The sequence below is a fragment of the Streptomyces sp. Y7 genome (genome assembly GCF_043195415.1).
Classification (GTDB): domain Bacteria; phylum Actinomycetota; class Actinomycetes; order Streptomycetales; family Streptomycetaceae; genus Streptomyces.
In genome coordinates, this window is record NZ_JBIDDQ010000019.1 from 107892 (window position 1) to 163279 (window position 55388).

At 70.6% G+C, this 55388-nt stretch carries 58 protein-coding genes and 1 pseudogene (2 of these 59 cut by a window edge); 36 read left to right on the top strand and 23 right to left on the bottom strand.

The genetic code is table 11. From position 1 onward, the window contains the following. Positions 1 to 529, bottom strand: partial view of a hypothetical protein gene (locus ACGFW6_RS33205; protein ID WP_393518281.1) — the 5' portion only. 239 nt of this gene lie to the left of the window's left edge; the window shows 529 of its 768 coding nt (coding positions 1–529); the start codon lies at positions 527 to 529; the stop codon falls past the left edge of the window. Positions 530 to 716: 187 nt separating this feature from the next. Between ACGFW6_RS33205 and ACGFW6_RS33210 the strand changes: the two genes are divergently transcribed. Then, positions 717 to 1079 (top strand): DsrE family protein, encoded by a 363-nt coding sequence (locus tag ACGFW6_RS33210; RefSeq protein ID WP_380859795.1) that lies wholly within the window; start codon positions 717 to 719, stop codon positions 1077 to 1079. Positions 1080 to 1087: 8 nt separating this feature from the next. Here the strand turns inward: ACGFW6_RS33210 and ACGFW6_RS33215 are convergent, their stop codons facing one another. The 8 genes from ACGFW6_RS33215 to ACGFW6_RS33250 all read right to left on the bottom strand — a co-directional run bounded on the left by ACGFW6_RS33215 (position 1088) and on the right by ACGFW6_RS33250 (position 6534). Beyond that, the gene (locus tag ACGFW6_RS33215) at positions 1088 to 1351 is read right to left on the bottom strand and encodes a DUF3099 domain-containing protein (protein WP_393518284.1); all 264 of its coding nucleotides are present in this window, start codon (positions 1349 to 1351) and stop codon (positions 1088 to 1090) included. Positions 1352 to 1453: 102 nt separating this feature from the next. Beyond that, positions 1454 to 1741 (bottom strand): DUF1416 domain-containing protein, encoded by a 288-nt coding sequence (locus ACGFW6_RS33220; RefSeq protein ID WP_030957144.1) that lies wholly within the window; start codon positions 1739 to 1741, stop codon positions 1454 to 1456. Between the two features lie 63 nt (positions 1742 to 1804). Next, positions 1805 to 2644 carry a sulfurtransferase gene (locus ACGFW6_RS33225; RefSeq protein WP_393518287.1) on the bottom strand — a complete coding sequence of 280 codons (840 nt, stop codon included), beginning with the start codon at positions 2642 to 2644 and terminating at the stop codon, positions 1805 to 1807. A gap of 127 nt (positions 2645 to 2771) precedes the next feature. Then, entirely contained in the window at positions 2772 to 2852 is an 81-nt protein-coding gene (locus tag ACGFW6_RS33230; RefSeq protein ID WP_350751515.1) for an Ms5788A family Cys-rich leader peptide, read from the bottom strand. A 201-nt stretch (positions 2853 to 3053) separates the two neighbouring features. Continuing rightward, positions 3054 to 3791, bottom strand: a complete 738-nt coding sequence (locus ACGFW6_RS33235; RefSeq protein WP_393518290.1) for a DUF2993 domain-containing protein — start codon at positions 3789 to 3791, stop codon at positions 3054 to 3056. A gap of 159 nt (positions 3792 to 3950) precedes the next feature. After that, positions 3951 to 5327, bottom strand: a complete 1377-nt coding sequence (locus tag ACGFW6_RS33240) for a hypothetical protein (RefSeq protein WP_393518293.1) — start codon at positions 5325 to 5327, stop codon at positions 3951 to 3953. A gap of 1 nt (position 5328) precedes the next feature. Continuing rightward, a complete protein-coding gene (locus ACGFW6_RS33245; RefSeq protein WP_346181720.1) occupies positions 5329 to 5583 on the bottom strand; it encodes a MoaD/ThiS family protein in 255 nt (84 codons plus the stop codon). Positions 5584 to 5646: 63 nt separating this feature from the next. Then, positions 5647 to 6534, bottom strand: coding sequence for an alpha/beta hydrolase (locus ACGFW6_RS33250; RefSeq protein WP_393518297.1), 888 nt, complete (start codon positions 6532 to 6534; stop codon positions 5647 to 5649). Between the two features lie 171 nt (positions 6535 to 6705). On the opposite strand from ACGFW6_RS33250, the gene ACGFW6_RS33255 reads away from it, so the two are divergent. From ACGFW6_RS33255 to ACGFW6_RS33280, 6 genes are all read left to right on the top strand, one after another. Further along, entirely contained in the window at positions 6706 to 7485 is a 780-nt protein-coding gene (locus tag ACGFW6_RS33255) for a winged-helix domain-containing protein (protein ID WP_393518300.1), read from the top strand. A 127-nt stretch (positions 7486 to 7612) separates the two neighbouring features. After that, positions 7613 to 8635 (top strand): LacI family DNA-binding transcriptional regulator, encoded by a 1023-nt coding sequence (locus ACGFW6_RS33260; RefSeq protein ID WP_393518303.1) that lies wholly within the window; start codon positions 7613 to 7615, stop codon positions 8633 to 8635. A 211-nt stretch (positions 8636 to 8846) separates the two neighbouring features. Further along, positions 8847 to 9872 (top strand): S1C family serine protease, encoded by a 1026-nt coding sequence (locus tag ACGFW6_RS33265; protein ID WP_393518306.1) that lies wholly within the window; start codon positions 8847 to 8849, stop codon positions 9870 to 9872. 39 nt (positions 9873 to 9911) lie between these two features. After that, positions 9912 to 10106, top strand: a complete 195-nt coding sequence (locus tag ACGFW6_RS33270) for a hypothetical protein (RefSeq protein WP_393518309.1) — start codon at positions 9912 to 9914, stop codon at positions 10104 to 10106. A gap of 85 nt (positions 10107 to 10191) precedes the next feature. Then, positions 10192 to 10929, top strand: coding sequence for a response regulator transcription factor (locus ACGFW6_RS33275; protein WP_393518311.1), 738 nt, complete (start codon positions 10192 to 10194; stop codon positions 10927 to 10929). Continuing rightward, complete coding sequence (locus tag ACGFW6_RS33280; RefSeq protein ID WP_393518314.1) at positions 10926 to 12368, top strand: ATP-binding protein; 1443 nt, start codon at positions 10926 to 10928, stop codon at positions 12366 to 12368. The genes ACGFW6_RS33275 and ACGFW6_RS33280 overlap by 4 nt, the downstream gene beginning before the upstream one ends. A 103-nt stretch (positions 12369 to 12471) precedes the next feature. Here ACGFW6_RS33280 and ACGFW6_RS33285 read toward each other — a convergent pair whose 3' ends face one another. Together ACGFW6_RS33285 and ACGFW6_RS33290 are read right to left on the bottom strand one after the other, a co-directional pair. Further along, positions 12472 to 12672: a DUF397 domain-containing protein gene (locus tag ACGFW6_RS33285; protein WP_393518317.1), complete on the bottom strand. Its 201-nt coding sequence runs from the start codon at positions 12670 to 12672 to the stop codon at positions 12472 to 12474. Further along, on the bottom strand, positions 12669 to 13484 hold the full coding sequence (locus tag ACGFW6_RS33290) for a helix-turn-helix domain-containing protein (RefSeq protein ID WP_393518320.1): 816 nt from the start codon (positions 13482 to 13484) through the stop codon (positions 12669 to 12671). Before ACGFW6_RS33290 ends, ACGFW6_RS33285 begins: the two co-directional genes overlap by 4 nt. A 454-nt stretch (positions 13485 to 13938) precedes the next feature. On the opposite strand from ACGFW6_RS33290, the gene ACGFW6_RS33295 reads away from it, so the two are divergent. The 3 genes and pseudogenes from ACGFW6_RS33295 (at position 13939) to ACGFW6_RS33305 (ending at position 17269) form a co-directional block, all read left to right on the top strand. Next, positions 13939 to 14229, top strand: coding sequence for a hypothetical protein (locus tag ACGFW6_RS33295; RefSeq protein ID WP_393518323.1), 291 nt, complete (start codon positions 13939 to 13941; stop codon positions 14227 to 14229). Positions 14230 to 14298: 69 nt separating this feature from the next. Beyond that, positions 14299 to 16366 (top strand): annotated as a pseudogene (locus tag ACGFW6_RS33300) (pectinesterase family protein). Positions 16367 to 16495: 129 nt separating this feature from the next. Further along, a complete protein-coding gene (locus tag ACGFW6_RS33305) occupies positions 16496 to 17269 on the top strand; it encodes a carbonic anhydrase (protein ID WP_393518325.1) in 774 nt (257 codons plus the stop codon). A gap of 25 nt (positions 17270 to 17294) precedes the next feature. Here ACGFW6_RS33305 and ACGFW6_RS33310 read toward each other — a convergent pair whose 3' ends face one another. The 4 genes from ACGFW6_RS33310 to ACGFW6_RS33325 form a co-directional block, all read right to left on the bottom strand. Further along, positions 17295 to 19061, bottom strand: a complete 1767-nt coding sequence (locus ACGFW6_RS33310) for an ABC transporter ATP-binding protein (RefSeq protein ID WP_393518328.1) — start codon at positions 19059 to 19061, stop codon at positions 17295 to 17297. A 108-nt stretch (positions 19062 to 19169) separates the two neighbouring features. Then, positions 19170 to 19295, bottom strand: a complete 126-nt coding sequence (locus ACGFW6_RS33315; protein WP_255345799.1) for a hypothetical protein — start codon at positions 19293 to 19295, stop codon at positions 19170 to 19172. 169 nt (positions 19296 to 19464) lie between these two features. Further along, positions 19465 to 20700, bottom strand: coding sequence for a DUF2993 domain-containing protein (locus tag ACGFW6_RS33320; RefSeq protein WP_393518333.1), 1236 nt, complete (start codon positions 20698 to 20700; stop codon positions 19465 to 19467). Positions 20701 to 20817: 117 nt separating this feature from the next. Continuing rightward, on the bottom strand, positions 20818 to 22635 hold the full coding sequence (locus tag ACGFW6_RS33325) for a bifunctional metallophosphatase/5'-nucleotidase (protein WP_393518336.1): 1818 nt from the start codon (positions 22633 to 22635) through the stop codon (positions 20818 to 20820). A gap of 206 nt (positions 22636 to 22841) precedes the next feature. Here ACGFW6_RS33325 and mshD point away from each other — a divergent pair, with 206 nt between their 5' ends. The 12 genes from mshD (at position 22842) to pstB (ending at position 35665) form a co-directional block, all read left to right on the top strand. Then, on the top strand, positions 22842 to 23768 hold the full coding sequence (mshD, locus tag ACGFW6_RS33330; RefSeq protein ID WP_393518339.1) for a mycothiol synthase: 927 nt from the start codon (positions 22842 to 22844) through the stop codon (positions 23766 to 23768). A gap of 111 nt (positions 23769 to 23879) precedes the next feature. Beyond that, positions 23880 to 24266 (top strand): GntR family transcriptional regulator, encoded by a 387-nt coding sequence (locus tag ACGFW6_RS33335; RefSeq protein ID WP_125527029.1) that lies wholly within the window; start codon positions 23880 to 23882, stop codon positions 24264 to 24266. Then, positions 24263 to 25150, top strand: a complete 888-nt coding sequence (locus ACGFW6_RS33340; RefSeq protein ID WP_393518342.1) for an ABC transporter ATP-binding protein — start codon at positions 24263 to 24265, stop codon at positions 25148 to 25150. Before ACGFW6_RS33335 ends, ACGFW6_RS33340 begins: the two co-directional genes overlap by 4 nt. Next, complete coding sequence (locus tag ACGFW6_RS33345; RefSeq protein ID WP_393518345.1) at positions 25147 to 26148, top strand: ABC transporter permease; 1002 nt, start codon at positions 25147 to 25149, stop codon at positions 26146 to 26148. The genes ACGFW6_RS33340 and ACGFW6_RS33345 overlap by 4 nt, the downstream gene beginning before the upstream one ends. Beyond that, entirely contained in the window at positions 26145 to 27062 is a 918-nt protein-coding gene (locus tag ACGFW6_RS33350; RefSeq protein WP_393518348.1) for a hypothetical protein, read from the top strand. The genes ACGFW6_RS33345 and ACGFW6_RS33350 overlap by 4 nt, the downstream gene beginning before the upstream one ends. 285 nt (positions 27063 to 27347) lie before the next feature. Beyond that, complete coding sequence (locus tag ACGFW6_RS33355; protein WP_393518351.1) at positions 27348 to 29639, top strand: RNA degradosome polyphosphate kinase; 2292 nt, start codon at positions 27348 to 27350, stop codon at positions 29637 to 29639. Next, positions 29620 to 30807 (top strand): CHAD domain-containing protein, encoded by a 1188-nt coding sequence (locus ACGFW6_RS33360; protein WP_393518354.1) that lies wholly within the window; start codon positions 29620 to 29622, stop codon positions 30805 to 30807. The genes ACGFW6_RS33355 and ACGFW6_RS33360 overlap by 20 nt, the downstream gene beginning before the upstream one ends. A gap of 63 nt (positions 30808 to 30870) precedes the next feature. Continuing rightward, positions 30871 to 31293, top strand: coding sequence for an NUDIX hydrolase (locus tag ACGFW6_RS33365; protein ID WP_393518357.1), 423 nt, complete (start codon positions 30871 to 30873; stop codon positions 31291 to 31293). 246 nt (positions 31294 to 31539) lie between these two features. Beyond that, positions 31540 to 32673 carry a phosphate ABC transporter substrate-binding protein PstS gene (gene pstS / locus ACGFW6_RS33370; RefSeq protein ID WP_393518360.1) on the top strand — a complete coding sequence of 378 codons (1134 nt, stop codon included), beginning with the start codon at positions 31540 to 31542 and terminating at the stop codon, positions 32671 to 32673. A gap of 101 nt (positions 32674 to 32774) precedes the next feature. Next, on the top strand, positions 32775 to 33776 hold the full coding sequence (gene pstC / locus ACGFW6_RS33375; RefSeq protein WP_393518363.1) for a phosphate ABC transporter permease subunit PstC: 1002 nt from the start codon (positions 32775 to 32777) through the stop codon (positions 33774 to 33776). Continuing rightward, positions 33773 to 34834: a phosphate ABC transporter permease PstA gene (gene pstA, locus ACGFW6_RS33380; protein ID WP_393518366.1), complete on the top strand. Its 1062-nt coding sequence runs from the start codon at positions 33773 to 33775 to the stop codon at positions 34832 to 34834. The genes pstC and pstA overlap by 4 nt, the downstream gene beginning before the upstream one ends. Positions 34835 to 34888: 54 nt before the next feature. Further along, complete coding sequence (pstB, locus tag ACGFW6_RS33385; RefSeq protein ID WP_393518369.1) at positions 34889 to 35665, top strand: phosphate ABC transporter ATP-binding protein PstB; 777 nt, start codon at positions 34889 to 34891, stop codon at positions 35663 to 35665. Positions 35666 to 35818: 153 nt separating this feature from the next. On the opposite strand, the gene ACGFW6_RS33390 is transcribed toward pstB, so the two are convergent. Continuing rightward, positions 35819 to 35998: a hypothetical protein gene (locus tag ACGFW6_RS33390; RefSeq protein WP_393518372.1), complete on the bottom strand. Its 180-nt coding sequence runs from the start codon at positions 35996 to 35998 to the stop codon at positions 35819 to 35821. A 126-nt stretch (positions 35999 to 36124) separates the two neighbouring features. Between ACGFW6_RS33390 and ACGFW6_RS33395 the strand changes: the two genes are divergently transcribed. Then, positions 36125 to 36961: a hypothetical protein gene (locus ACGFW6_RS33395; protein ID WP_393518375.1), complete on the top strand. Its 837-nt coding sequence runs from the start codon at positions 36125 to 36127 to the stop codon at positions 36959 to 36961. A 110-nt stretch (positions 36962 to 37071) separates the two neighbouring features. Beyond that, a complete protein-coding gene (locus tag ACGFW6_RS33400) occupies positions 37072 to 37248 on the top strand; it encodes a hypothetical protein (RefSeq protein ID WP_393518378.1) in 177 nt (58 codons plus the stop codon). A gap of 34 nt (positions 37249 to 37282) precedes the next feature. Here ACGFW6_RS33400 and ACGFW6_RS33405 read toward each other — a convergent pair whose 3' ends face one another. Further along, a complete protein-coding gene (locus ACGFW6_RS33405) occupies positions 37283 to 37660 on the bottom strand; it encodes a metal-sensitive transcriptional regulator (protein ID WP_393518380.1) in 378 nt (125 codons plus the stop codon). Positions 37661 to 37895: 235 nt separating this feature from the next. Between ACGFW6_RS33405 and ACGFW6_RS33410 the strand changes: the two genes are divergently transcribed. The 3 genes from ACGFW6_RS33410 (at position 37896) to ACGFW6_RS33420 (ending at position 41563) form a co-directional block, all read left to right on the top strand. Beyond that, positions 37896 to 38516 carry a DUF47 domain-containing protein gene (locus tag ACGFW6_RS33410; RefSeq protein WP_030951199.1) on the top strand — a complete coding sequence of 207 codons (621 nt, stop codon included), beginning with the start codon at positions 37896 to 37898 and terminating at the stop codon, positions 38514 to 38516. 7 nt (positions 38517 to 38523) lie between these two features. Then, positions 38524 to 39522: an anion permease gene (locus ACGFW6_RS33415; RefSeq protein ID WP_393518383.1), complete on the top strand. Its 999-nt coding sequence runs from the start codon at positions 38524 to 38526 to the stop codon at positions 39520 to 39522. A 439-nt stretch (positions 39523 to 39961) separates the two neighbouring features. After that, on the top strand, positions 39962 to 41563 hold the full coding sequence (locus tag ACGFW6_RS33420) for an FAD-dependent oxidoreductase (protein ID WP_393518386.1): 1602 nt from the start codon (positions 39962 to 39964) through the stop codon (positions 41561 to 41563). 86 nt (positions 41564 to 41649) lie between these two features. On the opposite strand, the gene ACGFW6_RS33425 is transcribed toward ACGFW6_RS33420, so the two are convergent. The 3 genes from ACGFW6_RS33425 to ACGFW6_RS33435 form a co-directional block, all read right to left on the bottom strand. After that, complete coding sequence (locus tag ACGFW6_RS33425; RefSeq protein WP_393518389.1) at positions 41650 to 42360, bottom strand: phosphatase PAP2 family protein; 711 nt, start codon at positions 42358 to 42360, stop codon at positions 41650 to 41652. 196 nt (positions 42361 to 42556) lie between these two features. Next, positions 42557 to 43564, bottom strand: coding sequence for an NlpC/P60 family protein (locus ACGFW6_RS33430; RefSeq protein ID WP_393518392.1), 1008 nt, complete (start codon positions 43562 to 43564; stop codon positions 42557 to 42559). 36 nt (positions 43565 to 43600) lie between these two features. After that, positions 43601 to 44383 carry a trypsin-like serine peptidase gene (locus tag ACGFW6_RS33435; RefSeq protein ID WP_393518395.1) on the bottom strand — a complete coding sequence of 261 codons (783 nt, stop codon included), beginning with the start codon at positions 44381 to 44383 and terminating at the stop codon, positions 43601 to 43603. A gap of 272 nt (positions 44384 to 44655) precedes the next feature. On the opposite strand from ACGFW6_RS33435, the gene ACGFW6_RS33440 reads away from it, so the two are divergent. Continuing rightward, positions 44656 to 45003: a DUF1330 domain-containing protein gene (locus ACGFW6_RS33440; RefSeq protein WP_393518398.1), complete on the top strand. Its 348-nt coding sequence runs from the start codon at positions 44656 to 44658 to the stop codon at positions 45001 to 45003. 23 nt (positions 45004 to 45026) lie between these two features. Here the strand turns inward: ACGFW6_RS33440 and ACGFW6_RS33445 are convergent, their stop codons facing one another. Then, on the bottom strand, positions 45027 to 45788 hold the full coding sequence (locus tag ACGFW6_RS33445; protein WP_393518401.1) for a PIG-L deacetylase family protein: 762 nt from the start codon (positions 45786 to 45788) through the stop codon (positions 45027 to 45029). 130 nt (positions 45789 to 45918) lie between these two features. Here ACGFW6_RS33445 and ACGFW6_RS33450 point away from each other — a divergent pair, with 130 nt between their 5' ends. Next, a complete protein-coding gene (locus tag ACGFW6_RS33450) occupies positions 45919 to 46332 on the top strand; it encodes a hypothetical protein (RefSeq protein WP_393518404.1) in 414 nt (137 codons plus the stop codon). A gap of 177 nt (positions 46333 to 46509) precedes the next feature. Here the strand turns inward: ACGFW6_RS33450 and ACGFW6_RS33455 are convergent, their stop codons facing one another. Next, positions 46510 to 47469, bottom strand: coding sequence for an oxidoreductase (locus ACGFW6_RS33455; protein WP_393518407.1), 960 nt, complete (start codon positions 47467 to 47469; stop codon positions 46510 to 46512). Positions 47470 to 47559: 90 nt separating this feature from the next. Here ACGFW6_RS33455 and ACGFW6_RS33460 point away from each other — a divergent pair, with 90 nt between their 5' ends. Then, complete coding sequence (locus tag ACGFW6_RS33460) at positions 47560 to 48162, top strand: TetR/AcrR family transcriptional regulator (protein WP_393518410.1); 603 nt, start codon at positions 47560 to 47562, stop codon at positions 48160 to 48162. 261 nt (positions 48163 to 48423) lie between these two features. Here the strand turns inward: ACGFW6_RS33460 and ACGFW6_RS33465 are convergent, their stop codons facing one another. Next, complete coding sequence (locus tag ACGFW6_RS33465; protein ID WP_393518413.1) at positions 48424 to 49392, bottom strand: alpha/beta hydrolase; 969 nt, start codon at positions 49390 to 49392, stop codon at positions 48424 to 48426. A gap of 293 nt (positions 49393 to 49685) precedes the next feature. Between ACGFW6_RS33465 and ACGFW6_RS33470 the strand changes: the two genes are divergently transcribed. The 6 genes from ACGFW6_RS33470 to ACGFW6_RS33495 form a co-directional block, all read left to right on the top strand. Beyond that, the gene (locus ACGFW6_RS33470) at positions 49686 to 50144 is read left to right on the top strand and encodes a MarR family winged helix-turn-helix transcriptional regulator (protein ID WP_393518416.1); all 459 of its coding nucleotides are present in this window, start codon (positions 49686 to 49688) and stop codon (positions 50142 to 50144) included. Between the two features lie 370 nt (positions 50145 to 50514). Beyond that, positions 50515 to 50823: a hypothetical protein gene (locus ACGFW6_RS33475; protein WP_003991275.1), complete on the top strand. Its 309-nt coding sequence runs from the start codon at positions 50515 to 50517 to the stop codon at positions 50821 to 50823. A 199-nt stretch (positions 50824 to 51022) separates the two neighbouring features. Continuing rightward, positions 51023 to 51853, top strand: a complete 831-nt coding sequence (locus ACGFW6_RS33480; RefSeq protein ID WP_393518419.1) for a hypothetical protein — start codon at positions 51023 to 51025, stop codon at positions 51851 to 51853. Next, positions 51843 to 53165 (top strand): hypothetical protein, encoded by a 1323-nt coding sequence (locus tag ACGFW6_RS33485; protein ID WP_393518422.1) that lies wholly within the window; start codon positions 51843 to 51845, stop codon positions 53163 to 53165. The genes ACGFW6_RS33480 and ACGFW6_RS33485 overlap by 11 nt, the downstream gene beginning before the upstream one ends. Next, the gene (locus ACGFW6_RS33490; protein WP_393518425.1) at positions 53162 to 54718 is read left to right on the top strand and encodes an SCO6880 family protein; all 1557 of its coding nucleotides are present in this window, start codon (positions 53162 to 53164) and stop codon (positions 54716 to 54718) included. The genes ACGFW6_RS33485 and ACGFW6_RS33490 overlap by 4 nt, the downstream gene beginning before the upstream one ends. A gap of 6 nt (positions 54719 to 54724) precedes the next feature. Further along, positions 54725 to 55388: the 5' end (the start) of an ATP-binding protein gene (locus tag ACGFW6_RS33495; RefSeq protein WP_393518428.1), read on the top strand. The gene runs 746 nt beyond the window's last position; only the first 664 of its 1410 coding nucleotides appear in the window; the start codon lies at positions 54725 to 54727; the stop codon falls past the right edge of the window.

A 55388-nucleotide genomic window follows, 5' to 3' on the forward strand; every position in this document is an offset into this window, starting at 1 on the left:
CGTCGTCGGCGTGGTCGGTGGCGGCCATGGCCTGCTCCTGGCGGAACTGCACCAGGTGGATCTCGACGCTGGACGTGCTGCCGGTGCGCCAGCCGGTGACGGCGCCGCGGCGGAACTCGTCGCCGATGAGGTCACCGAAGACCTCGTCCGGCTTCTCGTAGTTCTCCGCGAAGTCGGCGAGGTCCATCCAGCCGTCCGTGCCGGTCTCGAACAGGGCGTCCCGGGCGCCCTTGGGCCGCGGGAGCAGCAGCTTGCGCAGGTCGCCGTCGGTCCTCAGGCGGCGGTCCTCGGCGGCCGACAGCGGCTCGGCCTCGCCCTTGGCCTGCTTGACCACGGGCTGGGACAGCGGCGGCAGCTTCGTGGGCTCGCGGTCGGCCTGCACGAGGTAACCGGCACAGGTCCCGCCGACGAGCCCGAGCACGACGGCCGCGGCGATCAGCAGCGCCGTACGCCCGCGCCGGCGGGGCCGGGGAGCGGCGGGCTCCTCCTCGGACGGACCGGGATCCTCCGCGCTCCCGGTTCCGTCCACGGCGGGCGGCGCGGGCGGCGCGGGCGGCACAAGCGGCGCGTCAGCCGCTTCTCCCGCCTCTCCTACTTCTTCGGGTACATCCAAGACGTCCCCCCACAGAACGTGAAGCACGCATTCCGTATGCGTTGCGCCCAGGAGACCGACAGGTGATGCCCGAGGTTGTAACGGGGTTGATTACGATTCGGCCATGGCCAAGAAGCTGGTGATCAAGGTGACGGCGGGGGCCGACGCCCCCGAACGGTGCTCACAGGCGTTCACGGTCGCGGCGGTGGCCGTGGCCAGTGGTGTGGACGTCTCCGTGTGGCTGACCGGCGAGTCCGCCTGGTTCGCCCTCCCGGGCCGGGCCGCCGAGTTCGAACTGCCGCACGCCGCCCCGCTCCCCGACCTCATCGACTCCGTCCTCGCGGCGGGCCGGCTCACCCTGTGCACCCAGTGCGCGGCTCGCCGGGACATCACGGAGAAGGACGTCATCGAGGGCGTCCGCATCGCGGGCGCGCAGGTGTTCGTGCAGGAGGCGTTGGCGGACGAGACGCAGGCGCTCGTCTACTGAGACGACCGCTACGGGTGGGGGCGCTTCTTGCCGTCGAGCTCGTCCCACCACTCGTCGGACTTCGGGTCGCCGGAGGGGTCGTCCCACCAGCGGTCCTCCGGCCCCCGCCGGTTGGCGACCATCGCGGCGAGCGGCGGGATGACCATGGCGACCACGCACATGCCCACGGCCACCGGGATCGACCACAGGCGTACGACGCCCCACGCCAGGACGAAGAGCGCGATGCAGATCCCCATCATGGCGAAGTAGAGATGACGTCGCCGTGCGTACATACGTCCAGGGTAGGCCCGGAATCGCCGGGCCGCGGGCATGCCGAAGGGCCGCATCCCCGGCGTCCAACCCTTGGGATGCGGCCCTTCGGGAACCCGGTCGCGTCAGACCGCGATCGCGACCTCCGCGAGGCCACCGTGCTGCGCGACGACCGTGCGGTCGGCGGTGGCGCCGGGGACCAGGGCGCGGACGGTCCAGGTGCCCTCCGCCGCGTAGAAGCGGAACTGGCCCGTGGCGGAGGTGGGGACCTCCGCGGTGAACTCGCCGGTCGAGTCCAGCAGTCGGACGTAGCCGACGACGGGCTCGCCGTCCTTGGTCACCTGACCCTGGATGGTGGTCTCACCGGGCTTGATCGTCGAGGCGTCGGGGCCGCCGGCCTTCGCTCCACACATGTCTTTCTCCAGATTGGGGTCTGACCGGAAGGAAGGCCGGTCGGGTCTGCTTGCGGGGCTGGGTTACTTGTTGGCGCCGAGCTCGATCGGCACGCCGACGAGGGAGCCGTACTCGGTCCAGGAGCCGTCGTAGTTCTTGACGTTCTCCACGCCGAGCAGCTCGTGCAGCACGAACCAGGTCAGCGCGGAGCGCTCACCGATACGGCAGTAGGCGATGGTGTCCTTCGCCAGGTCGACCTGCTCCTCGGCGTAGAGCTCCTTGAGCTCGTCGTCCGACTTGAAGGTGCCGTCGTCGTTGGCGTTCTTCGACCACGGGATGTTGCGGGCGCTCGGGACGTGGCCCGGACGCTGGGACTGCTCCTGCGGCAGGTGGGCCGGGGCGAGCAGCTTGCCGGAGAACTCGTCGGGCGAACGGACGTCGACGAGGTTCTGCGCACCGATGGCCGCCACGACGTCGTCGCGGAAGGCGCGGATGGCGGTGTTCTGCGGCTTGGCCTTGTAGACGGTCTCGGCGCGCTCCGGGACCTCCTCGACCAGCTCGCGGGCGTCCAGCTCCCACTTCTTGCGGCCGCCGTCGAGAAGCTTGACGTTCTCGTGGCCGTAGAGCTTGAAGTACCAGTAGGCGTAGGACGCGAACCAGTTGTTGTTGCCGCCGTAGAGGATCACCAGCGTGTCGTTGGCGATGCCCTTCGCCGACAGGAGCTTCTCGAAGCCCTCCTGGTCGATGAAGTCGCGGCGGACCGGGTCCTGCAGGTCCTTGGTCCAGTCGATGCGGATCGCGTTCTTGATGTGGTTCTTCTCGTAGGCGGACGTGTCTTCGTCCACCTCCACGATCGCGATGTCGGCGTTGTCCAGGTTCTCCTGGACCCAGTCGGCGTCGACGAGGACGTCGCTGCGGCTCATGCTCTTTCTCCTCCGGGGCAGTTGCGGCGGGGCGTGCGAGATGCGAGGGGGTACGCGGGCTCATGCCGAGACGGCGCACCTGTGCCCTGGTCAGGGCAGGGGGAAACGCGGAAGTCGGAGCTTCCGCTCAGAAGGGGCGACAGAGCATGGCGGCAACGCGGCAGAGGTCTACTGCCCGCCGCTTCGTGAGATCCGCCTGTCGCTTCATGACCTCGATCGTAGGGAGGGACAGGCGCGCGTGTCACCGGTGTGTCGTATTCTGAGACGCGATCGTCCGGAATATGGGATGGAGAGTCTGTGAGGACCGCTGCCGCACCGGTTCCGGCCCCGTGCGGCGCGCATCACATCTGCGGTACGGACGACGCCGTCTCGCTAATTGGACGTAGTGCGTCCACCACCGCCCGCCGTACTACCCGGCGAGGCGGACGTTCGAACCCTTCACCGCGATCTCGACGCCGTCCTTCGCCGCCTGGACGCTGTCGAGCTGGATGCCGCCGGGCAGGCCGTCGATCTGCTGCTGGAAGTCGGTGATCGCGCGGGCGCGGTTCTCGGCGATGTCGGCGCCGCCGAAGTCGGGCAGCGTGTCCGCCTTCACCCGGACGGTGTCGCCCTGGGCGGTGACCGAGCTGAGGACGTAGACCGGGTTGGGCAGCTTGGTGCCGAGGACGGTGGCCTCGACGGCGACCTTGATCTTGCCGTTGCCGCCGTCCGACAGGCCGACGACGTTGGCGGTGACGCCGGGCGCGACCTGGGTGGGCTCGGACTTGGCGGCCTTCAGCAGCTCGGCGTAGCTGACCGACGCCGTGCCGGTGGCGCTCGCGGCGGTGGCGGAGCTGTAGTCGCCGGAGAACTCGACGCCCTTCATGTTCGCGTTGAGGTCGGCGATCCGGATCGACGTGCCCTCGGCGCCCGCGGTGGCCTCGTAGTCCTTGATGCCGACCTCGACGTCGTCCAGCGAGCCGCTCGCGACCTGGGTGAGGAACGGGAAGCCCTTGATGGACACGTCCGGGGCGTCCGCGAGGTTCTCGCGGGTCCGGAGCTTGTCGGCCACCTCGTCCTCGGCGAACCCGACGGCGAGCCGGTCGGCCAGCACGAACAGGCCGACCAGGATCACGCCGACTATGAGCAGTATCCGCAGGGCGCGCATGTTGTGGTGTTCCCCCCACCTGAGCGGTCGTCGACGGCGCTGGTGAACGGACGACGACGGTCACGGACGACCGGGTGACCGTCCAGCGCGAGAGTAACCCCGGGGCGTGGCCCGGCCGGGAGATTGTCGATCACCTGTGACAGGCCGGGCCCTTGCGTCTCAGCCGAGCGCCCGCCCGAGGACGTAGACCGCCGGCGCCGCGGCGGCCAGCGGCAGGGCGACGCCCGCCGTGAAGTGCACGAAGCGGGACGGGTAGTCGTAACTGGCGACGCGGTGCCCGATGAGCGCGCAGAGTGCCGCGCCGCCGCCGAGCAGCGCCCCGCCGGATCCGACACCGGTCATGGCGCCGACGACGGCCCCGGCACCCGCGCCCGCGAGCAGCGCGGCCGCCACGGAGGCGGGCGTCGGCAACGGCAGCGCGCGGACCACGACCGCGACGGCGACCGCCACCGCGCCCACGGTCACCGCGTCCGCCTCGGCGGCGAGATATCCGGACGCGATGATCGACAGGGCCGCCGAGGCCACCGTCGCCATCAGGCCGTACATCCGCTCGTCCGGGTCGGCGTGCGAACGGAGCTGGAGGACCAGCGTGAGCAGCACCCAGACACCCAGGGTGCCGAGGATCGCCGCGGGCGCGCGGTCGGCGGCCAGCAGCGCGACGTCCGCCGTCACCGCCCCCGCGAAGGCGAGCGCGATGCCCTGCCGTGCCGGCCACATGCCGTTCAGCCGGAACCAGCCGGCCGCCGTCACCGCCTGCAGCGCGACCAGGGGGACGAGGAGCGCGTACGACCCGATCGCCGCCGCCGACGCGAGCAGCAGCCCGAGCAGCGCGGTGAGCCCGGCAGGCTGTATCCCCGGCTCGATGATCGGGGAACGGCCCTCGAGCCGGGCCCGCTGGGCGTCGGTGATCCGGGGGTTCCCGGCGAGGGTCGCGGGCCCGTAGCCGTCCCCGTCGCCCTGCTCGGCCTCCGCGTCGGAGGACCGGGGCGCCTGGGGCTCCGGCTGCGGCTGCGCGTGCTGCTGAGCCTGGGTCTGGAACTGCTGCTGCTGGGCCTGGACCTGCTGGTGCTGCGGCTGCGCGTGCGGCTGCTGGGCTTGGACCTGCTGGTGCTGCGGCTGCGCGTGCGGCTGCTGAGCCTGGACCTGCTGCTGCCCGGCGTGCGCCTGGTGCGTGCCGTCCCAGCCGTCCGCCTGGTAGCCGGACGCGTAGGGGCCGTGGTGGTCACCGCCCTGGTACTGCGGGGCGCCCTGGTACCCGGCGTACGGGCCCGCCGCGGCGCCCTGCGGCGGCAGATAGGCCGTCTCCTCCGCCGGGGCCGGCGGCACCGGCTGGTGCACCTGGGTCTCCCAGGTCTGCCCCTGCCACTGCTGCGTGTACTGCTGGGCGGCCTGCGGATCGTCGTACGCATGCTGCTGCTGGGCGGGCCATCCCTGCGGCTCCTGCCGCTGGTACGGGTCGTAGCCCTCGTGGTCCTGCTGGGACCCGTGCCGGGCACCCTGATAGGGGGCCCCGCCCTCATACGGCTGGTTGGTCATCTCACCCTCCTGCGAACGGCGGGAGCACCTCGACCGTGCCGCCGTCGGCCAGCCGTACCGTCTCATGTCCGCGGGTGCCCACGGGGTCACCGTCGATGAGGAACGAGCATCGCCGCAGTACGCGCGTCAGTTCCCCGGGGTGTCGCGCACGCACCGCGTCGAGCGCCTCGGCGAGCGTGGCCGCGTCGTACGGCTCCTCGGCGACCCCGGCTGCGGCCTTCGCGGCGGCCCAGTAGCGCACCGTGACCTTTGCCATCTGGTTCCTCAATCGATCGACATGGTCACCGCCGGGAAGCGCGGGCGGTGAGCATCGCCCAGGCTAGCCCGCCCGGCCGGCGGCCCAGTCCCCGATCCTGGCCAGCAGGTCGTCGGCGGCCGCGTGCTCGGCGTGCCCCATACCGGGCTCGAGCCAGAGTTCGCCGTGGTCACCGGCGGCGTCGGCCAGCATGCGGGGGTGGTCGAGGGGGAAGTAGCCGTCCAGGTCGCCGTGCACGATCAGCAGCGGCGTCGGGGCGATGTGCGGCACCGCCTGGACCGGGGACATCGGCACCGGGTCCCAGCCGCGGTGGTGGATCCGGGTACGGAATCCGTAGCGGCCCACCAGACGCCCCTCGGGCCGGGTCACCAGCCAGTGCAGCCGGCGCATCCGGGGCGTGCCCCGGTAGTACCAGCGTGCCGGGGCGCTCACGGACACCACCGCGTCGGTGCCCGCCCCGCTCCGGCCCGACGACCCGACCTCCGCCGCGCCGACACCCGTACGGCCGTACACCGCCGCGTGCCGCAGCACCACCGAGCCGCCCATGGAGAAGCCGACGGTCGCCACGCGCGTGTGCCCGAGCTCGCGCGCCCAGCGCACCGCGGCCGCCAGGTCGAGCACCTCGCGGTCCCCCACGGTCGAGCGCCCGCCGGACGCGCCGTGGCCGCGGAAGGAGAAGGTGACGACACCACCGTGCCGGGTGAGGGCCTGCGCGACCCGGCGCACATGCGGCTTGTCGACGTCGCCGGTGAAGCCGTGGGCGACGACGAACGCCAGGTCACCGGCAGGTGGACGCGAGGAGTCGTATACGACCGCACCCGGGTCGTATACGGAATCGATCGTCACGCCGTCGTCGGTGTGCAGAAACGTCCGCAAAGGTGTACGTCTGGTCGTCTCAGAGTTCGGACGAACCGTAGATCGTGCCACATGACCTGCCGTGCCAGCGCCCATGTCGGCTATTCTGCTGGACAGAGGACTCGGGCAGCGTAGCCCCCGGGTCCTTTTGTGCTTTCGGAAGCGTTGTATACGAAGCGGGAAACCGCAGGTGTACGGGGCCTTCGGGATCGCAGAGCAGATCCGTACCGCCCACGTCCTCGCAGGGACCGAGGAGGAACCAGACGTATGAGTTCTCTGCTGCTCCTGACCAATGCCCTCCAGCCGTCGACGGAGGTGCTCCCCGCACTCGGCCTGCTGCTGCACAACGTGCGCGTGGCTCCGGCGGAAGGGCCCGCCCTCGTCGACACCCCCGGCGCGGACGTCATCCTCGTCGACGGCCGCCGCGACCTGCCGCAGGTGCGCAGCCTGTGTCAGCTGCTCCGCTCCACCGGGCCCGGCTGCCCGCTCGTCCTCGTCGTGACGGAGGGCGGCCTCGCCGCCGTCACCGCCGACTGGGGCATCGACGACGTCCTGCTCGACACCGCGGGCCCCGCCGAGGTCGAGGCGCGGCTGCGGCTCGCCATGGGCCGCCAGCAGATCGTCAACGACGACTCCCCCATGGAGATCCGCAACGGCGACCTGTCGGTCGACGAGGCGACCTACTCCGCCAAGCTCAAGGGCCGGGTCCTCGACCTGACCTTCAAGGAGTTCGAGCTCCTCAAGTACCTCGCCCAGCACCCCGGCCGCGTCTTCACGCGCGCGCAGCTCCTGCAGGAGGTCTGGGGCTACGACTACTTCGGCGGCACCCGGACGGTCGACGTCCACGTACGACGGCTGCGCGCCAAGCTCGGGCCCGAGCACGAGTCGCTGATCGGAACCGTCCGGAACGTCGGTTATCGATTCGTTACGCCGGAGAAGATCGACCGGGCCGCCGAGGAGGCGAAGGCCAGGGCCGCCCAGGCAAAGCCGGAGGATGCGGACGCAACGGCCGCCCGGGAGGGCGCCGAGGTCCGGGCCGAGGCCTAGAAAGACCCGACGGACGCCCGGGCGGGGCGTCACCTGCGTCCCTTCGCGCCCGGAGAGCGGGCACCGGGGGGCAAGGGAGCTCCTTCACGCCCTGCCCAGAAGGGGTCCATCCGCGTAGACTCCGCGCGTGGCCAAGGTGACTCGCGATGACGTCGCACGGCTGGCAGGGACCTCCACTGCCGTCGTCAGTTACGTCATCAACAACGGACCCCGGCCGGTCGCCCCGGCCACGCGCGAGCGCGTTCTCGCCGCGATCAAGGAACTGGGCTACCGGCCCGACCGGGTCGCCCAGGCCATGGCCTCGCGGCGCACGGATCTCATAGGTCTGATCGTCCCGGACGCGCGCCAGCCCTTCTTCGGGGAGATGGCCCACGCGGTCGAGTGGGCCGCGGCCGAGCGCGGAAAGATGGTCCTCGTCGGCAACTCCGACTACGTCGGCGAGCGCGAGGTCCACTATCTGCGGGCGTTCCTCGGCATGCGGGTCTCCGGGCTCATCCTCGTCTCGCACGCGCTGAACGACCTGGCCGCCGCCGAGATCGAGGCGTGGGACGCCCGGGTCGTGCTGCTGCACGAGCGGCCCGAGGCCATCGACGACGTCGCCGTCGTCACCGACGACCTGGGCGGCGCCCAGCTCGCCGTACGTCACCTCCTCGAGCACGGCTACGACTACGTCGCCTGTATGGGCGGCACCGCGGAGACCCCGGCGGTCGGCGACCCGGTCTCCGACCACGTCGAGGGCTGGCGGCGCGCGATGGCGGAGGCGCGGATCCCCACGGAGGGACGGCTGTTCGAGGCGCCGTACAACCGCTACGACGCGTACCGCATAGCGCTGGACCTGCTGGCCGGGCCGAAGCGGCCGCCGGCGATCTTCTGCTCCACCGACGACCAGGCCATCGGTGTGCTGCGCGCGGCGCGCGAGCTGCGGATCGACGTGCCGGAGGAGCTGGCCGTCGCCGGGTTCGACGACATCAAGGAGGCGGCGCTGGCGGATCCGCCGCTCACGACCATCGCCTCCGACCGATCGGCGATGGCTCGCGCCGCCGTGGATCTGGTCCTCGATGACGGGTTGCGGGTCGCGGGATCCCGGCGGGAGCGGTTGAAGGTGTTTCCGTCGCGGCTCGTCGTCCGGCGGTCGTGCGGCTGCGCCTAGGAGCTCGGGGTCCTGTGTCGTCGGGCGGCTCGCGGTCGCCCGTGGTGTCTCGCGCAGTTCCCCGCGCCCCTCTCGGGGCGCTTCCATGAAGCCATTCTGAGAAGGCTCCGTTCGCCGCCAGAACCGTCTTTACATCGGGCATACGACCTTCTGCCGGGCTTCTCAGTCGGCACTCAGGAAGCTCTCATGGTCGGGCGACAAGCTCATTGTCATGACCGAGAGCTTCCGCCGCAGCGGCGAGTACGAGAACCCGTACCAGCACGCGTCCTCCCCGGTGAACCCGGAGTGGCCGCCCCCGCCGGCCCACCAGCCGTCGGCCCACACCGCTCTCCTCGCCGAGCCCGTGGCCCAGCCGCCCAGGTCGCGGCGCCGGCCGCGCGGGCCCGTCGCCCTCCTCGCCGCCGTGGCCATCGTCGCCGCGGCGATCGGCGGCGGCACGGCCTACGGCATCCAGGAGCTCACCGGCAACGACACCGCCGCCACCTCCAGCTCCACCAGCGCCAACGTCGTCCCCTCCAGCCAGAAGGGCACGGTCTCCGGGGTCGCCAAGGCGGTCAGCCCGAGCATCGTCGAGATCAACGCCCAGTCCAACGCCGGTTCCTCCACCGGCTCCGGCGTGATCATCACCGGTGACGGCGAGATCATCACCAACAACCACGTCGTCTCCGGCGCCTCCACGGTCAAGGTGACCACCAGCGACGGCAAGGAGTACACCGCCGACGTCGTCGGCACCGACAGCAGCAAGGACCTGGCGCTGATCAAGCTGCAGAACGCCTCCGGGCTGACCGCGGCCACCCTCGGCAACTCCGACGGGGTCCAGGTCGGCGACGAGGTCGTGGCGATCGGCTCCCCCGAGGGCCTGACCGGCACCGTCACCAGCGGCATCGTCTCCGCGCTCAACCGGGACGTCACGGTCTCCACCGACGAGGGCCAGCAGCAGGGGGGCGGCGGCAACGGGCAGTGGCCCTTCGAGTTCGGCGGTCAGCAGTTCAACGGCGACACCGGCTCGTCCACGACGACGTACAAGGCGCTCCAGACCGACGCCTCCCTGAACCCGGGCAACTCCGGCGGCGCGCTGATCGACATGAACGGCAACATCATCGGGATCAACTCGGCGATGTACTCGGCCGCCGGTTCGGGTTCCTCCGACGCGGGCAGCGTGGGCCTCGGCTTCGCCATCCCGATCAACACCGTCAAGGCCGACCTGGCGAAGCTGCGGTCGGGTTCGCAGAACTGAGCCCCGTCCGAGCGAGTCGCACCAGCTGAGGAGCACGTCATGATCACACAGGTCGAGCACACCACGGCCGGCATGCCCGCCGGCGCCGCCGACATCGCCCTGGCCCTGGAGGTCGCCGGCGCACTGCACGCGCCGACGGCTCCGTCCAGGGCGCCGGAGCTGGCGACCGCCGGCCCCCGCGCGGGTCGCAGGACCGCCACGGCCCGCGGCCGCCGCCGTACCGTACGAGGCTGAAGGCGTGCGAGGCTGAAGGCGTTCGAGCTCGCTCAGCCGCCCCGCATCCCGCCCCCTTTCCCACCGCACCCGAGGATCCGAGCCCATGAGCCCCGCCGATGGCGACCGTGACCCCCAGCGCATCCTGATCGTCGACGACGAGCCGGCGGTGCGCGAAGCACTCCAGCGCAGCCTCGCCTTCGAGGGGTACGACACCGAGGTCGCGGTCGACGGCGCGGACGCCCTGGACAAGGCCACCTCCTACCGGCCCGACCTCGTGGTCCTCGACATCCAGATGCCCCGCATGGACGGCCTGACCGCCGCCCGGCGCATCCGCGGCGCCGGTGACACCACGCCGATCCTGATGCTGACGGCCCGCGACACGGTCGGTGACCGTGTCACCGGGCTGGACGCGGGGGCCGACGACTACCTCGTCAAGCCGTTCGAACTGGACGAGCTGTTCGCCCGGGTCCGCGCGCTGCTGCGCCGCAGCTCGTACGCGGCGGCGGCCGGGGCGGGAGCGGCCGACGAGGACGAGGCGCTGACCTTCGCCGACCTGCGCATGGACCTCGCGACACGGGAGGTCACGCGGGCCGGGCGGCCGGTGGAGCTGACCCGTACCGAGTTCACGCTGCTGGAGATGTTCATGGCGCATCCGCGCCAGGTGCTGACGCGTGAGCAGATCCTGAAGGCGGTCTGGGGCTTCGACTTCGAGCCGTCGTCGAACTCGCTGGACGTCTACGTCATGTATCTGCGCCGCAAGACCGAGGCGGGCGGCGAGCCGCGGCTCGTGCACACGGTGCGGGGTGTGGGGTACGTCCTGCGACAGGGCGGCGCCGAGTGAGCAAGGTCCTACGCCGCTTCCGCTCCCTGCCGATCCGGTCCCGACTGGCGCTGCTGGTGGCGGCGGCGGTGGCGTTCGCGGTGGCGGCGGTTTCGGTTACCTGTTGGTTCATTGTGCAGGGGAAGCTGTACGAGCAGGTCGACGACGATCTCAAGAAGGCGTCGATGAGGATGCCTGGCCAGCTGCAGGACGCGCTCACCAATTGCACCGAGACCCCGTACGGCACCGGCGTCTTCCGGAACACGTACTCCCAGCTGGTCCAGGAGGACGGCACCGTCTGCGTCCTTCAGGACTCCGCGGCAACGGTACAAGTCAACTCGGCGGACAAGACCGCCATCAAGGACGGTCACACGGACAAGGTCTACTTCCGCAACGGCACAGCCGGGGACGGCACCGACGTCCGCGTGCTCACCCGACCGCTCGGCGGCACCGCCACCCCTTCCGGGGAGGACGGTCCGAACGTCGGGCTCGTCGTGGCCGTGTCCTTGAAAAGCACGCAGAAGACCCTCAACGAGCTGGCCCTCATCCTCCTCCTCGTCTCCGGCGTAGGAGTGCTCGGTGCTGGTGCCGCCGGTCTCGCCGTGGCCCGTGCCGGTCTGCGTCCAGTCGACAAGCTCACCGAGGCCGTGGAACACGTCGCCCGCACCGAGGATCTGAACATCCGCATCCCGGTGGAGGACGAGGCCGAGGACGAGGTGGCCCGGCTGTCCCGTTCCTTCAACTCCATGACCTCGGCGTTGGCGAGCTCCCGCGAGCTGCAGCAGCAGCTCATCGCGGACGCGGGCCACGAGCTGCGTACACCGCTGACGTCGTTGCGCACGAACATCGAACTCCTCACCCGCAGCGAGGAGACCGGACGCCCCATCCCCGAGGCGGACCGCAAGGCCCTGCTGGCGTCGGTGAAAGCGCAGATGACGGAACTTGCGGCGCTCATAGGCGATCTGCAGGAGCTGGCCCGCTCGGAGGGGCAGCGGGGTGAGCGCGTCCAGGTGATCTCGCTGGAGGACACGGTGGAGGCGGCCCTGCGCCGGGCCCGGCTCCGCGGCCCGGAGCTGACGATCACCGCCGACATCCAGCCCTGGTACGTACGGGCGGAACCGGCGGCCCTCGAACGCGCCGTGGTCAACATCCTCGACAACGCGGTGAAGTTCAGCCCCGAGGCCGGCACGATCGAGGTCGCCCTGCACGACGGCGTCCTGACCGTCCGCGACCACGGCCCCGGCATCCCCGCCGACGAACTCCCTTACGTCTTCGACCGCTTCTGGCGCTCGCCATCAGCCCGAGCACTGCCCGGCTCAGGCCTGGGCCTGTCCATCGTGGCCCGCACGATCGAGCAGGCCGGAGGCAACGTGACGCTGAGCCAAGCGGAGGGCGGCGGAACCATCGCGACCCTACGCTTGCCCGGCGCCCCGACTCCGCCACCGGACTCGGCGTCTTAACCGTCGTGATCCAGACCGTCATCTCGATGCCCTCCGGCGGTGGCGACGGCGGCGGTCGGCACCCTGCTCCACGCCATCCACCTGAGCCGACAGAACCGCCCGGCTAGCTCTTGACGCCGGCCAGGAAGGACGTCCAGGAAGTCGCCGTGAAGACGAGTACGGGGCCGTCGTCCGGGCGCTTGCTGTCCCGGACGGGGACTATGCCGGGGTGGTCGTCGGAGACCTCGACGCAGTTGTTGTCTCCCCCGGCGCTGTAGCTGGACTTGCGCCAGGCGGCGGCGCTGAGGTCGGGGGTCTGCTTCATGATCTGTGCTCCTCCAGTACGTCCCGGATGAACGCGAGCGAGTCCGACGGGGGCAAAGCGAGGTCCCGGAGCCGATCGTAGGACAATCGGTGCCCCAAGACGCCGTCCGATTCCTCGGTCAGCTCGCCCCCGGTGTTGCCTTCCGTGTAGGCAACACCGCTCCCGTCCTTCTGCCACAGCAGAGTGAGCGATCCCTGCATGTGGTGGTGTACCCCGGCAGTAAAGGGCAGCACTTGAAGCGTCACGTTCGGCCACATCGCGACGGCCTCGATGCGAAGCAGTTGGTCCTCCCACGTCTTCCGAAGTGCGGCGGGGCGTCGGAGCGCGAACTCGTCCATGATGATGCGGACGTTGGGTTCCGGCTTCTGCCGCAGCAGGTACTGCCTTCCGATGCGAGCCGCGACCTGCTCCTCGACCCAGCCGTCGTCCTCAGGTGTTGCCTGGAGGCCAGACAACACCTCCCTGGCGAAGTCCTCGGTCTGTAGAAGCCCAGGCACGCCCAGCGAGAACTTCCACATGATCCGCGCCGTCGCCTCCAGCTCCATGAACCGCTTGAACTGGTCCATGAACGCGTCCAGGCGCGCTGCCTTCCAGTGGCTGACTAGCAGGTCACCGGACCCGTAGTACCCGTCCAGATCCTCCATGACCGTCACCTTGGAGAGTCGGCCTCCCGACTCCAGCCGACTCAGGTAGCTCTTGTCGTACCCGGTGTCGTCGGCGAGTTGCCCCAGCGACTTCCCCGCCTTCTCCCGCAGGAACTTCAGCGTTCGGCCAAGCACAATCCGCCCCGACTCGCGCTCTTCGTCAACCACTTCGCCTCCGTCACCCCTCCCCGTTGCCTGGCGCCGCAGACAACACCAACCCTCTTCCGCAGCGTACGTCTCACCTGTGACCATCGAGACACGAACGGTGATCACCGCTCGTCAGCCCCGTCCGCCATGACGAAACCCCCGCAGCCGATGGCACTCGGCTCGGGGGCGTGGCCGACGTATGCCCTGAAGGAGAGACCGCCGACATGCGTGAACGTACCGCCCGGCTCATCGAATCGCTACTGAATGCACTCGTACGAGCACTGCTGCCGACCCAGGGGCGACACCGGGCGGCCCCACCCCAACCCCCGCCCGCGCAACGGCCGTTGGTCCGTCACCGCACCCACGTGTGCCCCTGTGAGCGTGAGCGGATCCTGCAACGTCGCCGCACCCTCTGGGTCGCCGCCTATGGCATCGACGCCGCCCCGCGCCCTGTCCGCCCGGAGGTGCGCTCCCGGTGAGCCTCCACGAACTCCGGCTCCTTCCCTGGACCACCCCCGAAGGCAACCCCTGCTATCTCAGCGCCGACAGCGACCACAGCGCGCTCTCCCGGCTCGCCGACGACCTGGAGGCGGCCCAACTCGACTCGGGCGCACAGGTACTCGCCGGCGCCCGAGCCGTCCTCGCCGACCCCGGCGCCGGCGAACGCGCGGTGCGCTTCGCGCTCACCCGGGCCGTGGAGTCACTGGACGACGCCCTGCGGGTCGCGGTCAGCCGCGGGCGCCGCATCCCGGCACGGCACCGGTGACCCGGCAACCTTCGCGCGCCGCGCGGCGACCCACCGTCGGACCATCCCCCGCACGGAACGGATCGCCGTATGAGTGAGAACCGCAGCAGGACACGTCATCGCAGAGGCAGGTCGGGGTTGGCGGTCGGGGTGCCCCTGGCGCTGACCGTCGCCGGGGCGCTCGCCCACGGCGCGGGTCTCGGGCCGCTCGGGACCGGGGCGCAGCAGCGGGCCGCCGCCGCGACCGCCGCCGCTCCCGCCTGGGCCACCGCCGTCGCCGACGGGTTCGCCTCAGTCGACTCCCTGGGTCAGAACGGGACTTACGGAGGGCGCGACGGGCAGATCGTGACCGTCAGGACGCAGGCCGAGCTGGAGAAGTACGCCACGGCCGCCGAGCCGTACGTCATCGTCGTGGCCGCCACCATCGACATGAACCCGGTCGGAAAGGAGATCAAGGTCCGGTCCGACAAGACCATCGTGGGGTCCGGGACGTCCGGGCACATCGTCGGCGGCGGCTTCTTCCTCGGCCCCGGCGTGCACAACGTGATCATCCGGAACCTCACCATCCGGGACACGTACCAGGGTGTCTGGAACGACAAGGACCACGACTTCGACGCGATCCAGATGGACGGCGCGCATCACGTGTGGATCGACCACAACGATCTGCGCCACATGGCCGACGGCCTCATCGACGTCCGCAAGGACAGCACGAACGTCACCGTCTCCTGGAACAGGCTGAGCGACGACAACAAGGCCTTCGGGATCGGGTGGACGGACAACGTCGTCACCGACATCACGATCCACCACAACTGGATCCGCGAGACCGAGCAGCGCAACCCGTCCACCGACAACGCCGCCCACGCGCACCTCTACGACAACTTCCTGGAGGACGTGGCCGGCACCGACATCAAGTCGTCGTACGGCAACTACGCGCGCGGGAGGGACGGCGATGGTCCTGGAGAACTCCTACTTCCAGGGCGTGAACAATCCCGTCATCAAGGACGCCACCGCCGCCCTCGTCCAGCGCGGCAACGTCTTCTCGGGCACCGGCGGCCGTAACGAGAGCGGCGGTGCGGCCTTCGATCCGAAGGCGTACTACTCGTACACGCTGGACGCCGCCTCCAGCGTGCCCTCGCTGCTCAAGGCCGGTGCCGGGCCGCGCAGTTCGATCGGCGGCGCCGCCGTGAGCGTGAAGGCCGCCACCACCCTGACCGTCGCCAAGGACGGCAGCGGGCAGTACACGACCGTGCAGGCCGCCGTGAACGCCGTACCGGCGAACAACGCCTCGCGGGTCGTGATCGCCGTGAAGCCGGGCACGTACCGCGAGACGGTGAAGGTGCCGGCCGACAAGCCGCACGTCACCCTCCAGGGCACCGGCGGCAGCCGCAAGGACACGGTGATCGTCTACAACAACGCGGCGGGCACGCCGAAGCCCGACGGTTCGGGGACGTACGGCACGGGCGGCAGCGCGACGGTCGCCGTGGAGGCCGACGACTTCCAGGCCCGCAACCTCACCGTCTCCAACGACTTCGACGAGAAGGCGAACCAGAACCTGAGCGGCCATCAGGCCGTCGCGCTGCGCACCGCCGCCGACAAGGTGTTCCTCGACGGCGTCATCGTCGACGGCGACCAGGACACGCTGCTGCTGGACACGGCGGCGAAGGACCGGCTCGGCCGGGTGTACGTCGTGAACTCCTACGTCCTGGGCAACGTCGACTTCATCTTCGGGCGGGCGACCGCCGTGATCGACCGGTCCGTCATCACGCTGAAGAAGCGCTGGGACGGCAGCTCGGGCGGGTACGTCACCGCCCCGAGCACGGCCGCGAACCGCAAGGGCATCCTGATCGCGAACTCGGCCGTGAGCGGCGACGTCTCCGCGTCCAGCTTCTACCTCGGCCGGCCCTGGCACGCGGGCGGCGACGCCACCCTCGACCCCCAGACGACGGTGCGCGACACGACGCTCGGTGCGGCGGTGAAGTCCACTCCCTGGACCGACATGAGCGGGTTCTCCTGGAAGGACGACCGGTTCGCCGAGTACCGGAACACCGGCGCCGGTTCGGGCCCGGCGAGCACGAACCGGCCTCAGCTGACCGACGCCCAGGCCGCCGCCCAGGAGGTCGCGGACTGGCTCGGGGACTGGACGCCGACCGCCTCCTGAGGCGGAAGGTCAAGGCGGGCGCGGGAGAACACCAAGAGCGGGCCAAAAGCCGATCATGGGTTTCCCGCGTCCGGCCATGATTCGGCAACCCGAACTGATGTCCTGTCATTCGAGCGTACGTTCCTGCCCGTGAACGCTGAGAGATCCGTCGGCGCCCAGCCGACCGCATCCGCCCACCGGTCAGCCCTTTCCGCTCCCGCCCGCCGCGCACTCCTGCGGTTCGGGCTCACCGGGGCCGCGACACTGGGGGCCACCGCAGCCCTCGGCACGGCCCCCGCGTCCGCCACCCCCACCCCCACCCCTGCCTCCCGTCATCGGCCGGAGACGCCCGACGAGGCCCTGCGCGAGCTGGCCGCCGGGAATCTGCGCTGGCGCACCTTCCGTGAGCGCCATCCCGACGAGTCGCCCGCGGTCCGACAGAGCCTGACGTCCGGTCAGCATCCGTTCGCCGTCGTCCTCGGCTGCATCGACTCGCGGGTACCGCCGGAGCTGGTCTTCGACCAGGGACTCGGCGACCTGATGACCGTGCGCTCCGCCGGCGAGGTCCTGGACGAGGCCGTGCTCGGCAGCGTCGCCTACGGGGTGCTGGAGCTGGACATCCCGCTGGTGCTGGTGCTCGGGCACCAGTCGTGCGGTGCGGTGAAGGCCGCCGTCGAGGCGGACGAGTCCGGGGAGCGGCTGCCGGCCCACATCCAGTACATCGCCGACCAGATAGCCCCGAACATAGATCGCACGCAGGAGGGCGACGCCCGCGTCGACTCGACCATCGACGTCAACGTCCGTGCCGTACGGGCCCGGCTCGCCGCCGAGCCCGACCTCGCCGCGAAGGTCGCCACCGGCCGACTGGCGATCGTCGGCGCCCGCTACGACCTGACGAACCAGCGCGTCCGCCGCCTGGTCTGAGGCCGGTCGCCCGGCGTGCTCGGCGTCAGGTGAGGCCGAGTACGCCGGGGTCCGCGGTCACCGTGCCGGACGGTCCCGCCAGCCGCGCGTACACCCCGCCCCGCGCCGTCAGCTCCGCGTGGGTCCCCGTCTCCACCAGCCGGCCGTCGTCCACGACCAGAATCCGGTCCGCGTCGGGGGCGAGGCTGAGGTCGTGGGTGATCACGATCGTGGTGCGGCCGGACATGAGGCGGCGCAGCGGCCGGACGATCCGGCGGGCGGCGACCGAGTCGAGGCCGGCCGTGGGTTCGTCCAGGACCAGGACGGGGGCGTCGCGCAGCATGGCGCGGGCGATCGTGACGCGCTTGAGCTGGCCGCCGGAGAGGGCCGCCGTGCCGGGGGCGATGCGGGTGTCGTAGCCCTCGGGGAGCGCCGTGATGAAGTCGTGGGCCGCCGCCGCGCGGGCCGCCCGCTCGATGTCCGCCGCGCTCGCGCCGGGCCGGCCGCAGGCGATGTTCTCGCGGACGGTGCCGTTGAGGATCAGCGTCTCCTGGGGCAGCAGGGCGACGTTCTCGCGCAGGAAGTCAAGGCCGAGGAGGGGCAGCGGTACGCCGTCCAGGGTGATCACGCCGGACAGCGGGTCGTAGAAGCGGGTCAGGAGCTTGGCCGTGGTCGACTTGCCGGCGCCGGACGGGCCGGTGACGACGATCAGCTCGCCGGGGTCCGCCGTGAAGCTCAGGTCGGACACCGACGCCCGCGTCGCCGCCGGGTAGCCGAAGGTCACCCGGTGGAGGCCGACCCGGCCCCGCACCGGCCAGGGCGCGACCGGTGCGGCGGGGTCGGTGACGGCGGGCTCGGCGTCCAGGATCTCGCCGAGGCGCTGGGCGCCGGCGGTGGCGGCGGTGAGGGTGAGACCGAGTTGGCCGAGGTTGCGGACCGGCGGGTAGAGGTAGCCGATGAAGGCGGCGAAGGCGAGGAGCTGGCCGAGGGTCATCCGGCCGGCGGAGATCTCCCAGACGCCCAGGCCGATCACGGTCAGCACGCAGAGCGTCTCCACCACCTCGACGAACTGCTCGTACATCTCGCTGAGCCGGGCGCCCCGCACGGACGCCTTCATCCAGGCGCGCGCCTCCCGGTCGAGGAGCCTCTCCTCGGCACGGCGGCGGTTGTACGCCTGGGTGAGGACGACGTTGCCCAGGGACTCCTCGACGACCGAGGTGATCGAGCCGTCGGCGACCCGTTCGTCCTGTGAGGCGGTGCGGATACGGCCGGCGAAGCGGCGGGCGGCCAGCAGGAACAGGGGCGCGAGCACGAACGTGACGAGGGCGAGGTCCCAGCGCAGCCAGAGGGCCGCGGCGGAGTAGAAGAGGGCCGAGAACGCGGCCGCGACGGTGCCGACGACACCGGAGACGACCATCTGCTCGATGGCCTCGACGTCCCCGGTGAGCCGCTCGACCAGATCGCCCCTGCGGTGCTGCTGGAAGAAGTGCGGCGGCATGTCCTGGACGTGCCGGAACACCTTCGCGCGCAGCCGCAGCACGAATCTCTCGGCGGTCCAGGTGGCGAGCGAGTTGCCCAGGTAGCCGACGAGCGCGCCCAGTGCGGCGACGCCCAGCCAGGCCGCCGCCGGACCCCAGAACGCCGACAGTGAGCCGGCCTTCAGCGCGTGGTCGGTGAGCTGCGCGAACAGCAGGATCGACGCGGTCTCGGCGAGCGCGGCCACGACCACGCAGGCCACGATGACGACCAGCCACTTCCGGTCGCCCCGCGTCAGCGGCCAGAACCGCCGGAAGGCGTTGCGCACTTCCCTCATGCTCAAGTCCCTTTCCCGAAGCGTTCGGACATGCGGGAGGCGGGGCCCCGGTGCAATCCGGTGACCCCGCCTCGCCGTCATTCTTATTTGTCCCGTACGGCTACTGACTCAGCACTTATGGGACACCGGACGCCGCTTCGGAGCCGCCTTCTTCGCGGGCGCCTTCTTCTTCGATGCCGGCGCCGGGGCGGGCTTGCGGGACGTCTTGACCGGGGCGACCTTGTGGAAGCTCATCGAGATCTCCTTGCTCTGCGGATTTCGTTTTCGTGTCGATCGCTTTCGACATGGAAAACATTACGGGACCCCGAACCCGAAAATCGCCAATTCCGCTGAGACCTCTATTAATTACGCCTGAGAAGGCTTTTCAGAGGATTCCAGGAACTAAATCGCCCTTACACAGAATTCATTTCGGGCGGCCCACCGCCAGGCCCGCGCCCTCCAGACGCACCCTGATCCCGTCCTTCTCCACCCGCACGTCCCGCAGCGTCACCCGGCCGCTCGGGGGTTCCGGGAGGCGGAAGCCCAGGGAGAGCTGGTCGGTGAGGACGGGGCGGGTGAGGCGGGGCAGGGCGTCCAGCAGGGCGGGGTCGAAGCCCAGGAGGGCCAGGAGCTGGGGGTGGTCCAGGGCCAGGTCGATGAGGTTCAGCCGCATCGCCTGGTGCAGGAAGCGCGGGGTGCCGACCAGCTCGGTGAGCTTGGACTCGTTGCGCAGCGCCTCGCGCACGAGGGAGTCGGGGACGCCCAGGCGCCGTACGACCGCGGGCACGGACAGCAGCGCCTTGGCCTTGCGGGTCTCGTGGGCGAGCCGGGCGACCGACTCCCGGCTCAGATGCAGCCCCTGCGAGGTGCGGGCACCGGGCCGGTACGTGGCGAGGTCCCCTATGTCCAGGCGCATGCCGCCGATGTGCGTGGCGATGCCGCGGTCGCCGTTGCGCACGATCCGGGCCTCGGCCCGCAGCCGCAGGTCGTGCCCGGCGACCGGCAGGGTGCCGCGCGCGCGGACCCGGTCGTGGCCCTCCCCGGTGAACGTCACCTGGGACGCGCCGAGTTCGCGGTTCAGGTCGGCGAAGGAGAGCAGGACGTCGCCCTGCAGATGGGGGACGTCGGCGCCGCGCACCGAGGCGGGGCCGTCGGTGTCCAGCCGTACGTCTCTCGCTGTCGCCGTCACCTGGGCCAGCGAGATCCGGTCGGCGGCGAGGTCGGGGACGGTCACCTTGACCGAGTCCAGCCGTTCGTCGGCGAGCTGGGTGAGGAAGGGGAAGCCGGCGATCTCGACCTCGGGAGCGGCCGTGAGTTTCAGCCGGGTCTTGAGGGTGTCGGCCGCTCTGCGCTCGGCGTACAGCAGCGCCCAGCGGTCGGCGAGGGTGAGGAAGGCGGCGACGACGAGGATCCCGACGACGGCCTTCATCGCGAAGGGGAGGCCCGCGAGGCGGCCGCGCCGCTTGCGCCGGCTGCCCTTGCGGTGGTTGGGCGGGGCCCAGGGGTCGTCCTGGGCCTCCGCCTCGTCCCGCGCATGCTCCGTGTCCGCTACGAGGAACTCCTCCAGCGGACCGTCGGCCGGTGGGCCTTCGTCCAGTCCGCCGAGCTCCTCGTAGGGGTTTGCATAAGGATGCGCCGTTATGTGGTGGGGGGAACGCATCGGCCCATCCGACCATGCGCACGCCCCCCACCCGCAACCTCTACCGGAGGTTTGCGATCTAGTTCACGCCGGTTCACTTACTTGAGGCATGAACTATCCCGCCTGGTAAGGCACTTGCTACTGAACGACCGTGATCCGGTTCGCCGCCGGCGGCTGGATCGGGTTCGCCGCCGTGGAGTTCGCCGTCAGGTACTTCTCCAGCACCGTCAGGTCGTCCGTGCCGACGAGGTCGTTGGTGCCCTGGCCCAGCGTGGTGAAGCCGTCGCCGCCGCCCGCGAGGAAGTTGTTCATCGCGACGCGGTACGTGGCCGCCGGGTCGATCGCCGCACCGTTCAGCTTGATCGAGTCCGCCACCACACGGTCCGCGCCCGACTTCGTCAGGTCCAGCGTGTAGGTCAGGCCCGAGGAGATCTGCAGGATCTTCGGGGAGGCCGCGTTCGTGCCGCTGACCTGCTCCTTGAGCACCTGGATCAGCTGTGCGCCGGTGAGGTCCTGAAGGTTGACCGTGTTGGAGAACGGCTGCACCGCGAAGCCCTCGGCGTAGGTCACCACGCCGTCGCCCTCGCTGCCCTTGGCCGCGAAGGTCAGCGGCGCACGGATGCCGCCCGGGTTCATCAGCGCCAGGTCCGTCTCCGGGTCCAGCTCCTTGCCGTAGGCGAACTGCGCGTCCGCGATCAGGTCACCGAGCGGGGACTCGGTGCCGGCGCTCGGGATGTCCGCGGAGATGTAGCCGATCGCGCGGTTGCCGATGGGCGCCGCGAGGGTGTTCCACTTCGAGATCAGCTCGGTCATGTCGGGCGCCTTGGGGACGTCCCGGGTGACCACGCGGTTCGCGGACTTCACGGCCGTACGGGCGATGTCGCCGGTGAAGCGGTCGTACGTCAGCGTCGTGTCGGTGTAGAGCCGGCCGAAGGACGCGGCCGAGGTGACCATGCGGGGCTTGCCCGAGGGGTCGGGGATCGTGCAGACGTAGGCCGCGTGCGTGTGGCCCGTCACCAGCGCGTCCACGGACGGCGTGACGTTCTTGGCGATGTCGGCGATCGGGCCGGAGATGCCGTCACCCGCGCCGGGGGCGTCACAGTTGTAGTTGTAGGCGCCGGAAGCCGGCTGCCCGCCCTCGTGGATCAGCGCGACGATCGACTTCACGCCCTGGCGCTGGAGCACCTTGGCGTACTTGTTGATCGTGTCGACCTCGTCCTTGAACTTCAGGCCCTTGACGCCCTCGGCGGAGACGACGCCCGGAGTGTCCTCCAGGGTCACACCGATGAAGCCGATCTTGACGTCCTTCTTCTTCCACACCCAGTACGGCGCGAGGATCGGCTTGCCGCTCTTCTCGCTGAGCACGTTGGCCGCCAGGTACGGGAAGTCGGCGCCCGTGAACTTCTGGTCCGTGTAGCAGCCGGCGGTCGGGTGGCAGCCGCCGTTCTGGAGCCGGGACAGCTCCTTGGCGCCCTCGTCGAACTCGTGGTTGCCGACGGAGGTGACGTCCAGGTCGAGCTTGTTCAGGGCCTCGATGGTGGGCTCGTCGTGGAAGAGGCCCGAGATCAGCGGGGAGGCGCCGACCATGTCGCCGCCGGCCGCGGTGATGGAGTACTTCTGGCCCTCACGGGCCTGGCGCAGGTGCGTGGCGAGGTACTCCACGCCGCCCGCGTCGATGGTCTTCGTCGTGCCGTCCGCCTGCAGTTCGGTGACCCGGCCGGAGGAACCGGCCGGCGGCTCCAGGTTGCCGTGCAGGTCGTTGAAGGACAGCAGCTGGACGTCCTGGTAGCGGCTGAAGTGGTGACCGCCGCCGTGCTTCTGCGAGCTCTCGCCCGCCGACGCCGTGGCGGGCAGGGCCGCGGCCAGGGCGCCCGCGGTGGCGAGGGTCGCGGCGGTCGCGACCAGAGCGTACGTACGGCGTCTGCGGTGGTGCTGCTGGTGGGATGTGGCTGACATCCGCCCCCCTGCGAGTCGTGAAGGACGCGCAGGTCGTGCCCGACCCGCGCGTCATGAATGACATGGCCCCGTCGGGCGGCAGCCTAGAGTCAACGCGCGTAGCGCGACAGGGGGTTCCGGGTTACAGCCTGATTGCTTCTGAGGTTGCCGCCGCCCCTGATTCCCGTGCCGGGACTTTGCCCGGACCGCCCCTTACCCTCGTACGCATGACCAGCGACGACACCGCACGCCCCCTCCCCGTCCGTTCCATCGAGACCTACTCCGCGCTCGCCCCCGAGCAGACCGAGGCCGTACTGGAGCTGCTGGCGGAGTCCGCCCGGAACGACGGGCAGCAGGCGGTGTCCGAGCAGGGCCGGCTCCAGCTGCGCGGAGGGGAGCGCGAGGGTGTCTCGCATCTGCTGCTGACCGTCGCCGGCGAACTCGTCGGCTACGCCCAGCTGGAGGACACCGACCCGGTGGAGGCCCCGGCCGCCGAACTCGTCGTCCACCCCTCGCACCGCGGCCACGGCCACGGCCGCGCGCTGGGCTCGGCCCTGCTGGCCGCGTCCGGCAAGCGACTGCGGGTGTGGGCCCACGGCGGGCACTCCGCCGCCCGCCATCTCTCCCAGGTCCTCGGCCTCACCCTGTTCCGCGAACTGCGTCAGATGCGCCGCCCGCTGGCCGATCTGAACCTGCCCGACCCGGTACTGCCCGAGGGCGTCACCGTCCGTACCTTCGTGCCCGGCCAGGACGACGCGGCCTGGCTCGCCGTGAACGCCGCCGCCTTCGCCCACCACCCCGAGCAGGGCTCCCTCACCCAGCGCGACCTCGACGACCGCAAGGCGGAGCCGTGGTTCGACCCCGCCGGGTTCTTCCTGGCGGAAGGGGACGGCGAACTCGTCGGCTTCCACTGGACGAAGGTCCACGCGGAGGAGGGGCTCGGCGAGGTGTACGTCCTCGGGGTGCGCCCCGGTGCCCAGGGCGGCGGCCTCGGCAAGGCCCTGACCTCGATCGGCCTGCGGCACCTGGCGGCCCAGGGGCTGCCCGCCGCGATGCTCTACGTCGACGCGGACAACAAGGCGGCGGTGTCGGTGTACGAACGGCTCGGGTTCACGACGTACGAGACGGACCTGATGTACCGCACCGAGACCTGACAGCGGGTACGGATACCCGACATAACTCCCGTAAGGGGCGGCGATCTTGACGCCGCCCCTTCTTTTGCACCACCCTTTCACTACTCAATTAGTGAAAGGGTGGTGGAACGGATGGTCGAGTACCGCATCGACCGGCGCTCCGGCGTCGCCACCTACGTGCAGATCGTCCAGCAGACCAAACAGGCCCTGCGTCTGGGCCTGTTGGAGCCGGGCGACAAGCTGCCGACGGCCCGCGAGGTCGTCGAGGCGACCGCCATCAACCCCAACACCGTGCTCAAGGCCTACCGCGAGCTGGAACGCGAGGGCCTGGTCGAGGCGCGGCGGGGGCTCGGCACGTTCGTGCGACGGGGACTGAACACCGCGCCGGCGGACTCGCCGTTGCGTGCCGAACTGGACGCCTGGGCCGCACGGGCCCGCGCGGCCGGACTGGACCGCGACGACGTGGACGCTCTCTTCACTTCCGTACTGGACACGCATTTCAAGGGGGACGAGTCATGAACGGGACCGCCATCGAGGCGGCCGGGCTGAGCAGGACGTTCGGACGACGGCGCAGGGCCGCGCTGGACGGATGCGACTTCCGGCTCCCGACGGGCAGCGTGTGCGCCGTCGTCGGCCCGAACGGCGCCGGCAAGTCGACCCTGCTCTCCCTCGCCGCCGGCCTGATCCGCCCCACCGGGGGCACCGTCACCGTCCTCGGCCAGGCCCCGGCCGCGGTCCGCGAACGCCTCGCGTACGTCGCCCAGGACAAGCCCCTGCACCCCCAGCTCACCGTCGCCGACACCCTGCGCTTCGGCCGTGAGCTCAACCCCGGCCGCTGGGACACGAAGGTCGCCGAACGGATCGTCGACGAGGGCGAACTCGAACCCGACGCCAGGATCCGCACCCTCTCCGGCGGCCAGCGCACCCGCGTCGCGCTCGCCCTCGCCCTCGGCAAGCGGCCCGAACTGCTGCTCCTGGACGAGCCGATGGCCGACCTCGACCCGCTGGCCCGGCACCAGCTGATGGCCACGCTCATGGCGGACGCCGCCGAGCACGGCACCACGGTTGTCATGTCCTCGCACGTGGTGGCCGAGCTGGACGGCTCCTGCGACCACCTCCTGCTCCTCGGCGCGGGCCGGGTCCGCCTCGCCGGCCCGCTGGACGACCTGCTCACCGCGCACCGCCTGGTCACCGGCAGGGCCGACACGCCCCTGGCCCCGCACACGGTGATCGAGTCCCGCACGACGGGCCGTCAACTCACCGCGCTGATACGGCCCGAGGGCCCGCTCGACACCGGCTGGCAGACCACCGCCCCGACCCTGGAAGAGCTGGTCCTGGCCCACCTGCGCGCCCCGCAGGCCCCGGTCCTGCGCCTCGACGACGTGCGGGAGGCCGCCGTATGACCGCCGTGACGACCATCGAGACGCCGACCGCCGCCACGTCCTCCCGGGGTCCGCGCGGACTGCTCTGGACGATGCTGCGGGTGCACCGCTCGGCGCTGTGGTTCTGGGTGCTGCTGGTGGCCTTCGGCGCGGGAGCGCTGCTGTGGGCCCACGGTCCGGCGGCGGACGCCGCCTGGGCCGAGTTCCGGCGGATGGGGTGCGACTCGGGGCAGCCGGTCCTCGGCTGCGACGACATCGGTCCCGCCTACAACCGGTACGACACCTTCAGCGCCCTGGGCGCCGGAGTGCTCGGCCTCGCGCCCTTCCTCGCCGCGGCCTGGGCGGGCGGGGCGCTGATCGGGCGCGAGCTGGAGAACGGCACGGCACAGCTGGCGTGGACGCAGTCCGTCTCCCCGGCCCGCTGGCTGGCCGCCAAGCTCGCCCTGCCGGCCGCCCTGCTCGCCACCGGCACCCTCACGCTCACGGTGCTGCACCGCATGCTGTGGTCCACGGACGGACAGCTGCTCCTGGCGACGGGCTCACGGGACTGGCACCAGGGCACCACGTTCGAGGCCAACGGCACCCTCGCCACGGCGTACGCGCTGCTCGGCCTCGCCGTCGGCGTCCTCGCGGGCCTGCTCCAGCGCCGGGCCCTGCCCGCACTGGGCACGGCGGTCGTGGGCCTGACGCTGCTCGCGACCTCGATCGGCACACTGCGCCCGCATCTGTGGCCGGTCGAGACGCTGACCGCCAAGGACGGCTACCCGGAGTACATCGGCATGGTCCTCGGCGAGGGCGCGCTCACCTCCACCGGTGCCCGGGTGTCGGACCCCATGTGCATCGACAACGCCAAGTGCCTGGCCGACCACGACATCGCCGGCTTCTACCGCGACTACCACCCCTCCTCCCACTTCTGGCCCCTCCAGCTGATGGAGACGGGCATCGTCCTCGCGGTGACGGCACTGGCGGTACTGATCGCCTTCCGGCTGCTGAAGCGGCGTACGGGGGCCGTCGCATGACGGCCACGCTCACCGCCCCGGCCACCCCGGCCACCCGCGGCCCGCGCGGCCTGGTCCGGGTCCTCATGCAGGTGCACCGCATGGCGTTCGCCTTCTGGGCGGTGGCCCTGATCGGCGCCACGGCCGGACTGATCTGGATGTACGCCATCGGCGACGCGGCCCGCGAGGGCAACGTCCCGTGCACGACGCCGGCCCGCTACGGCTATCCCGCCTGCGCGTCCGTCGAGACGATCACCGCGGACGACGTCTACTCCAGCGGGATCGGCCTGATCGCCACCGTCCTGACGTACGCGGTCCTGCTCGTGGCGCCCTGGGCCGGCGGCGCGCTCATCGGGCGCGAGCTGGAGAGCGGAACCGCCCGGCTCGCCTGGACCCAGTCGGTCTCCCCGGCCCGCTGGCTGGCCGCCAAGCTCGCCGTTCCTGCCGTGCTGCTCACCGCAGGCACCGGCGTGACCGTCCTGCTGCACGACTGGGCGCGCGGGGACGACGCTGCCGACCTGGTCGGGGACTGGTACAACGCGGACTCGTTCGTCGGCACCGGCCCGACGGCCGTGGCGTACGTCCTGGCCGGCCTCGCCCTCGGCGCGCTCGCCGGAATGCTGCTGGGACGGGCCCTGCCCGCCGCCGGGGCGGGCTTCGCGGCCGCGCTCGTCCTGTGCGGTGTGCTGGAGACGTTCCGCGAGCACCTGTGGCCGACGGTCACCCGCAGCGGAGTCGAACCCAGTGCCGAGCTGCCCCGCTCGGCCTGGGCGCTCCGCTGGGACACGGAGACGGGCTCCCCCACCGGCAGCGTCACGTTCCACCCCCGGTCCCACTTCTGGCCCCTCCAGCTCGTCGAGACCGGCATCCTTCTCGCCGTCGCCGCCACCGCGGCCCTGGCCGCCTTCTGGCTGCTGCGCCGCCGCACCCCGTAGATTCCGCCGCACGTCCCTCCATCCGGGGGAGGGACGTGCGGTCTGGACACACGTGCGGCCACGTAGACGCTCGCGAGCCGCCCCCCGCTATCCCACACGCCATGTCTCCGTAACCATTGGTTCAGACGGACTTGCGACCCTCAGCCAATGACCGCCGCCGTGCCAGAGCCTTCGCTTCCCGCACAGGGGGGCGCGAGGAACGGGGACGCACGACGCCTCCCCGCGACGCTCCCGCCCGCGCTTTCCGACGCGCCCATTGGGCTCGATGCGCGGAACAATGGGCATATGAGCCAGTCCTCCAACGCCCAGGCCAAGGCCCACCCGTCTCCCACCGCCGCCCTTGGTGGAGGCCCTTCGGGCCGCGGGGCCAATTCGAACGCCCAGCCCTCCGTGGGCTCCATAGCCGCGCACCGCCCGCACACGGTCACCTCGGCGGTCGTCTCCGATCTGGAACCGGACATCGACGCCGACCTCGACGCGTACGAGGTCACCGAGATCGAAGGTGTCCAGCTGCCCCAGGGCCGGTTCCTGGACCGGGAGCGCAGCTGGCTCGCGTTCAACGAGCGGGTCCTCGAACTCGCCGAGGACCCGAACACCCCGCTCCTGGAGCGGGCCAACTTCCTGGCGATCTTCGCCAGCAACCTGGACGAGTTCTTCATGGTCCGCGTGGCCGGACTGAAGCGCCGTATCGCCACCGGTGTCGCCACCCGGTCCGCGTCCGGCCTCCAGCCCCGCGAGGTCCTGGAGATGATCTGGGCCCGCTCCCGCGAGCTGATGGCCCGGCACGCCGCGTGCTACCACGAGGACGTCGCCCCCGCGCTCGCGGAGGAGAGCATCCACCTCGTCCGCTGGAACGAGCTGACGGAGAAGGAGCAGGCCCGCCTCTTCACGCTGTTCCGGCACCAGATCTTCCCGGTGCTGACGCCGCTGGCGGTCGACCCGGCGCACCCCTTCCCGTACATCTCCGGCCTGTCGCTGAACCTGGCCGTGCGCGTGCGGAACCCCGTCACCGGCACGCCGCACTTCGCCCGTGTGAAGGTGCCGCCGCTGCTCTCCCGTTTCCTGGAGGCCTCCCCCGGCCGGTTCGTCCCGCTGGAGGACGTGATCGCCGCGCACCTGGAGGAGCTCTTCCCGGGCATGGAGGTCCTGGAGCACCACGCCTTCCGGGTCACCCGCAACGAGGACCTGGAGGTCGAGGAGGACGACGCGGAGAACCTCCTCCAGGCCCTGGAGAAGGAGCTCATGCGGCGCCGCTTCGGCCCGCCGGTGCGCCTGGAGGTCGAGGAGAACATCAACCAGGAGGTCCTGGACCTGCTGGTGCGCGAGCTGAAGATCAGCGAGGCCGAGGTCTACCCGCTGACCGGTCCCCTGGACCTCACCGGCCTCTTCCGCATCGCCTCCATCGACCGGCCCGAGCTGAAGTACCCGAAGTTCGTCGCGGGCACCCATCGCGATCTCGCCGAGGTCGAGTCGGCGTCCGCGCCGGACATCTTCGCCGCGCTGCGCAACCGGGACGTGCTGCTGCACCACCCGTACGACTCGTTCTCCACGTCCGTGCAGGCCTTCCTGGAGCAGGCGGCCGACGACCCGGACGTCCTCGCGATCAAGCAGACCCTGTACCGGACCTCCGGCGACTCCCCCATAGTCAACGCGCTCATCGACGCCGCCGAGGCCGGCAAGCAGGTCCTGGTGCTGGTCGAGATCAAGGCCCGGTTCGACGAGCACGCCAACATCAAGTGGGCGCGCAAACTGGAGGAGGCCGGCTGCCACGTCGTCTACGGCCTGGTCGGCCTCAAGACGCACTGCAAGCTGTCGCTGGTGGTCCGCCAGGAGGGCGAGACGCTGCGGCGCTACAGCCACGTCGGCACCGGCAACTACCACCCGAAGACGGCGCGGCTGTATGAGGACCTGGGCCTGCTGACCGCCGACCCGCAGGTGGGCGCGGACCTGTCCGACCTGTTCAACCGCCTGTCCGGCTACTCGCGGCGGGAGACCTACCGGCGGCTGCTGGTCGCCCCGAAGTCCCTGCGTGACGGGCTGATCGCGCGGATCAACAAGGAGGTCCAGCACCACCGTGCCGGGCGTCCCGCCTACATCCGCATCAAGGTCAACTCCATCGTCGACGAGGCGATCATCGACGCCTGCTACGCCGCGTCCCAGGCGGGCGTGCCGGTCGACATCTGGGTCCGCGGCATCTGCGCGATCCGCCCGGGCGTGACCGGACTGTCGGAGAACATCCGCGTCCGCTCGGTCCTCGGCCGCTTCCTCGAACACTCCCGGGTCTTCGGCTTCGGCAACGGCGGCGAACCCGAGGTGTGGATAGGCAGCGCCGACATGATGCACCGCAACCTCGACCGCCGTATCGAGGCCCTGGTCAGGGTCACCGACCCGGCCCACCGTGCCGCACTGAACCGGCTCCTGGAGACCGGTATGTCCGACACCACCGCGTCCTGGCACCTGGGCCCGGACGGCGAGTGGACCAGGCACGCGACGGACGCGGAGGGCCAGCCCCTGCGCAACGTCCAGGAGATGCTCATAGACGCCCGGAGGCGCCGGCGTGGCACAGCAACACCTTGATCCGACGGACCCCACGGCCGGGACAGTGTCCGGGGACGCCCTCGCGGGCTACCTGCGCGCCCAGGCCACGGAGTTCCTGCGAGCCCTGCGCCTGCACCGGGAGACCGGCGGCGACGGAGGTGCCCCGGCGCGAACCAAGGCGCGCGCCGGGGAGAACGGCACGCAGGAGTCCGTCGACGCGGCACGGGCCCTGCGCCGCTCCGCCCGCCGTATCAGCGCCAGCCTGCACACGTTCCGGCCGCTGCTGGACGCCGACTGGTCGGAGGCCATCCGCCCCGAACTGGCCTGGCTGTCCGGCACGCTGGCGATGGAGCACGCCTACGCGGCCCGCCTGGAGCGGCTGCTGCTGGCGCTGCACCGGTTGTCGGGCGCGGCCGTGCTGCCGGCGCAGGCGGGCGTGCTCGGCATGCCCGGCGCGGGAGAGACGGCCGGCGGTGGCGCCGACGTGGCCGCGGGCAGCCGTACCGCCGGGGCGGCGCGGGTAGGCGCCGCGGCATCCGGCAACGCCGGGCCCCCGGCCCACCCGGCGGCCACCCCGGAACGCGGCAATCTCACGGTCGGCGCGGCAAAAGCGGGCGCCCTGCTCGAACGCCAGCTGACCCTGGCCCGGACGCGGGCCCACAGCACCGCCCTCCAGGCCCTCGGCTCCTCCCGCTTCCACGCGGTCGCCGACAGCATCGCCGTACTGGCCAGCGAGGTCCCGCTCACCCCGGCCGCGGCCACCACCGGCCTGCGCCCTCTGGCGGGCGCGGCCGAGGAGCGGCTCACCGACGCGGTGGCGGCGCTGCCGCTGGTGACCGCCGGCAGCCCGTACAACGCCGAGGCGCTGATCCACGGCCTCTCCCCGGACCCGGCCCCGCATCCGCAGGACGCGCCCTGGCACCAGGTCCGCCTGCTGCTGCGCCTGCACCGCTACGCCCGCGAGGTCCTGCACGGCGACTCCGCGCAGGTGGACGTACGGCTGCTCACGGCGGGCCAGTCCCTCAACCGGCACCGTGACGCCTCCGAGGCGGCGGCCGCCGCGGCCCAGGCCGCGCGCACTCCGCGCATCGCTCCCGCCACCGCCTACGCCCTCGGTGTGCTGCACGCCGACCAGCGGCACGAGGTGGAGGCGGCGCGGTTCGCGTTCCAGCAGTGCTGGCAGATGCAGACCGTGGGCACGCCTTAGCGATCCTGAGGCTCGCCCTGGGAACCCCTGACCACAGGTAGACCCGAAGGAGGCAGACTTCCGGTGACTGACGCGAAGGGCCTCACCGTCCATGCGGCCGGCTGCGTCCTGTGGCGCCGTTCGCCGGTAGACGGTGAGCTGGAGATATGCCTGGTCCACCGACCGAAGTACGACGACTGGTCGCACCCCAAGGGCAAGCTGAAACGTGGCGAGGACCCCCTTGTGGGGGCGCTGCGCGAGGTGCTGGAGGAGACGGGGCACTCCGCCGACCCCGGCGCCGAGCTGCCGACGCTGCGGTACCCGGCCAACGGCCGGCCCAAGGAGGTCCGCTACTGGGCGGCCGAGGCGGGCCCCGGCGCCTTCGCCCCCAACACGGAGGTGGACCGGGTCCTGTGGCTCCCCCCTGTGGCGGCCCGAGCGCGTCTGACCCAACCGAGGGATCGGTCCCTCGTGGACGCCCTGCTGCTGGCGCTCCGGCTGGCATAGTCCGAATCAACCCCGACAAAGCCTCGGAATACACCCGTGTCCTCAACGTAAGCGTTCCGTTACCTCACCCAGCCGTACCCAGGGGTTCACCCGTCGTTCATTTATGCCCTTCGGCGCCTTCACCTGATCTGCCTAATTTCGGCCGTGCAAGATGACGGGCCGCACCTCGGTGGACGCGTCCGCATCGCCCATTCTTCGCACGCCGCCGGAATTCAGGACGGCGGCTCCCGGAAGGAACTCCCTCAAGTGAAGCTTCAGCGCAAGAACCGGCGCGTCCTCGCTCTCGGCGCTCTCGCCGTCTCCGGCGCCCTGGCCCTCACGGCGTGCGGCTCCGACGACACCGGCAACACCAGCGGCAGCGGCGACTCGTCGGCCAGCGCCGGTGCGAGCAACATCAAGTGCGACGACGCGAAGGGCCAGCTGCTGGCCGACGGCTCGTCCGCGCAGAAGAACGCCATCGACGCCTGGGTCAAGCAGTTCTCCGCCGCCTGCCAGGGCGTTCAGATCAACTACAAGGGCGGCGGCTCCGGCGCCGGTGTCACCGCGTTCAACCAGGGCACGGTCGCCTTCGCCGGCTCGGACTCCGCGCTGAAGCCCGACGAGGTCGCCGAGTCCAAGAAGACCGCGTGCACGGACGGCGGCCAGGGCATCGACCTCCCGATGGTCGGCGGCGCCATCGCCCTCGCCTACAACGTCGACGGTGTCGACAACCTCGTCCTCGACGCGCCGACGATCGCCAAGATCTTCAGCGGTCAGATCAAGACCTGGGACGACGCCGCGATCAAGAAGCTGAACCCCGACGCGAAGCTTCCCAGCACCAAGATCCAGGCGTTCCACCGCTCGGACGAGTCCGGCACCACGGACAACTTCACCAAGTACCTGACGGCCGCCACCCCGGACAACTGGAAGTTCGAGGGCGGCAAGGCGTGGACCGCTCCGGGCGGCCAGGCCGCGTCCGGCTCCTCCGGTGTCGCCCAGGCGGTCAAGCAGACCTCCGGCGCCATCAGCTACATGGAGGAGTCCTACGCCAAGGACCTCTCGTCCGTCGCCATCGACACGGGCGCCGCCGAGCCGGTCAAGCCCTCCTCCGAGACCGCCACGGCCGCCATCGCGGACGCCAAGGTCGTCGGCACCGGCAAGGACCTCGCGCTCGAGATCAACTACACGACCAAGGCCGACGGCGCCTACCCGATCACCCTGGTCACCTACGAGATCGTCTGCGACAAGGGCAACAAGGCCGAGACGCTGCCGACCGTCAAGGCGTTCCTGACCTACATCGCCAGCGAGGAGGGCCAGGGCATCCTCGCCGACAACTCCTACGCCCCGATCCCCGCCGACATCATCTCCAAGGTCCGCACGACCGTTTCGGAACTGAGCTGACCTGAGTGCGGCCCGGTCCCACCAGGACCGGGCCGCACCGTCCGGTGCACCGCCGCCATGGAGTCGTACACCGAATACGGCTCCGCAGACCGGAGAACCCGATGGACATAACCACACAAGACACACCTCCCCCCGCGCCCCAGCCGACCGAGGGCGAGCGCAAGCGTGCCGCCCGCGGCGCCACCCGCCCCGGAGACCGGGTCTTCCTCGGTCTCGCCCGAGGGTCGGGCATCTTCCTGCTCGTGGTCATGGCCGCGATCGCGGCCTTCCTCACCTGGCGCGCGATCCTCGCCATCAGCGAGGACGAGGGCAACTTCCTCACGACCTTCGAGTGGAACACCGGCACGAAGCCGCCGGTCTTCGGTATCGCGGTCCTGGCCTACGGCACGATCATCTCCTCGATCATCGCCATGCTCATCGCCGTCCCGATCGCCGTCGCCATCGCACTCTTCATCACCCACTACGCCCCGCGCCGGCTGGGCGGCCCGATCGCCTACGTGATCGACCTGCTCGCCGCCGTACCGTCCATCGTGTACGGCCTCTGGGGTGCCCTGATCCTCGTACCGCACATGGACGGCCTGTTCAGCTGGCTGAACGACTACTTCAGCTGGACCGGCATCTTCTCCTGGGACGAAGGCCCGGCGCGCTCGATGCTCACCGTCGGGATCCTGCTCGCGATCATGATCCTGCCGATCATCACGAACGTCAGCCGTGAGGTCTTCAACCAGGTTCCGCAGATGCACGAGGAGGCGGCCCTGGCCCTCGGCGCCACGCGCTGGGAGGTCGTCCGCATGGCCGTGCTGCCCTTCGGCCGCTCCGGCGTGATCTCCGCCTCGATGCTCGGCCTCGGCCGCGCGCTCGGCGAGACGATGGCCGTCGCCACCGTGCTCTCCCCTGACTTCCTGATCCACCTCAGCCTCCTGAACGGCGGCGGCGGCACGTTCGCCCAGAACATCGCCGCCAAGTTCCCCGAGGCGGACGAGTTCGGCCGTGACGCGCTGATCGCCTCCGGCCTCGTCCTGTTCGTCATCACCCTGCTTGTCAACGGCGCGGCCCGCATGATCATCGCCCGTCGCAAGGAGTACTCGGGGGCCAACGCATGAGCCACTCAGCCGTCACCGCCAAGCGCCCGAACTCCCTGCAGGGCGGCCAGCTGCCGAAGTGGGCCCCGTTCGGCATCGCCGCGGGCTCGCTCGCGGTCTCCATCGGCCTCAGCCTGGCCACCGGGATCGAGAGCAAGATCCAGTGGGGTCTGATCGCCGCGATCCTCTACGTCCTCGGTACGTATGTCATCTCCACCCGCGTGGAGAACAGCCGCCAGGCCAAGGACCGCATCGCGACCTCGCTGATCTGGGTCGCCTTCCTGCTCGCCGTGGTACCGCTCGCGTCGCTGATCTGGGCGACCGTCCAGCGCGGCATCAAGGTCCTCGACGGATACTTCCTGAGCCACTCGATGGGCGTCGTCGGCAACTCCGAGCCGGGCGGCGGCGTCTACGCCGCCATCATCGGCACCCTGGAGCAGGTCGGCATCGCCACCCTGATCGCCGCGCCGATCGGTGTGCTCACCGCGATCTACCTGGTGGAGTACGGGCGCGGTGCGCTCGCCCGTGCCGTCACCTTCTTCGTCGACGTGATGACCGGTATCCCGTCGATCGTCGCCGGTCTGTTCATCCTCAGCATCCTGCTCGCCTTCAACCTGAACTTCTCCGGCTTCGCCGGCGCGCTCGCGCTGACGATCCTGATGCTGCCGATCGTGGTCCGTTCCACCGAGGAGATGCTCAAGCTCGTCCCGAACGAGCTGCGTGAGGCATCCTTGGCCCTCGGCATCCCGAAGTGGCGCACGATCCTGAAGGTGGTCCTGCCGACCGCGATCGGCGGCATCACCACCGGCATCATGCTGGCGGTGGCCCGTATCGCCGGTGAGACCGCGCCGGTGCTGCTGGTGGTGTTCGGCAACCCGTTCATCAACAACAACCCCTTCGAGGGTCCGCAGGCGTCGTTGCCGCTGTACATCTACCAGCAGTACTCGCTGAGCGCCGGTTCGGACGCGGGCATCGACCGCGCCTGGGCCGCGGCCCTCACGCTGATCATCTTCGTGATGATCCTGAACCTGGCGGCCCGGGCTCTGGCCCGCTGGAAGGCCCCCAAGACCGGTCGCTGACGCGGCCAAGTGTGAACAGTCAGCGACTCGGATCCGAAAGAAGCAGTGATACCCATGGCCAAGCGAATTGACGTCAGCGGCCTCCACGCCTACTACGGCTCGTTCCGTGCCATCGAGGACATCTCGATGACCGTCGAGCCCCGCTCCGTGACGGCCTTCATCGGCCCGTCCGGCTGCGGCAAGTCCACCTTCCTGCGCACCCTCAACCGCATGCACGAGGTCACCCCCGGCGGCCGGGTCGAGGGCAAGGTCATGCTCGACGACGAGAACCTGTACGGCGCCGGGGTCGACCCGGTGACCGTGCGGCGCGAGGTCGGCATGGTCTTCCAGCGCCCCAACCCGTTCCCGACGATGTCGGTGTACGAGAACGTGGCGGCCGGCCTCAAGCTGAACGGCTCCTACCGGAAGTCGCAGCTGGACGACATCGTCGAGAAGTCCCTCAGGGGCGCCAACCTCTGGAACGAGGTCAAGGACCGCCTGAACAAGCCGGGCTCCGGCCTCTCCGGCGGTCAGCAGCAGCGTCTGTGCATCGCCCGCGCCATCGCGGTCGAGCCCAAGGTGCTGCTGATGGACGAGCCCTGCTCGGCCCTCGACCCGATCTCGACGCTCGCGATCGAGGACCTGATCGGTGAGCTGAAGGAGCGCTTCACGATCGTCATCGTGACGCACAACATGCAGCAGGCGGCCCGTGTCTCGGACCGCACCGCCTTCTTCAACCTCGCCGCCGTCGGCCAGCCCGGCAAGCTGATCGAGATCGACGACACGGAGCGCATCTTCTCCAACCCGTCGGTCCAGGCCACCGAGGACTACATCTCCGGCCGCTTCGGCTGATCGAACCGCCTTCGGGCGACACGAACCCCTCGCGGTGCTGCATGGCGGTGCCACCGCGAGGCAGATAAAGGGCCCGCCCCCCGGCTCCCGGGGGGCGGGCCCGCATCTGTGTTCGGACGGGTACGCCTGCCGCGCGACCCGCACACCACGCCCTCAGCCCCGTACGTGGACCTCCGCGTCCGACCGTGCGAGGCTCCGCGCCCGTCTCGCCGGCCCTCGCCAGCCGCAGGTGCAGTGAGCCGAACAGAACGGGCCCTTCTCGACCATCGAGGTGCGGTGGCCGGAGAGGTCGCCCTGTTTCGTAGGTGAGGTCGGTCCATCCTTCTGCGCCACGCCGACAACGTTACCCAAGGCAAGTAGGCGCAACCCCCGCAGCGTGCGTGACGGGGGCACCTACTCGTCGTTAACCGGAACGACAGGGGGCCCGTGACGGACGTACCGGCTGGGGGTAGGCAGGCGATGACGGAGCGGCAGCAGCACAGAAGACATGGGGCGGGCGTTGCGGCTGGCGTCTTGTGCGTCTGCCTCGCCGGCAGCGGATGCGCGCAAAGCGGAGCCGCCGCCGAGGACGCGCACGGCGAGGGCGCGGTCCAGATCGTCCGCGGCGCCGCCGACACCCTGGCCGGGACCCCCAGTTCCAAGACCCGTACGTCGATGGAGATGGCCACCGGCGGCACCCGCGTCACCATCCGCGGCGAGGGCGTCTACGACTTCCGCAGGCAGCGGGGACGGCTGAAGGTGCTGCTCCCGCAGGACCCGGCGGGCGCCACCGCGCACCGGCCGATCACGGAGCTTCTCGCTCCCGGCGCCCTGTTCATGAAGAACCGCGGCGCCGGGGTGCCCTCCGACAAGTGGGTGCGCGTCGACACCCGGTCCCTGTCCGACGGCAACCTCGTCACCGGCGGGGCCACCGACCCGTTCGCCGCCGCCGAGGTGCTGCGCGGGGCGCGGACGGCGACGTACGTGGGCGAGGAGGAGGTCGCCGGTACGCCGGTGCGGCACTACCGCGGTACCGCTGACCTGCGTGTTGCCGCCCGGAAGGCGTCCGACGGGAACGCCGAGGCGCTGGCCGCGGCGGCGAAAGGGTTCGCCACGGAGCAGGTCCCCTTCGACGTCTTCCTCGACGAGGACGGCCGGATCCGCAAGGTCAGACACCGCTTCAGCTTCGTCAACGGACAGCAGCAGGACGCCGTCGCCGTCGCCTCGACCACCCTGCTGTACGACTTCGGGGCCCCGGTCGACGTACGGTTGCCCGACCGCGACGACATCTACGCCGGCAAGATCGCCGAGGAGTGAGAGTCGGTGCGTGCGCGCGTGACGGACGTCAAGAACTAGCCCGTCCGTGCCATGCGCGGTGCGTAGGCCGCTCCCTACTCTAGGAAGTCGGTAACGGCAGAGAAGAGGTGATGCACGTGGCTCCGGTCGGCGGTACGGCAGTTCAGGACCACGTGGCCCTCGCCGAGATCGAGCTGTGCGGAGAACTGATCATCGCGGCCTCGGCCGCCCGGGAGGACCGGCTCAGCCTGGAGAGCATCGACGAGGTGCTGCGGGTCGCGGAGGAAAGGGACACGTCGGCCGAGTGAGCCGTCTGTCACATCCGCGGGACCAGGCGCGGGGTCAGGTCCGCAGGAGCCGGCCGATGGCCTTCGTGGCTTCCTCCACCTTCGCGTCGATCTCCGCACCGCCCTTGAGGGCCGCGTCGGCGACGCAGTGGCGCAGATGCTCCTCCAGCAACTGCAGCGCGAAGGACTGCAGGGCCTTGGTCGAGGCGGACACCTGCGTGAGTATGTCGATGCAGTAGACGTCCTCGTCGACCATGCGCTGCAGGCCCCGGATCTGGCCCTCGATACGGCGCAGTCGCTTGAGGTGCTCGTCCTTCTGTTTGTGGTAGCCGTGCACGCCCCGGTCGTGATCGGTCACGACCTCCGCGGCGGCCGGTTCCAGACTCTGGTCCGCGCCGGAGGTCGTGCCGGCGCCGGCCTCGGTGGTCGTCATCGCGTCCTCCAGACGTAAACCGCTTCTATACCCCTACTGGGTATATCGTACCGAACTTTGCTGGGTATAGGGCCTGTGGCCGATGCCGCGAACGGCCGTTGGACTGGACCACTGGGCAGCCCCCGTGCCGACCACTGTGCCTCATGGGCGACACTGGAGGACGGCCCATTAGCCGTGGCCGGATGATGCACTTAGCATCAGCCTGACCGAAACCGATGCTTCTTGAGGACCCCACGTGCGATTTCGTCTGACCCCCCGGGAGACGAGCTTCTACGACATGTTCGCCGCATCCGCGGACAACATCGTCACGGGCTCGAAGCTCCTGATGGAACTGCTCGGGGCGGACACCGCCGGCCGGGCCGAGATCGCAGAGCGTATGCGGGCCGCGGAACACGCAGGTGACGACGCCACACACGCGATCTTCCACCAGCTGAACTCCTCGTTCATCACGCCGTTCGACCGTGAGGACATCTACAACCTCGCGTCGTGCCTCGACGACATCATGGACTTCATGGAGGAGGCCGTCGACCTGGTCGTCCTCTACAACGTCGAGGAGCTCCCCAAGGGCGTCGAGCAGCAGATCGAGGTGCTGGCACGGGCGGCCGACCTGACGGCCGAGGCGATGCCGAACCTGCGCACGATGGACAACCTCACGGAGTACTGGATCGAGGTCAACCGCCTCGAGAACCAGGCCGACCAGATACATCGCAAGCTTCTCGCCCACCTCTTCAACGGCAAGTACGACGCGATCGAGGTGCTGAAGCTCAAGCAGATCGTGGATGTGCTCGAGGAAGCGGCGGACGCCTTCGAGCACGTGGCGAACACGGTGGAGACCATCGCCGTCAAGGAGTCCTGAGCCCTTCATGGACACCTTTGCCCTGGTCGTGACCATCGCGGTCGCGCTCTTCTTCACGTACACCAACGGCTTCCACGACTCGGCGAACGCGATCGCGACGTCCGTGTCCACGCGGGCGCTGACGCCGCGCGCGGCGCTGGCGATGGCCGCGGTGATGAACCTCGCGGGCGCCTTCCTCGGCTCCGGCGTCGCCAAGACCGTCAGCGAGGGCCTGATCCAGACACCCGAGGGCTCGAAGGGGATGGGCATCCTCTTCGCGGCACTGGTGGGCGCGATCACCTGGAACCTCATCACCTGGTACTACGGCCTGCCGTCCTCCTCCTCCCACGCCCTGTTCGGCGGCATGGTGGGCGCGGCGCTGGCCGGCGGGACGACGGTGTACTGGAGTGGCGTCCTGGAGAAGGTCGTCATCCCGATGTTCGTGTCTCCGATCGTGGGTCTGCTCGCGGGCTATCTCGTCATGACGGCGATCCTCTGGCTGTTCCGCCGCTCCAACCCCCACAAGGCCAAGCGCGGTTTCCGCATAGCGCAGACCGTCTCCGCCGCCGGTATGGCCCTCGGCCACGGCCTCCAGGACGCGCAGAAGACCATGGGCATCGTGGTGATGGCCCTGGTCATCGCCGACGTCGAGGACTACGGCGACCCGATCCCGGTCTGGGTGAAGATCGTCTGTGCGGTCATGCTCTCCCTCGGCACGTACGCCGGCGGCTGGCGCATCATGCGCACCCTGGGCCGCAAGATCATCGAACTCGACCCTCCGCAGGGCTTCGCCGCCGAGACGACCGGCGCGTCGATCATGTTCACCACGGCCTTCATCTTCAAGGCCCCCATCTCCACGACCCACGTCATCACCTCGGCCATCATGGGCGTCGGCGCGACGAAGCGCGTGAACGCGGTCCGCTGGGGCGTCGCCAAGAACATCGTCCTCGGCTGGTTCATCACCATGCCGGCAGCAGCGCTGGTGGCAGCGGGGGCATTCGGAATCGTGAACCTGGCGTTCCTGTAGAACGCCACGGCCGGCACACCACCATCGGCATGGCCACCGCCACCGCCGTCGCCGTCGCCACTGCGTTGCCGTTGCCGTTGCCGCCAGGCGTAGCCGCCGCGGGGCCTTGGCCGTTGCTGTCCGGCGTCGCCGCCGCCGCTGTGCTTACTGCCTGAGGCTCGCCGTTCCTGCGACGGTGTCAAGGGACGATTTCAAGCCATCCCGCCCGCACCCCACCCAGCCCGTCCGGCGTTTGAGGACGAGGCCGTTCAGGCCGATGCGGGGGTCTGGGGGCGGCAGCCCCCAGGGGTGTGCCGGGGTCGAAGGGGCGGCGCCCCTGGAGATGGGACGGGTAGGGGCGGCGGGGGCGAGAATCCACAGGCCCGCGCAAACGACCGCCGCCCGAGGGAACCCAACCCCGCACCACCCCGTCTCGTTCCACGTAACCCCAGGAGGCGACATGGAACGGCGTACGTTCATCGGCGGCACCGCAGCAGCCCTCACCGCCCTGACGGCAACCGCCTGCAACGGCAGCGAGACCAACGGCAGCGGCACAGCCGGCAACGGCGGCAGCAACACCACGGCCACCTCCACCCGCACCCAAGCCACCGGCACCACCACCGGCAAATCCGCCGCCGGCGCCCCCGCCCCCGCCAACTGGACCGCCCTCGCCCGAGACCTCGACGGCCGCCTCATCCGCCCGGGCGACGCCGACTGGAAACCGGCCCACCAGCTCTACAACACCCGCTTCGACACCCTGAAGCCCGCCGCCGTCGCCTACGTCGCCCACCCCGACGACATCCGCACCACCCTCGCCTACGCCCGCGCCCACGCCCTCAAGGTCGCGATACGCAACGGCGGCCACTCCTACGCCGGCTGGTCCTCCGGCAACAACCGCCTGATCATCGACGTCTCCAAGCTCAACCGCATACGGGCCTCCGGCAACTCCGCCGTCGTCGGCGCCGGTTCCAAACTCATCGACGTCTACCGCGCCCTCGCCGCCAAGGGCACCACCATCCCCGCCGGCTCCTGCCCCACCGTCGGCGTCTCCGGCCTCACCCTCGGCGGCGGCCAGGGCGTGACCTCCCGCGCGTACGGCCTCACCTGCGACAACCTGACCCAGGCCACGCTCATCACCGCCGACGGCAAGCAGCTCGTCGCCAACGCCACCACCAACAAGGACCTCTTCTGGGCCCTGCGCGGCGCCGGCAACGGCAACTTCGGCATCGTGACGGAACTGCACTTCAGGACCCACCCGGCCCCCCAGGGCGTCACGGCGTACATGACCTGGCCCTGGTCGAAGGCGGCCGCGCTGATCAAGTCCTTCCAGGAGTGGGGCCCGAGCCAGCCCGACGAGATCTGGTCGTCCCTGCACCTGTCGGGCCGCGAGGGCGGCCGACCGACCATCTCCGTCGCCGCGTTCTCCCTCGGCACCTACCGCGAACTCCAGAACGCGGTGGACCGCCTGGCCGACCGCCCCGGCGGCCCCGGCCCCGCGAGCAGCGTCTCCCTCAAGCGGCACTCCTACGAGGAGGCGATGGAGATCTACGCCGGCTGCTCGTCCTTCAGCACCGACGCGCAGTGCCACCTCCCCGGCGCGACCCCGGGCCGCTCCCCGCAGGGCGCACTGAACCGCGAGACATACGCCGCGAAGTCGGACTTCTTCGACCGTTCGATCTCGGCCACGGGCATCCAGACCCTGATGAAGCAGATGCAGTCGGTCCGCGGCGGCGCGGGCAGTATCGCCCTCACGGCCCTCGGCGGAGCGGTCAACCGGGTCTCCCCCACGTCGACGGCGTTCGTGCACCGCCGCTCCCGCATGCTGGCCCAGTACATAGTCTCCTGGGGCGCCGGCGCGACGGGCTCCACGGCCCAGTCCTGGCTGACGTCGGCCCACAACGCGATGCGCCCGTACGCCTCCGGCGCCGCGTACCAGAACTACCCCGACCCGTCCCTGCGGGACTGGCGCAAGGCGTACTACGGGGACGCGGCGACCCGCCTGTCAAAGCTGAAGAAGCAGTACGACCCGGAGGGCTTCTTCACCTATCCCCAGGCCCTGTAGCGGGACGTGGGGGGCCGAAGCCGTACGCGGAGCAGGGACCCGAAGCAGCACCCGGCGCCGCCCCTCACCCAACCCCAACAACGCCGTCAGGCCGCCAGATCCCGCTCCTCAGCCCCCGCGCTCTCCTTCCGGGCCCCCGGAATCAGCGCCTCCTGCCCGCCCTCCCCGGACCGCCGCCGCGCCTTGATCAGCCACGCGCCGCGCGACGACCGCTCGATCGCGGACATGACCGGCGTCAGCAGGGCCATGGCCAGCGGCGACAGCAGCAGGGCGACGGCGGTGCCGAGGGCGAAGCCGCCGACGACGTCGGTCGGGTAGTGCACGCCCATGTAGACCCGGCAGAAACCTTCGAGCAGCGCCAGCCCGATGCCGGCGAGCCCGAACTTCCGGTTGGCGACGAACAACCCGACGCCCAGGGCCATGGCGATCGTCGCGTGATCGCTCACGAAGGAGTAGTCGGTCTTGCCGCTCACCAGGACTTCGAGCCCCTGGTGATCGTTGAAGGGCCGGGGCCGCTCGACGAAACCCCGTATGGGCACATTCACGAGCACGGCGATCGCGGCGGCCAGCGGTGCCCACACGAGCGCGGCCACGGACGGGGCGGCATCCTCGTCGCCGCGCCGCCGCACGGACCACCAGCACCACACCACGAGCAGGATCAGGGCGAGCAGCACCCCGTATTCACCGACGTACTCCATGACCCGGTCGAACCACCGCGGCGCGTCCTTGGCCAGGCCATTGATGTCGTAGAGCAGCTCGACGTCGGGGTTCGACCCGGATTCTGCGAGTCCAGCCATGATGCCGCGGCCCCTTCATCGTCTCTCGGCGCATCCTGCGTACGCCGTTCCGCCCACCCCCGTGGTTGTAGATCCGGCTACGAAACCAGGAACGCACGGCCCCTGTTGATACGTTCCACACTCCACTGAATGATCACGCAGACGTTATCGAAGAGAGACCCATCGCCGCAGCTCAGGGGGTGGGTTCACGCTCCGTCTACACCGTCGTGGGCAGCGCTTTCGCGCCATCTTCGGTCACCCGGGTGGCCCCGAAGTAGTCCGGGGTGTCGATCGGGTCGAACCGGATCACAGCACCTGTTCTCGGCGCGTCGATCATGTACCCGCCGCCCACATAAATCCCCACATGGCGGATGGCACGGGAATTGTTGAGGTCGTCGGAGAAGAACACCAGATCCCCGGGCAGCAGCTCGTCCCTGGCCGGATGCGCCCCCGCGTTCCACTGGTCGTTGGCCACGCGCGGCAGCGTTATCCCGACACTCTCGTACGCGGCCTGCGTCAGCCCCGAGCAGTCGAAGCGACCGCCGTCCGCGGCCGAACCCTCGCCGCCCCACAGATACGGCGTACCGAGCTTCTTCTGCGCGTAGTAGATGGCCCCCGCGGCCTGCTTGCTGGGATCCACCCGGCTGACGGGCGCGGCGAAGCTCTCCTGAAGCGTCGTGATCGTCTTCACGTAGTTCTGGGTCTCCTTGTACGGCGGCACGCCCCCGTACTTGATGACCGCGTACGCCCCGGCGTTGTACGACGCGAGCATGTTCTGCGTCGCGTCGCCGGGAACGTCCTTCACGTACGAGGCGAGACTGCAGTCGTACGACGCCGCCGACGGAATCGCGTCCTTCGGGTCCCAGACGTCACGGTCGCCGTCGCCGTCGCCGTCGATCCCGTGCGTGGCCCACGTCCCCGGGATGAACTGGGCGATGCCCTGCGCGGCGGCCGGGCTCTGGGCCTTCGGGTTGAAGCCGCTCTCCTGGTACAGCTGGGCGGCGAGCAGCGCGGGGTTGATGGCGGGGCACAGGTTGCCCCACTTCTGCACGATGTCCCGGTAGGCGGCCGGCACGGCGCCCTTGGCCAGCGCCTTCGACGCTCCGCCGACCCCGCCGGCGAGGTTCCCGGCGACGATGAAAACGCCGACGACGAGCAGCATCACGAAGCTGAGGCCCACCGCGAGAGCGGCACCCGCCACGATCCATGCCTTACGCACCGTCAACCGCCCCTCGCCTGCCGGGAGTCCGCCCGCGTCAGTCTAGGAGCTTCCCACATGGGACTCGCGGCAACCGGCACTCTCGTCGTACAAGTGCGCCGCCTCGGCCCCGAACACCACGCTGTACGACACGTCGGCGGTGGCCCCGCCGTGCTCGTGCCCGCCGAGCACCCCCACGACCTGCCCGTCCCCGTTCACCCACGGGCTCCCGCTCGATCCCCCGCCGAGGCCGGGGCAGGAGACGCGTTGCTGCGTACGGTGATCAGGTCGGGGCAGATCAGTACAACTCACCGGCTCTTCGCGGGAGTTGAGGTAGGCGGTGAGAGTCACGGCGGTGGCACCCGTGACCGTGCCGGCGGCGAACCGGTTCCCCCCGACCACGTCCTCGACGCCCTCGCCGCCCCGCCGGTCCACCACCGCGAACGCCACGTCGCTGTCCTCGTCCCGGCCCGCGGTCCACCCCTGCGGCAGGAACCACCTCCCGACCGTCCACACCCCGTACGGCGCCACGCCGTCCCGGTATCCGGGCACGAACACGAGCTGCTCCGTCTTGCCGTCCAGGCAGTGCGCGGCCGTGACGACGAGGTCGTGCCGGGGGCTGTGCACGACGGACGCGGTGCAGAAGTGCCCGCCCCGCGGGTGGTCGCCCCGCCCGGCCACGAACAGCGCACCGACCCGCACGCTCCGCGCGGTCGCCGCCGCGGTGACGGTCACGCCGAGAGGTCCCGTACCGGCGTCGACGGCCGCGGCGGAGGCCGACGGGAGCGCGAGCAGGACGAGGGCGGCGTATCGGGGCAGGCGCGAGGTGTGCTGGGTCCGGGGCATCGGGGCTCATGGTGACCGACGAAGGTGAGAGAAGCGTCAGACGCCGGGGCCGGTGGTGTGAGGGGCCGGGAATCCCGTGACCGGGAGGTCGTACTCAGGCAGTACCTCAGACAACGCCTCGGCCAATGCCTCGGCCAAGGCCCTTCCTCTCGCTGCCGTTCTCTCCCTGGTCCCCTCGCCCGGGGCATTACCTCCCGGGTCATCGCGTGGACGGGGGGTGCCTGCCACGATCGTCGCCAGAGGGACCGAGCCCGACCGACAGGGAGGACACCATGCCCGCCTACGTCATCGCCCACCTCCGGGACGCCGCCCCGCACCCGGAGATCGCCGAGTACATCGAGCGCATCACCGCCACCTTCGAGCCGTACGGCGGCCGCTTCCTGGTGCACGGCACGCCGCACGAGACGAAGGAGGGCAGCTGGCCCGGCCACGTCGTGGTGATCGGCTTCCCGGACATCGCACGGGCGCGGACCTGGTGGGACTCACCCGCCTACCAGGCCATCGCGCCCCTGCGCGCCCGGCACATCGAGGGCGACATCATCCTGGTCGAGGGAGTCCCCGACGGCTACGACGCCACCACCACGGCCAAGACCCTCAGAAGCACCCTGCCCACCGAATAACGGCCCGGCACCGCCCCGGCGCCTCAGACGGTCAGCCCGGTCCGGCCCGACAGAGGCGAGGCGCCCGTCTGCTGCCGGATGTACCACTCGGTGCCGAGAATCCCTTCCCGCACGGCCGGCGCGCAGCCGGCCAGCAGACCCGGCGCCGCCCCGCGCTCGACCTCGCTGCGATGGGCCAGTACGGCGGCCCACTTCCGCTCCAGCCAGGGCCGCACGTCGACGGTCGCGGTGACCCACTCGTCCGGGACCGTGTTCATGCCCTTGCCCGCGCGGGCCAGTTCGCCGAGCGCGTCCAGAGCCGAGTGCGGGTGCGTGACCAGGTAGAGGGCGCTCGGCTGCCAGGGGGTGCCGGCGTCGGGGTAGAGCCGTTCGAGGCCGGCGGCCCCGACGGCGAGCACGGTCAGCCGGTGGGTGTGCACATGGTCGGGGTGGCCGGTCAGGCCGCCGTGGGCGTCGTGGGTGATCACGATCCGCGGGCGGAACCGCCGTATCCGGGCGACCAGCCGGCCCACCGCCTCGTCCAGCGGCGCGGCGCACAGCCGTGGGCTGCCCGGGGCGGAGTGCGGCACCCGGTCGTCGGCGTAGCCGAGCATCCTCGGTTCACCGGCGCCCAGGATCCGCAGCGCTTCGGCGAGTTCGGCGCCGCGCCGCGTGTCCGGGGTCCAGGTCGCCGTCACCACGGCGGTACGCGCGCCGGCCGCCGCGTGCTGGGCCAGTACGCCGCCCGACAACAGGGCCTCGTCGTCCGGGTGCGCGAACACGCCGAGCAGGCTGGGCATCGCCATCGGTCGACCACCTCCGTCCACGGCCTACCCCTGAGTACGGAAACTCAGGCGCGAGGTCATCCGGCCCGGCAGACTGTGCGGCGGTCGGCCAACCGGCCTTCGACCGAACCGAGTTCAGGGGGAACGAATCGTGAGACGAACCAGCCGCGTCCTTGCGGTGACGGCGCTCGTGGCCTGTGCGCTGACCGGTGTGGCGGTGGGTCCCGCCGCGGCGAACGATGTGCTGCTGCCGCATCCCGGTCCGGACGGCCTGGTGTGGGTGCCGGAGCAGACGGGGGACGGCGGTGTCGCGTCCGGTGGGGCGTGGGAGGGGCTGCCGACCGTGCTGACGGTGGCGTGCGAAGGGGGCGGCGATGTGCGGGTGACGATGTCACAGGAGACGGAGGTCGCCGCGTTCTCCGTCGACTGCCCGGTCGGGGAGGCCGGAGTGGGCTCGGTGACGATGGACCCCGGCGTGGTGCACTTCGGCTCCTTCACGATCGGCGTCGACGCGTCATCGGACGACGTCCGCTGGGCTCTGACGGTGACCCAGCCGGAGTCGTAGGAGATACGGGCCCGGCGGTGAGCTCGCCGTAGCCGTAAAGCCATACGGAGTGGCCGTGGGCACAAGCGGTACGGAGCCGGCGTAGACACGAGCCCTACGGAACTGCCGTAGCCGTAAGCCTTACGGAGCTGCCGTACCCGTGAGTCGTGCGGGGGCCGGCGACGGCGGTGGGGTGCCTCAGCGCTCTGCCGTCGCCCGTCGGGCCGCCGCCGACTCAGGCGCTCCCAACGGCCAGCTCACCCCCGTCAGTTCCTCGGAGACCGTCCACAGCCGTCGGGCCACGTCCGGGTCGCTCGCCGCCGCGCTCCGTCCGACCAGCGTCGGCGCGCCCCGCATCTCGCCCAGCCCGTCGGGCCCGACATAGCTCGCGCCGGGCAGGTCCTGCGTCGCGGCGTACAGCGTCGGCAGCGCGCCCGCGTGGTCGCCCTGGGCGAAGACGCGGTTGCCGATCTTCATGAACGCGCGCATCACGGGGTTGCCCGCATGGCTCTGCAGGTTGGTGGCCGCGTAGCCCGGGTGGGCGGCGAGGGCCCGCACCGGTGAACCGGCCTCGGCCAGCCGCCGCTGGAGCTCCAGCGTGAACAGCAGATTCGCCAGCTTCGACTGGGCGTACGCGCGGTTCGGGTCGTACCCGGACGTGAAGTCCAGGTCCTCGAAGCGGATCCGCGCGTTGAACCAGCGGTGCGCGCCGGACGACAGCGTCACCACCCGGTCCGTGACGTACGGCAGCAGCAGGTTCGTCAGCGCGAAGTGGCCCAGATGGTTCGTGCCGAACTGCATCTCGAAGCCGTCCGCCGTGCGCTGCTGCGGCAGCATCATCACGCCCGCGTTGTTGATCAGCAGATCGAGCGGCCGCCCTTCCCAGCCGTCCGCGAACTCCCGCACGGACGACAGGTCCGCCAGGTCCAGCCGCCGCACCTCGGTGCTGCCGGACACGCTCGCCGCCGCCTTCCGGCCCCGTTCCAGGTCCCGTACGGCGAACACGACATGTGCGCCGGCACCGGCCAGCGCGGCGGAGGCGGTGAGTCCGATACCGCTGTTGGCCCCGGTGACGACGGCCGTGCGCCCGGTGAGATCGGGCAGTCGGCCCACGTCCCACGCCTTGCTCTTGCTCTTGGTCCTCGCGTTGTCAGCCATACCAACGAATGTAGGCGTCGCCAACAATGCTGTCAATGACAACAATGGTGGCGACGCCAACAATGATGACGACGACTACATTCAGCTACGATGGTCCGCATGCCCGAGAGCCGCCCCTACCACCACGGAGACCTGCGCGCCGCCCTGCTGGCGGCAGCCGAACGCACCCTGCGCGAGAAGGGCGCCGGCTCTCTCTCACTGCGTGAACTGGCCCGCGAGGTCGGCGTCAGCCACGCCGCCCCCGGCCGGCACTTCAAGGACAAGCAGGCCCTGCTCAACGCCCTCGCCCTGGCCGGGTACGAGCGGCTCAGCCGGGCCCTGGCCGCCGCCGAGGACCCGGCACTCCCGCTGGAACCCCGGCTCACCGCGCTCGCCCGCGCCTACCTCGGCTTCGCCATCGACAACGCCGAGCTGCTGGAACTCATGTACGCCCGCAAGCACGAGCCGGGCGCCTCGGAGCAGATGGCCACGGCCGTCGAGCGGACGGTCGGCAGCCTGGAGCGGATACTCGCCGACGCCCAGAAGCGCGGCGAGATCATCCAGGGCGACCCCGAGGAACTCAACCTCGTCACGGGCGCCGCCCTGCACGGCATGGCGGGCTTCATCGCGGCCGGCTGGCTGACCCCGGAAGCGGCCCTGGCGGGCGTCGAGGGCCTGGTCCACCACTTGCTCCACGGCCTGAAGCCCCGCTAGACACCACCGACGCCAACCCCCTCAGGGGCGCGGGGAACTGCGCGACCAGCCACACGGAACCCGCAGCCGCAGAACCACTACACCCCCACGACCCCCGGGCACCCCTCACACACGGCCTGAAGCCCCGCGAGACGGCCACACCAAACACCGCCGACGCCAACCCCCTCAGGGGCGCGGGGAACTGCGCGACCAGCCACACGGAACCCGCAGCCGCAGAACCACCGCACCCCTACGCCCCCGGCCCCGGCCCCAGGGCGCCCCTCATACTCCGAACGCCCCCCGCAGCACACTCACCGCCTGCCCGATGGCCGCCTCCGCCCCCCGCGTCTCCCGCAACGCGTTCAGCATCACGAAGTCGTGGATGACGCCCTGGTACCGCACCGCGGTCACCGGCACACCCGCCTCCCGCAGCTTCCCGGCGTACGCCTCACCCTCGTCCCGCAGCACATCGGCCTCGGCGGTGATGACGAGCGCCGGCGGCAGCCCCTGGAGCTGCTCGACACCGGCCCGCAGCGGCGACGCCGTGATCTGCGCCCGCTCCGCCTCCTCCGTCGTGTACTGGTCCCAGAACCACCGCATGGCGTCCCGGCGCAGGAAGTACCCCTCGGCGAACTGCCGGTAGGACGCCGTGTCGAACGACGCGTCGGTCACCGGATAGAACAGCACCTGCTGCACCAGCGGCACATCGCCGCGCTCCTTGGCCATCAGCGTCAGCGCCGCCGTCATGTTGCCGCCCACCGAGTCACCGGCCACGGCGATCCGGCCGGCGTCCAGGCCGTTGTCCGCGCCCTCGCGGACGACCCACTGGGCCACGGCGTAGTTCTGCTCGATGGCGACGGGGTAACGCGCCTCGGGCGAGAGGTCGTACTCGGGGAAGACGACCGCGGCACCGGTACCGACGGCCAGCTCCCGCACGAGCCGGTCGTGGGTGTGGGCGTTGCCGAACACCCAGCCCGCGCCGTGGATGTAGAGAAGCACCGGCAGCGTCCCGGTGGCCCCGGCCGGCCGCACGACCCGGACCCTGACCTCACCGGTCGGCCCACCGGGCACGGTCACCCACTCCTCGTCGACGTCCGGCTTGGCGATCTCCCCGGACTGCACCTCGTCGACGACCTTGCGCCCCTCGACCGGCCCCAGATCGAACAGGTACGGCGGATTCGCGGTGGCCTCGGCGAAGGCCTGGGCGGCGGGCTCCAGAACGGGACGGGCGGGGGTTGCGCTGTCGGTCATGGCGATCTCCTCGGATCGGGTGCCGCGGAAGCCTGCCCGGCGGGATCGACCGGGTGCGGCGGCACGGCATGAAAGTAGCGCGCTATTAAGTCGTGCGCAACTCATTAGGGCACGATGATGTACCGCCCGATAGAATCGAGCCACCGAGCCCACCCGGCCACACACCCCGAACGAGCCCGCGCCCACCCCGCACCCACCCGCACGAGCCGCACCCGCCCCGCACCAGGCCCGCACCCACCCCTCCCCGCACCAGGCCCGTATCCACCCACCCCCGCACCCACCCGGAGCCCGCCATGAGCCGACCCACCGAGCCGCCCCCCGCAGGCTCCCTCCTCCTGGACGACCAGCTCTGCTTCGCGCTCTACGCCGCCTCCCGCGCGGTGACCGCGCGCTACCGCCCCCTGCTCGACGAACTCGGCCTGACCTACCCCCAGTACCTGGTCATGCTCGTCCTGTGGGAGCGGGACTCGATCTCCGTACGGGACCTGGGTACGGCGCTCCAGCTGGAGTCCAGCACGCTGTCACCGCTGCTCAAGCGCCTGGAGGCGGGCGGCCTGCTGCGCCGCGAGCGCCGGCGCGACGACGAGCGCTCGGTCGCCATCCGCCTCACCGAGGCCGGCGCCGACCTGCACGACCGCGCGACCACCGTGCCGCTCGCCATCGGTGACGCGATGGGTCTGACGCCGGAACAGGACGCCCTGGCCAAGCAACTCCTGCGCCTGATCACGACGAACGTCGCCGAAGACCGCTGACGCTGACGCTCCGTCACCACACGGGGTCCACACCCGGCCGCGACACCAACCCAGCGGCCCCCGCGTTCACCATCCCGGGATAGCCTTCACCCGCAGAACACCGGCACGACCGATCGCCCGGCCAGCCGTCAGAAACGGCACCCGGCGTGAAGAGGGCTAACGACAGAGCCACACCACAGGTTCCGCTCAGGCCTCATTGCCCGGCGTGACCTGCCGTGATACACAGAGTGACCATACGAGCTATTCGTACGAATCCCGCCCATCAATGACGCCAAGTCGACATACGACGGCAGCATTGTCGGCGAGAATGAGGGCTGACCTCTGCGCACCGCAGGGGACGCGGAACTACCCAACAGGGGCGGTGACTTACATGCTGTTTGCGGCCGACAAGGGCGACATCAACACCATCATCGGCGGGATCGCTCCGGACTGGGGCCCCTTCGGCAGCCTGGGCAACGAGGCGAAGGTGATGATCGAGGTCGTGATGGCCGTCGCCATCCTGCTCTGCCTCGGCATCGCCATCTGGGGGGCGGCCAAACAGCGCATCGGAGCCACGGCGTTGCGCGACACCTTCAGCGCCGAGCAGGGCAAGGGGCTGATCATCGCCGGTCTGACGGGCGTCTTCATCATCGGCTCGCTGGGCACGCTGTTCACCATCGTGTACGGCATGGCCGTCTGACCGCCCCGGTAACCCCGGCCCCCCTCCGTCCGCTCCGGGCACGCCCGGTCCCCCCAGTCCCCCACCCACCCGTCGTGCCCACCGGCTGAGGTTGCGTTTCCCTGATGTCGAGTCACCACACCGCGCCCATGCGGGAACCAGCACGGCTACCGTCGTACTCCAACGTGTATCTGTCCGACGTCGAGGGGGCGTACGCGGCATGAGTCTCGGAGACGAGCGGGACACCTCCGGCGGTTACGGAGGCACCGGTCAGACCCGCACGCGGCTGCCCGAGAGCAGCGGTGACGTGTACGGGGGTGCGCGGCGGGGTGGCCGTTCGTCGTCCCGGAGCCTGGTCACCGTCGTCGGCGTGGTGGTACTCCTCATCGCCGCGATCGCCTTCGCGAACCGTGGAGGAGACGACTCCGCTTCCTCTGACGGGGACGAAAACCAGCCGAATTCCGCACCGACGGCAGCCACGGGCACCCGCCCGGTGGACGGAAAGTCAGCGGGCATCCCCGGAGGCTTCGCACACGACGAGCAGGGCGCACAGAGCGCGGCGGCCAACTATGCGGTGACGCTGGTCTCGGCCGACATCCTGCAGCCGACCCGCAGAGCCGAGATCGTCAAGCAGGTCTTCGTCGCCGACAAGCAGGCGGAACTCACCGCCAAGTTCGACAAGGCCTACTCCAGGGAGTTCCTGAGCAGCATCGGTCTCGACGAGAACGGCAACGCGACGGCCGGCAACACCTACGTCTCGCGGACCGTGCCGATCGGCACCAAGGTCACGAGCAACTCGGCCTCCGCGGCGACCGTCGAGGTGTGGTGCACCGGCGTGTTCGGCATGGCGGGGGAGAGCTCGACCAATCCGGCCGGCAGCGACTGGTTCACCATGACGCTCCAGCTTCGCTGGGCGAACAGTGACTGGAAGGTCGCGAGCTTCTCCCAGAAGGACGGGCCCGCACCCGTCCCGGGAGACAACAAGGCATCCAGCGCCGACGAGATGGCCAAGGCAGTCGAGGAGTACGGAGGGTTCACGTATGCCCGATAACCCGCGCCGCGTACTCAAGGTCGCCACCGCCCTGACCGCCGTACAGGCGGCGGTCGTGTTGATGGCCACGCGCGCTGCCGCCGCACCCACCCCGTCCCCGACACCCTCGGGTGACAACTGCGACCTCATTGTCGGCCCCGCCAAGGACTACTGCGAAAAAGACAACGGCGGCTCAGGCGGAGGCGGCTCCGGCCGTTCCCTCACCGACCCCACCTCCACCCTCGACCCCCTCTCCTCCCTCGCCAGAGGCTGTGCCGACGCCGCCTCATGGACCGTCAAGCAGCTCAGCGAGGCCGTGCAGGAGACCGCGAACGTCGACTTCACCAACGCCAAGTTCCTCCAGCAGTACGCGGTCGTCTTCGCGGCGTCCACGATCCTGACCCTCCTGCTCTGGCTCCTGGCGGTCGCCAAGCGAGCAGTACGCGGCGTTCCCGTCACCACCGCCATCAGCGAAGCGATCGGCTTCCTCTGGCTCACCGTCCTCGCCTCCGCGTTCACCCCCCTGATCCTCTACACCGTCGTATCGGCGACCGACGGCGTCACCGACGTCCTCGCGAAGACCACCGGCAACCAGACGGACACCTTCTTCGGCACCTTCGCAGGCGCCCTGGAGAAGGGCGAGGACATCGGCGGCGGCCCGATCATGCTGATCGTCGTCTCCCTGGTGAGCATCCTCGCCGCCGGCATCCTCTGGCTGGAGCTCGTCATCCGCGCCGCCCTGCTCTACGTCGGCGCCCTCCTCGGCACCGTCGTCTACGCCGGCCTGGTCGACAAGAACCTCTGGGGCCACGTCCGCCGCTGGGCCGGCATCATGATCGCCGTCATCCTGGTCAAGCCGGTCATCGTCATCGTCCTCGGCCTGGCCGGCGCGCTCTCCGCCGGCGACGGACCCGGCGCCTTCTCGGCCGTGGTCTCGGGCCTGGCGATCATCCTGCTCGCCATCTTCGCCAGCGCGATGATCTACCGCTTCGTCCCCGGCTTCGGCGACGAGATCGCCGGCTCCCGCAACAACCGCATCATGCGCGGCGCCGAGGGCAAGGCCGCCGCCGTGATCAGCTCCCCGGCGACCCTCGTCGCCCAGGGCATCAAGACGCACAGCTCCCGCGCGGACAACAACGGCGGCGGCCAGTCCGGCGCCCGCCCCTCGAACCCCGCCTCCGGCGGCGTCGCCGCGCACAGCTCGCGCTCCTCGAACGGAGGCGGCGGATCTGTCCCCTCCGCCGCACCCGCACCCCGCTCGAGCAGCCCGGTGAACAGCCCGCACGCCAGCAACACCCGCAACAGCAATCGTTCAGGAGGTGACGGGCGTTGACGACGCAGTCCCACGTGTCCCATTCGGTCACGCCCCGCCGTACATATCTGATCGGCCGGGCCCGGCCGAACGCCATCGTCGGACGCAACCGCGAGACCGGCGAGATCGCGCTCATCGTCGTGGGCGCGTTCCTCGGCATGATGTGCGGACTCCTCGTCCCCGTCCTGTCCCTGCGCATCGTGCTGCTGACCGGCTTCCCGATGCTCGCGCTGTCCGCGGTCTACGTGCCGTACAAGCACCGGACCTTCTACAAGTGGTTCGAGATCAACCGCAGCTACAAGCGCACCCTGCGCGCGGGCACGGCCTACCGCTCCGGCGCGATCGAGGCCGGCACCCGTGTCGACGGACGTGAGGTCGAGGTCGGTCCGCCGCCGGGCATCGGCCGCATCACGTGGCTGGCCGCCCCGTTCGGACCCGACGAGATCGCCGTACTGCTGCACGCCGACCGGCGCACGGTCACCGCGGCCATCGAGATCGAGGGCCCGGGCGTCGGCCTGCGCGACTCCGAGGACCAGGAGGCCCTGGTCGACCGCTTCGGCACCCTGCTGAAGCACGTCGCCAACGGGGACGGCTTCGTCACCCGCATCCAGATGCTCGCCCGCACCCTGCCGGCCGACCCGGACGCGCACGCCAAGGACGTCGCCGTACGCGGCGACGAGCGCTCCCCGGCCTGGCTCCAGCAGTCGTACGACCAGCTCCAGTCGATGGTGTCGACGAGCAGCGAGCAGCACCGCGCCTACCTCGTCGCGTGTATGCACTTCACCCGCGAACTGGCCGCGGAGGCCCTGGCGATGGCCCGCGCCTCCCGCCCGCACGGCGGCAAGGCCGACCGGGACTCCGGGCTCGCGGTGGTCATGGCCCGCGAGCTGACCGACATCTGCTCGCGCCTGCAGGAGGCGGACATCCGCGTACGGCAGCCCCTCGGCCAGGGCCGCCTCGCCTCCCTCATCCACTCCATGTACGACCCGGACCACCCGATCGACCACATCCAGGCGATGACGAAACGTAATGCCTGGCCGGCCGAGCTGGACGCCATGGAGCCGACGTTCCTCCAGGCGAAGACGCGGGAGTCCTCCACCCGCGCCCCCTGGTGCCACGCCACGGCCTGGGTGAAGGAGTGGCCGATGACCCCGGTGGGCGTCAACTTCCTGGCGCCCCTGCTCGTGCACACCCCGGACGTCATCCGCACGGTCGCCGTCACGATGGACCTCGAACCCACCGAGGTCGCCATCGAGCGCATGCTGACCGAGAAGACCAACGACGAGGCCGAGGCGAGCCGCGCCGCCAAGATGAACCGCACCGTCGACCCGCGCGATGTCGCCGCCCACACCCGCCTCGACCAGCGCGGAGAGGACCTCGCGAGCGGCGCGGCCGGAGTCAACCTGGTCGGCTACATCACCGTCTCCTCCCGCTCCCCCGAATCCCTCGCACGCGACAAGCGGACCATCCGGGCGTCAGCCGGAAAGTCGTATCTGAAGCTGGAATGGTGCGACCGCGAGCACCACCGGGCATTCGTCAACACACTCCCCTTCGCCACCGGCATTCGGAGGTAGGACCTGATGCGGGACCCGCTGTCCGTCCTCACCGACGCCTTCACGTCCTTCCTCTTCGGGAAGGTCGAGACGACCCGGCTTCCGGTGCGCACGTCCACGGGCCAGGCGCAGGCGGTCTACCTCCCGACCGCCGCCCCCGGCCTCGGCGACTCGGGCGTCATCATCGGCCGCGAGGTGTACTCCGGGAAGGGCTACATCTACGACCCCTTCCAGCTCTACGGCCAGCAGCTCCCCGCCCCGCACTGGCTCGTCCTCGGCGAGTCCGGCAACGGCAAGTCGGCCCTGGAGAAGACGTACGTCCTGCGCCAGCTCCGTTTCCGCGACCGCCAGGTCGTCGTCCTGGACGCCCAGGGCGAGGACGGCGTCGGCGAGTGGAACCTCATCGCGCAGGAGCTGGGGATAACGCCGATCCGGCTCGACCCGACGGCGGCCCTGGACCACGGCATCCGCCTGAACCCGCTCGACCCGTCGATCACCACCACGGGCCAGCTGGCGCTGCTCCGCACGATCATCGAGGTGGCCATGGGCCACGGCCTCGACGAGCGCTCCGGCTTCGCCCTGAAGGTCGCGCACGCCTACGTCAACGAGACCATCGTCCAACGCCAGCCCGTCCTGACCGACATCGTCGAGCAGCTACGGCACCCCGAGCCGGAGTCCGCGGAGGCGATGA

Excerpts from the sequence above, each read along its gene's own strand:
- ACGFW6_RS33210 (WP_380859795.1), top strand. The coding sequence starts at position 717 with ATGGCCAAGAAGCTGGTGATCAAGGTGACGGCGGGGGCCGACGCCCCC.
- ACGFW6_RS33215 (WP_393518284.1), bottom strand. The coding sequence starts at position 1,351 with ATGTACGCACGGCGACGTCATCTCTACTTCGCCATGATGGGGATCTGC.
- ACGFW6_RS33220 (WP_030957144.1), bottom strand. The coding sequence starts at position 1,741 with ATGTGTGGAGCGAAGGCCGGCGGCCCCGACGCCTCGACGATCAAGCCC.
- ACGFW6_RS33225 (WP_393518287.1), bottom strand. The coding sequence starts at position 2,644 with ATGAGCCGCAGCGACGTCCTCGTCGACGCCGACTGGGTCCAGGAGAAC.
- ACGFW6_RS33230 (WP_350751515.1), bottom strand. The coding sequence starts at position 2,852 with ATGAAGCGACAGGCGGATCTCACGAAGCGGCGGGCAGTAGACCTCTGC.
- ACGFW6_RS33235 (WP_393518290.1), bottom strand. The coding sequence starts at position 3,791 with ATGCGCGCCCTGCGGATACTGCTCATAGTCGGCGTGATCCTGGTCGGC.
- ACGFW6_RS33240 (WP_393518293.1), bottom strand. The coding sequence starts at position 5,327 with ATGACCAACCAGCCGTATGAGGGCGGGGCCCCCTATCAGGGTGCCCGG.
- ACGFW6_RS33245 (WP_346181720.1), bottom strand. The coding sequence starts at position 5,583 with ATGGCAAAGGTCACGGTGCGCTACTGGGCCGCCGCGAAGGCCGCAGCC.
- ACGFW6_RS33250 (WP_393518297.1), bottom strand. The coding sequence starts at position 6,534 with ATGGGCGCTGGCACGGCAGGTCATGTGGCACGATCTACGGTTCGTCCG.
- ACGFW6_RS33255 (WP_393518300.1), top strand. The coding sequence starts at position 6,706 with ATGAGTTCTCTGCTGCTCCTGACCAATGCCCTCCAGCCGTCGACGGAG.
- ACGFW6_RS33265 (WP_393518306.1), top strand. The coding sequence starts at position 8,847 with ATGACCGAGAGCTTCCGCCGCAGCGGCGAGTACGAGAACCCGTACCAG.
- ACGFW6_RS33270 (WP_393518309.1), top strand. The coding sequence starts at position 9,912 with ATGATCACACAGGTCGAGCACACCACGGCCGGCATGCCCGCCGGCGCC.
- ACGFW6_RS33275 (WP_393518311.1), top strand. The coding sequence starts at position 10,192 with ATGAGCCCCGCCGATGGCGACCGTGACCCCCAGCGCATCCTGATCGTC.
- ACGFW6_RS33285 (WP_393518317.1), bottom strand. The coding sequence starts at position 12,672 with ATGAAGCAGACCCCCGACCTCAGCGCCGCCGCCTGGCGCAAGTCCAGC.
- ACGFW6_RS33310 (WP_393518328.1), bottom strand. The coding sequence starts at position 19,061 with ATGAGGGAAGTGCGCAACGCCTTCCGGCGGTTCTGGCCGCTGACGCGG.
- ACGFW6_RS33315 (WP_255345799.1), bottom strand. The coding sequence starts at position 19,295 with ATGAGCTTCCACAAGGTCGCCCCGGTCAAGACGTCCCGCAAGCCCGCC.
- ACGFW6_RS33320 (WP_393518333.1), bottom strand. The coding sequence starts at position 20,700 with ATGCGTTCCCCCCACCACATAACGGCGCATCCTTATGCAAACCCCTAC.
- ACGFW6_RS33325 (WP_393518336.1), bottom strand. The coding sequence starts at position 22,635 with ATGTCAGCCACATCCCACCAGCAGCACCACCGCAGACGCCGTACGTAC.
- mshD (WP_393518339.1), top strand. The coding sequence starts at position 22,842 with ATGACCAGCGACGACACCGCACGCCCCCTCCCCGTCCGTTCCATCGAG.
- ACGFW6_RS33335 (WP_125527029.1), top strand. The coding sequence starts at position 23,880 with ATGGTCGAGTACCGCATCGACCGGCGCTCCGGCGTCGCCACCTACGTG.
- ACGFW6_RS33340 (WP_393518342.1), top strand. The coding sequence starts at position 24,263 with ATGAACGGGACCGCCATCGAGGCGGCCGGGCTGAGCAGGACGTTCGGA.
- ACGFW6_RS33345 (WP_393518345.1), top strand. The coding sequence starts at position 25,147 with ATGACCGCCGTGACGACCATCGAGACGCCGACCGCCGCCACGTCCTCC.
- ACGFW6_RS33350 (WP_393518348.1), top strand. The coding sequence starts at position 26,145 with ATGACGGCCACGCTCACCGCCCCGGCCACCCCGGCCACCCGCGGCCCG.
- ACGFW6_RS33355 (WP_393518351.1), top strand. The coding sequence starts at position 27,348 with ATGAGCCAGTCCTCCAACGCCCAGGCCAAGGCCCACCCGTCTCCCACC.
- pstC (WP_393518363.1), top strand. The coding sequence starts at position 32,775 with ATGGACATAACCACACAAGACACACCTCCCCCCGCGCCCCAGCCGACC.
- pstA (WP_393518366.1), top strand. The coding sequence starts at position 33,773 with ATGAGCCACTCAGCCGTCACCGCCAAGCGCCCGAACTCCCTGCAGGGC.
- pstB (WP_393518369.1), top strand. The coding sequence starts at position 34,889 with ATGGCCAAGCGAATTGACGTCAGCGGCCTCCACGCCTACTACGGCTCG.
- ACGFW6_RS33395 (WP_393518375.1), top strand. The coding sequence starts at position 36,125 with ATGACGGAGCGGCAGCAGCACAGAAGACATGGGGCGGGCGTTGCGGCT.
- ACGFW6_RS33400 (WP_393518378.1), top strand. The coding sequence starts at position 37,072 with ATGCACGTGGCTCCGGTCGGCGGTACGGCAGTTCAGGACCACGTGGCC.
- ACGFW6_RS33405 (WP_393518380.1), bottom strand. The coding sequence starts at position 37,660 with ATGACGACCACCGAGGCCGGCGCCGGCACGACCTCCGGCGCGGACCAG.
- ACGFW6_RS33415 (WP_393518383.1), top strand. The coding sequence starts at position 38,524 with ATGGACACCTTTGCCCTGGTCGTGACCATCGCGGTCGCGCTCTTCTTC.
- ACGFW6_RS33420 (WP_393518386.1), top strand. The coding sequence starts at position 39,962 with ATGGAACGGCGTACGTTCATCGGCGGCACCGCAGCAGCCCTCACCGCC.
- ACGFW6_RS33425 (WP_393518389.1), bottom strand. The coding sequence starts at position 42,360 with ATGGCTGGACTCGCAGAATCCGGGTCGAACCCCGACGTCGAGCTGCTC.
- ACGFW6_RS33435 (WP_393518395.1), bottom strand. The coding sequence starts at position 44,383 with ATGCCCCGGACCCAGCACACCTCGCGCCTGCCCCGATACGCCGCCCTC.
- ACGFW6_RS33440 (WP_393518398.1), top strand. The coding sequence starts at position 44,656 with ATGCCCGCCTACGTCATCGCCCACCTCCGGGACGCCGCCCCGCACCCG.
- ACGFW6_RS33445 (WP_393518401.1), bottom strand. The coding sequence starts at position 45,788 with ATGGCGATGCCCAGCCTGCTCGGCGTGTTCGCGCACCCGGACGACGAG.
- ACGFW6_RS33455 (WP_393518407.1), bottom strand. The coding sequence starts at position 47,469 with ATGGCTGACAACGCGAGGACCAAGAGCAAGAGCAAGGCGTGGGACGTG.
- ACGFW6_RS33460 (WP_393518410.1), top strand. The coding sequence starts at position 47,560 with ATGGTCCGCATGCCCGAGAGCCGCCCCTACCACCACGGAGACCTGCGC.
- ACGFW6_RS33465 (WP_393518413.1), bottom strand. The coding sequence starts at position 49,392 with ATGACCGACAGCGCAACCCCCGCCCGTCCCGTTCTGGAGCCCGCCGCC.
- ACGFW6_RS33470 (WP_393518416.1), top strand. The coding sequence starts at position 49,686 with ATGAGCCGACCCACCGAGCCGCCCCCCGCAGGCTCCCTCCTCCTGGAC.
- ACGFW6_RS33475 (WP_003991275.1), top strand. The coding sequence starts at position 50,515 with ATGCTGTTTGCGGCCGACAAGGGCGACATCAACACCATCATCGGCGGG.
- ACGFW6_RS33480 (WP_393518419.1), top strand. The coding sequence starts at position 51,023 with ATGAGTCTCGGAGACGAGCGGGACACCTCCGGCGGTTACGGAGGCACC.
- ACGFW6_RS33485 (WP_393518422.1), top strand. The coding sequence starts at position 51,843 with ATGCCCGATAACCCGCGCCGCGTACTCAAGGTCGCCACCGCCCTGACC.